The organism is Vibrio sp. 2092 (genome assembly GCF_033339635.1).
GTDB lineage: Bacteria > Pseudomonadota > Gammaproteobacteria > Enterobacterales > Vibrionaceae > Vibrio > Vibrio alginolyticus.
Window position 1 is genome coordinate 1 of record NZ_JAWOUY010000001.1, and the last position, 54695, is coordinate 54695.

General features: G+C 37.5%; 70 protein-coding genes. 33 read left to right on the plus strand and 37 right to left on the minus strand.

Going from position 1 to position 54695, the window contains the following annotated elements; genetic code table 11:
* Positions 1-51 precede the first annotated feature (51 nt).
* From R7P80_RS00005 to R7P80_RS00020, 4 genes are all read left to right on the plus strand, one after another.
* On the plus strand, positions 52-582 hold the full coding sequence (locus R7P80_RS00005; protein ID WP_411979026.1) for a single-stranded DNA-binding protein: 531 nt from the start codon (positions 52-54) through the stop codon (positions 580-582).
* Positions 583-741: 159 nt separating this feature from the next.
* Entirely contained in the window at positions 742-1218 is a 477-nt protein-coding gene (locus tag R7P80_RS00010) for a hypothetical protein (RefSeq protein ID WP_048516414.1), read from the plus strand.
* Between the two features lie 8 nt (positions 1219-1226).
* Positions 1227-1685, plus strand: a complete 459-nt coding sequence (locus R7P80_RS00015) for a hypothetical protein (protein WP_020330822.1) — start codon at positions 1227-1229, stop codon at positions 1683-1685.
* Between the two features lie 47 nt (positions 1686-1732).
* On the plus strand, positions 1733-2203 hold the full coding sequence (locus R7P80_RS00020; RefSeq protein WP_318096264.1) for a hypothetical protein: 471 nt from the start codon (positions 1733-1735) through the stop codon (positions 2201-2203).
* 43 nt (positions 2204-2246) lie between these two features.
* Here R7P80_RS00020 and R7P80_RS00025 read toward each other — a convergent pair whose 3' ends face one another.
* Positions 2247-2597: a hypothetical protein gene (locus tag R7P80_RS00025; RefSeq protein WP_118894518.1), complete on the minus strand. Its 351-nt coding sequence runs from the start codon at positions 2595-2597 to the stop codon at positions 2247-2249.
* 155 nt (positions 2598-2752) lie between these two features.
* Between R7P80_RS00025 and R7P80_RS00030 the strand changes: the two genes are divergently transcribed.
* Positions 2753-3790, plus strand: coding sequence for a hypothetical protein (locus R7P80_RS00030; protein WP_118894516.1), 1038 nt, complete (start codon positions 2753-2755; stop codon positions 3788-3790).
* Positions 3791-3827: 37 nt separating this feature from the next.
* Here R7P80_RS00030 and R7P80_RS00035 read toward each other — a convergent pair whose 3' ends face one another.
* The 3 genes from R7P80_RS00035 to R7P80_RS00045 form a co-directional block, all read right to left on the minus strand.
* Positions 3828-4301 (minus strand): hypothetical protein, encoded by a 474-nt coding sequence (locus R7P80_RS00035; protein ID WP_118894514.1) that lies wholly within the window; start codon positions 4299-4301, stop codon positions 3828-3830.
* Between the two features lie 156 nt (positions 4302-4457).
* Positions 4458-5003, minus strand: coding sequence for a phosphatase PAP2 family protein (locus R7P80_RS00040; RefSeq protein ID WP_020330818.1), 546 nt, complete (start codon positions 5001-5003; stop codon positions 4458-4460).
* 152 nt (positions 5004-5155) lie between these two features.
* Entirely contained in the window at positions 5156-5701 is a 546-nt protein-coding gene (locus R7P80_RS00045; protein WP_020330817.1) for a phosphatase PAP2 family protein, read from the minus strand.
* A gap of 338 nt (positions 5702-6039) precedes the next feature.
* On the opposite strand from R7P80_RS00045, the gene R7P80_RS00050 reads away from it, so the two are divergent.
* The gene (locus R7P80_RS00050) at positions 6040-6444 is read left to right on the plus strand and encodes a hypothetical protein (RefSeq protein WP_318096270.1); all 405 of its coding nucleotides are present in this window, start codon (positions 6040-6042) and stop codon (positions 6442-6444) included.
* Positions 6445-6462: 18 nt separating this feature from the next.
* On the opposite strand, the gene R7P80_RS00055 is transcribed toward R7P80_RS00050, so the two are convergent.
* The 3 genes from R7P80_RS00055 to R7P80_RS00065 all read right to left on the minus strand — a co-directional run bounded on the left by R7P80_RS00055 (position 6463) and on the right by R7P80_RS00065 (position 9281).
* Positions 6463-6867, minus strand: coding sequence for an NUDIX hydrolase (locus R7P80_RS00055; protein WP_053319045.1), 405 nt, complete (start codon positions 6865-6867; stop codon positions 6463-6465).
* A 129-nt stretch (positions 6868-6996) separates the two neighbouring features.
* Entirely contained in the window at positions 6997-9024 is a 2028-nt protein-coding gene (locus tag R7P80_RS00060; protein WP_318096272.1) for a hypothetical protein, read from the minus strand.
* Complete coding sequence (locus R7P80_RS00065; RefSeq protein WP_318096274.1) at positions 9024-9281, minus strand: hypothetical protein; 258 nt, start codon at positions 9279-9281, stop codon at positions 9024-9026. Before R7P80_RS00065 ends, R7P80_RS00060 begins: the two co-directional genes overlap by 1 nt.
* 264 nt (positions 9282-9545) lie before the next feature.
* On the opposite strand from R7P80_RS00065, the gene R7P80_RS00070 reads away from it, so the two are divergent.
* Positions 9546-10004: a hypothetical protein gene (locus tag R7P80_RS00070; RefSeq protein ID WP_273981160.1), complete on the plus strand. Its 459-nt coding sequence runs from the start codon at positions 9546-9548 to the stop codon at positions 10002-10004.
* A 124-nt stretch (positions 10005-10128) separates the two neighbouring features.
* Here the strand turns inward: R7P80_RS00070 and R7P80_RS00075 are convergent, their stop codons facing one another.
* Positions 10129-10395 carry a hypothetical protein gene (locus R7P80_RS00075; protein WP_021485702.1) on the minus strand — a complete coding sequence of 89 codons (267 nt, stop codon included), beginning with the start codon at positions 10393-10395 and terminating at the stop codon, positions 10129-10131.
* An 82-nt stretch (positions 10396-10477) separates the two neighbouring features.
* A complete protein-coding gene (locus R7P80_RS00080; RefSeq protein ID WP_045592242.1) occupies positions 10478-11113 on the minus strand; it encodes a hypothetical protein in 636 nt (211 codons plus the stop codon).
* A gap of 345 nt (positions 11114-11458) precedes the next feature.
* Here R7P80_RS00080 and R7P80_RS00085 point away from each other — a divergent pair, with 345 nt between their 5' ends.
* Entirely contained in the window at positions 11459-11848 is a 390-nt protein-coding gene (locus tag R7P80_RS00085; RefSeq protein ID WP_020330810.1) for a hypothetical protein, read from the plus strand.
* Between the two features lie 111 nt (positions 11849-11959).
* Here R7P80_RS00085 and R7P80_RS00090 read toward each other — a convergent pair whose 3' ends face one another.
* The 5 genes from R7P80_RS00090 to R7P80_RS00110 form a co-directional block, all read right to left on the minus strand.
* The gene (locus R7P80_RS00090; RefSeq protein WP_048516419.1) at positions 11960-12673 is read right to left on the minus strand and encodes a hypothetical protein; all 714 of its coding nucleotides are present in this window, start codon (positions 12671-12673) and stop codon (positions 11960-11962) included.
* A 176-nt stretch (positions 12674-12849) separates the two neighbouring features.
* The gene (locus R7P80_RS00095) at positions 12850-13299 is read right to left on the minus strand and encodes an H-NS family nucleoid-associated regulatory protein (protein ID WP_048516421.1); all 450 of its coding nucleotides are present in this window, start codon (positions 13297-13299) and stop codon (positions 12850-12852) included.
* Between the two features lie 159 nt (positions 13300-13458).
* Positions 13459-14187 carry a hypothetical protein gene (locus tag R7P80_RS00100; protein ID WP_267410912.1) on the minus strand — a complete coding sequence of 243 codons (729 nt, stop codon included), beginning with the start codon at positions 14185-14187 and terminating at the stop codon, positions 13459-13461.
* Positions 14188-14202: 15 nt separating this feature from the next.
* Positions 14203-14727 (minus strand): hypothetical protein, encoded by a 525-nt coding sequence (locus R7P80_RS00105; protein WP_318096279.1) that lies wholly within the window; start codon positions 14725-14727, stop codon positions 14203-14205.
* 134 nt (positions 14728-14861) lie between these two features.
* Entirely contained in the window at positions 14862-15908 is a 1047-nt protein-coding gene (locus tag R7P80_RS00110) for a ParB/RepB/Spo0J family partition protein (protein ID WP_020330805.1), read from the minus strand.
* Positions 15909-16322: 414 nt separating this feature from the next.
* On the opposite strand from R7P80_RS00110, the gene R7P80_RS00115 reads away from it, so the two are divergent.
* The 4 genes from R7P80_RS00115 to R7P80_RS00130 all read left to right on the plus strand — a co-directional run bounded on the left by R7P80_RS00115 (position 16323) and on the right by R7P80_RS00130 (position 20654).
* Positions 16323-16790 carry a hypothetical protein gene (locus R7P80_RS00115; protein ID WP_318096282.1) on the plus strand — a complete coding sequence of 156 codons (468 nt, stop codon included), beginning with the start codon at positions 16323-16325 and terminating at the stop codon, positions 16788-16790.
* A gap of 119 nt (positions 16791-16909) precedes the next feature.
* Complete coding sequence (locus R7P80_RS00120) at positions 16910-17908, plus strand: hypothetical protein (protein WP_318096284.1); 999 nt, start codon at positions 16910-16912, stop codon at positions 17906-17908.
* Positions 17909-17962: 54 nt separating this feature from the next.
* Positions 17963-18580 carry a hypothetical protein gene (locus R7P80_RS00125; RefSeq protein ID WP_045592257.1) on the plus strand — a complete coding sequence of 206 codons (618 nt, stop codon included), beginning with the start codon at positions 17963-17965 and terminating at the stop codon, positions 18578-18580.
* Between the two features lie 184 nt (positions 18581-18764).
* On the plus strand, positions 18765-20654 hold the full coding sequence (locus tag R7P80_RS00130; protein ID WP_318096287.1) for a DEAD/DEAH box helicase family protein: 1890 nt from the start codon (positions 18765-18767) through the stop codon (positions 20652-20654).
* Between the two features lie 10 nt (positions 20655-20664).
* On the opposite strand, the gene R7P80_RS00135 is transcribed toward R7P80_RS00130, so the two are convergent.
* The 6 genes from R7P80_RS00135 to R7P80_RS00160 form a co-directional block, all read right to left on the minus strand.
* Positions 20665-22131 (minus strand): hypothetical protein, encoded by a 1467-nt coding sequence (locus tag R7P80_RS00135; RefSeq protein ID WP_318096289.1) that lies wholly within the window; start codon positions 22129-22131, stop codon positions 20665-20667.
* 99 nt (positions 22132-22230) lie between these two features.
* Positions 22231-23439 (minus strand): restriction endonuclease subunit S, encoded by a 1209-nt coding sequence (locus R7P80_RS00140; RefSeq protein WP_318096291.1) that lies wholly within the window; start codon positions 23437-23439, stop codon positions 22231-22233.
* On the minus strand, positions 23436-23972 hold the full coding sequence (locus R7P80_RS00145) for a hypothetical protein (RefSeq protein WP_318087329.1): 537 nt from the start codon (positions 23970-23972) through the stop codon (positions 23436-23438). The genes R7P80_RS00140 and R7P80_RS00145 overlap by 4 nt, the downstream gene beginning before the upstream one ends.
* Positions 23969-26065: an N-6 DNA methylase gene (locus R7P80_RS00150; protein ID WP_318096292.1), complete on the minus strand. Its 2097-nt coding sequence runs from the start codon at positions 26063-26065 to the stop codon at positions 23969-23971. Before R7P80_RS00150 ends, R7P80_RS00145 begins: the two co-directional genes overlap by 4 nt.
* 201 nt (positions 26066-26266) lie before the next feature.
* A complete protein-coding gene (locus R7P80_RS00155; RefSeq protein WP_318096294.1) occupies positions 26267-29620 on the minus strand; it encodes a DEAD/DEAH box helicase family protein in 3354 nt (1117 codons plus the stop codon).
* 129 nt (positions 29621-29749) lie between these two features.
* Entirely contained in the window at positions 29750-29905 is a 156-nt protein-coding gene (locus R7P80_RS00160; RefSeq protein WP_318096296.1) for a hypothetical protein, read from the minus strand.
* 226 nt (positions 29906-30131) lie between these two features.
* Here R7P80_RS00160 and yidD point away from each other — a divergent pair, with 226 nt between their 5' ends.
* The 8 genes from yidD (at position 30132) to R7P80_RS00200 (ending at position 35047) form a co-directional block, all read left to right on the plus strand.
* Positions 30132-30446, plus strand: coding sequence for a membrane protein insertion efficiency factor YidD (yidD, locus tag R7P80_RS00165; RefSeq protein ID WP_318096297.1), 315 nt, complete (start codon positions 30132-30134; stop codon positions 30444-30446).
* 61 nt (positions 30447-30507) lie between these two features.
* Positions 30508-30942 carry a GNAT family N-acetyltransferase gene (locus tag R7P80_RS00170; protein ID WP_053319386.1) on the plus strand — a complete coding sequence of 145 codons (435 nt, stop codon included), beginning with the start codon at positions 30508-30510 and terminating at the stop codon, positions 30940-30942.
* Positions 30943-31012: 70 nt separating this feature from the next.
* Positions 31013-32677: a DUF4942 domain-containing protein gene (locus tag R7P80_RS00175; protein ID WP_318096299.1), complete on the plus strand. Its 1665-nt coding sequence runs from the start codon at positions 31013-31015 to the stop codon at positions 32675-32677.
* A gap of 95 nt (positions 32678-32772) precedes the next feature.
* Entirely contained in the window at positions 32773-33264 is a 492-nt protein-coding gene (locus tag R7P80_RS00180) for a hypothetical protein (protein ID WP_045592260.1), read from the plus strand.
* Positions 33265-33331: 67 nt separating this feature from the next.
* Complete coding sequence (locus R7P80_RS00185; protein WP_318096302.1) at positions 33332-33652, plus strand: hypothetical protein; 321 nt, start codon at positions 33332-33334, stop codon at positions 33650-33652.
* 18 nt (positions 33653-33670) lie between these two features.
* Entirely contained in the window at positions 33671-34225 is a 555-nt protein-coding gene (locus R7P80_RS00190) for a hypothetical protein (protein ID WP_318087335.1), read from the plus strand.
* A 47-nt stretch (positions 34226-34272) separates the two neighbouring features.
* Positions 34273-34578 carry a zf-TFIIB domain-containing protein gene (locus R7P80_RS00195; RefSeq protein ID WP_318096304.1) on the plus strand — a complete coding sequence of 102 codons (306 nt, stop codon included), beginning with the start codon at positions 34273-34275 and terminating at the stop codon, positions 34576-34578.
* A gap of 49 nt (positions 34579-34627) precedes the next feature.
* Positions 34628-35047, plus strand: a complete 420-nt coding sequence (locus tag R7P80_RS00200) for a hypothetical protein (protein ID WP_229623949.1) — start codon at positions 34628-34630, stop codon at positions 35045-35047.
* 48 nt (positions 35048-35095) lie between these two features.
* Here the strand turns inward: R7P80_RS00200 and R7P80_RS00205 are convergent, their stop codons facing one another.
* The 7 genes from R7P80_RS00205 to R7P80_RS00235 form a co-directional block, all read right to left on the minus strand.
* Positions 35096-35617, minus strand: coding sequence for a hypothetical protein (locus R7P80_RS00205; protein WP_038128552.1), 522 nt, complete (start codon positions 35615-35617; stop codon positions 35096-35098).
* A gap of 88 nt (positions 35618-35705) precedes the next feature.
* A complete protein-coding gene (locus R7P80_RS00210) occupies positions 35706-35990 on the minus strand; it encodes a hypothetical protein (RefSeq protein WP_048516442.1) in 285 nt (94 codons plus the stop codon).
* A gap of 13 nt (positions 35991-36003) precedes the next feature.
* Complete coding sequence (locus tag R7P80_RS00215) at positions 36004-36822, minus strand: hypothetical protein (RefSeq protein ID WP_318096307.1); 819 nt, start codon at positions 36820-36822, stop codon at positions 36004-36006.
* Positions 36823-36884: 62 nt separating this feature from the next.
* Entirely contained in the window at positions 36885-37184 is a 300-nt protein-coding gene (locus R7P80_RS00220; protein ID WP_318096309.1) for a hypothetical protein, read from the minus strand.
* A 21-nt stretch (positions 37185-37205) separates the two neighbouring features.
* Positions 37206-37397: a hypothetical protein gene (locus tag R7P80_RS00225; protein WP_045592268.1), complete on the minus strand. Its 192-nt coding sequence runs from the start codon at positions 37395-37397 to the stop codon at positions 37206-37208.
* Positions 37398-37409: 12 nt separating this feature from the next.
* Positions 37410-37712: a hypothetical protein gene (locus R7P80_RS00230; RefSeq protein WP_267410927.1), complete on the minus strand. Its 303-nt coding sequence runs from the start codon at positions 37710-37712 to the stop codon at positions 37410-37412.
* Positions 37713-37810: 98 nt separating this feature from the next.
* Entirely contained in the window at positions 37811-38464 is a 654-nt protein-coding gene (locus tag R7P80_RS00235; RefSeq protein WP_229623946.1) for a hypothetical protein, read from the minus strand.
* 182 nt (positions 38465-38646) lie between these two features.
* Here R7P80_RS00235 and R7P80_RS00240 point away from each other — a divergent pair, with 182 nt between their 5' ends.
* Positions 38647-38886 (plus strand): addiction module antidote protein, encoded by a 240-nt coding sequence (locus tag R7P80_RS00240; RefSeq protein ID WP_318096312.1) that lies wholly within the window; start codon positions 38647-38649, stop codon positions 38884-38886.
* On the opposite strand, the gene R7P80_RS00245 is transcribed toward R7P80_RS00240, so the two are convergent.
* The 6 genes from R7P80_RS00245 to R7P80_RS00270 form a co-directional block, all read right to left on the minus strand.
* A complete protein-coding gene (locus R7P80_RS00245) occupies positions 38874-39437 on the minus strand; it encodes an NUDIX hydrolase (protein WP_256430176.1) in 564 nt (187 codons plus the stop codon). The genes R7P80_RS00240 and R7P80_RS00245 overlap by 13 nt on opposite strands.
* Before the next feature lie 99 nt (positions 39438-39536).
* Positions 39537-40139 (minus strand): hypothetical protein, encoded by a 603-nt coding sequence (locus tag R7P80_RS00250; protein ID WP_229623945.1) that lies wholly within the window; start codon positions 40137-40139, stop codon positions 39537-39539.
* Between the two features lie 12 nt (positions 40140-40151).
* Positions 40152-40682, minus strand: a complete 531-nt coding sequence (locus R7P80_RS00255) for a hypothetical protein (RefSeq protein ID WP_318096316.1) — start codon at positions 40680-40682, stop codon at positions 40152-40154.
* A 70-nt stretch (positions 40683-40752) separates the two neighbouring features.
* Positions 40753-41889, minus strand: a complete 1137-nt coding sequence (locus tag R7P80_RS00260) for a hypothetical protein (RefSeq protein WP_318096318.1) — start codon at positions 41887-41889, stop codon at positions 40753-40755.
* 130 nt (positions 41890-42019) lie between these two features.
* The gene (locus tag R7P80_RS00265; RefSeq protein WP_045592277.1) at positions 42020-42523 is read right to left on the minus strand and encodes a hypothetical protein; all 504 of its coding nucleotides are present in this window, start codon (positions 42521-42523) and stop codon (positions 42020-42022) included.
* 28 nt (positions 42524-42551) lie between these two features.
* Complete coding sequence (locus R7P80_RS00270; RefSeq protein ID WP_021485990.1) at positions 42552-42998, minus strand: hypothetical protein; 447 nt, start codon at positions 42996-42998, stop codon at positions 42552-42554.
* Between the two features lie 147 nt (positions 42999-43145).
* On the opposite strand from R7P80_RS00270, the gene R7P80_RS00275 reads away from it, so the two are divergent.
* From R7P80_RS00275 to R7P80_RS00290, 4 genes are all read left to right on the plus strand, one after another.
* Entirely contained in the window at positions 43146-43538 is a 393-nt protein-coding gene (locus R7P80_RS00275; RefSeq protein ID WP_053317857.1) for a hypothetical protein, read from the plus strand.
* Between the two features lie 349 nt (positions 43539-43887).
* Positions 43888-44448 carry a hypothetical protein gene (locus R7P80_RS00280; RefSeq protein WP_038128529.1) on the plus strand — a complete coding sequence of 187 codons (561 nt, stop codon included), beginning with the start codon at positions 43888-43890 and terminating at the stop codon, positions 44446-44448.
* Positions 44449-44494: 46 nt separating this feature from the next.
* Positions 44495-45628, plus strand: coding sequence for a hypothetical protein (locus R7P80_RS00285; RefSeq protein WP_318096322.1), 1134 nt, complete (start codon positions 44495-44497; stop codon positions 45626-45628).
* A gap of 156 nt (positions 45629-45784) precedes the next feature.
* Positions 45785-45997 carry a hypothetical protein gene (locus R7P80_RS00290; protein ID WP_020330786.1) on the plus strand — a complete coding sequence of 71 codons (213 nt, stop codon included), beginning with the start codon at positions 45785-45787 and terminating at the stop codon, positions 45995-45997.
* On the opposite strand, the gene R7P80_RS00295 is transcribed toward R7P80_RS00290, so the two are convergent.
* Positions 45994-46299, minus strand: coding sequence for a S24 family peptidase (locus R7P80_RS00295; protein ID WP_038128525.1), 306 nt, complete (start codon positions 46297-46299; stop codon positions 45994-45996). The two genes, R7P80_RS00290 and R7P80_RS00295, sit on opposite strands and share 4 nt — an antisense overlap.
* 180 nt (positions 46300-46479) lie before the next feature.
* On the opposite strand from R7P80_RS00295, the gene R7P80_RS00300 reads away from it, so the two are divergent.
* Complete coding sequence (locus tag R7P80_RS00300; protein WP_318096328.1) at positions 46480-46734, plus strand: hypothetical protein; 255 nt, start codon at positions 46480-46482, stop codon at positions 46732-46734.
* Between the two features lie 37 nt (positions 46735-46771).
* On the opposite strand, the gene R7P80_RS00305 is transcribed toward R7P80_RS00300, so the two are convergent.
* Both R7P80_RS00305 and R7P80_RS00310 read right to left on the minus strand, forming a co-directional pair.
* Positions 46772-47269 (minus strand): hypothetical protein, encoded by a 498-nt coding sequence (locus R7P80_RS00305; protein WP_038128524.1) that lies wholly within the window; start codon positions 47267-47269, stop codon positions 46772-46774.
* A gap of 219 nt (positions 47270-47488) precedes the next feature.
* On the minus strand, positions 47489-48127 hold the full coding sequence (locus R7P80_RS00310; protein WP_318096331.1) for a hypothetical protein: 639 nt from the start codon (positions 48125-48127) through the stop codon (positions 47489-47491).
* A gap of 147 nt (positions 48128-48274) precedes the next feature.
* Here R7P80_RS00310 and R7P80_RS00315 point away from each other — a divergent pair, with 147 nt between their 5' ends.
* The 7 genes from R7P80_RS00315 (at position 48275) to R7P80_RS00345 (ending at position 54141) form a co-directional block, all read left to right on the plus strand.
* Positions 48275-48799, plus strand: a complete 525-nt coding sequence (locus R7P80_RS00315; protein ID WP_273981133.1) for a hypothetical protein — start codon at positions 48275-48277, stop codon at positions 48797-48799.
* 109 nt (positions 48800-48908) lie between these two features.
* Positions 48909-49775, plus strand: coding sequence for a hypothetical protein (locus R7P80_RS00320; protein ID WP_318096333.1), 867 nt, complete (start codon positions 48909-48911; stop codon positions 49773-49775).
* Between the two features lie 145 nt (positions 49776-49920).
* Positions 49921-50400: a hypothetical protein gene (locus R7P80_RS00325; protein WP_045592287.1), complete on the plus strand. Its 480-nt coding sequence runs from the start codon at positions 49921-49923 to the stop codon at positions 50398-50400.
* A 142-nt stretch (positions 50401-50542) separates the two neighbouring features.
* Complete coding sequence (locus tag R7P80_RS00330; RefSeq protein ID WP_318096336.1) at positions 50543-51220, plus strand: hypothetical protein; 678 nt, start codon at positions 50543-50545, stop codon at positions 51218-51220.
* Between the two features lie 180 nt (positions 51221-51400).
* Complete coding sequence (locus R7P80_RS00335) at positions 51401-52435, plus strand: ParB/RepB/Spo0J family partition protein (protein ID WP_318096338.1); 1035 nt, start codon at positions 51401-51403, stop codon at positions 52433-52435.
* A 66-nt stretch (positions 52436-52501) separates the two neighbouring features.
* A complete protein-coding gene (locus R7P80_RS00340) occupies positions 52502-53179 on the plus strand; it encodes an Ig-like domain-containing protein (RefSeq protein ID WP_241619384.1) in 678 nt (225 codons plus the stop codon).
* A 119-nt stretch (positions 53180-53298) separates the two neighbouring features.
* A complete protein-coding gene (locus R7P80_RS00345) occupies positions 53299-54141 on the plus strand; it encodes a hypothetical protein (RefSeq protein WP_241619386.1) in 843 nt (280 codons plus the stop codon).
* A 91-nt stretch (positions 54142-54232) separates the two neighbouring features.
* Here the strand turns inward: R7P80_RS00345 and R7P80_RS00350 are convergent, their stop codons facing one another.
* Positions 54233-54625, minus strand: coding sequence for a hypothetical protein (locus tag R7P80_RS00350; protein WP_045592292.1), 393 nt, complete (start codon positions 54623-54625; stop codon positions 54233-54235).
* Positions 54626-54695 lie beyond the last annotated feature (70 nt).

The window sequence follows — 54695 nt, forward strand, 5'->3', positions numbered from 1 at the left end:
GATTAAAGATAATGGTTAATCCTATGAATTTAAAGGAAAAAGGTAGAAATTATGAGTAGAGGTTCGGTGAACAAAGTTATTCTCGTAGGCAACTTAGGTGGCGACCCAGAAGTTCGTTACATGCCTAACGGTGGCGCGGTGGCTAATATCACTATCGCAACATCTGAATCATGGCGCGATAAAGCGACTGGTGAGCAGCGTGAAAAAACTGAATGGCATCGCGTAACTCTGTACGGAAAACTAGCAGAAGTGGCTGGCGAGTACCTACGTAAAGGCTCTCAAGTTTACATTGAAGGTCAACTACAAACTCGTAAATGGCAAGATCAGCAAGGACAAGATCGCTACACTACAGAAGTTGTAGTTCAGGGCTACCAAGGCATTATGCAAATGCTAGGCGGTCGCGCTCAAGGCGGTCAAGGTCAACCAGCACAAGGTCGCGCTCAAGGTGGTCAACCTCAGCAACATGCACCACAACAAGCTCAGCCGCAGCATCATCAGCAGTCGCAGCCGCAGAATCATCAGCAGCCGCAGCAGCAATACAATGAGCCACCAATGGATTTTGACGACGACATTCCATTCTAAGTCATTGATTTTAAAGGGTTTTTTCTCAAAAGGGTTGGCATTAGCCAGCCCTTTTTTATTTATCCACAAAAATATTTAATGGCGCTTTTTAATTATTAATTTATTGACCTTTGGTGTTGTTAATGTATAATTATTAAAGTTGGTTTTAGGCGGTAACATATGAAAGAAATTAAAAAAATCCCTACTCGTCAAGATGCGGAAATTAACCATAATGGTCACGAAATTACGGTTATTTCGCATATTAATAGTACGGGGCAGGGCGTTGGTCGATTACATCTTTACTTTATGAAGAACGATCTTGAACTCTTGAATGCAAGAATCACCTTTGTCCTAAGACCTCGTTCAAATTTCAAACAGTACAATATTGCCTTTTCACTGAATAAATCAATTTACTCGATCAGTTCAGATGATAACAATGACCCATATTATGTCTTGGAGACAAGTGACGGTCTCATTGAAGCAAGTCAGAGCCTTGCTAACCTAACTAGAAATCATCTTATGCGTACTGTTAAGAGCTGTTTTGAAGATTGCTATAAAAATTATTTGATTGAAGAAAAACACCTAACCATCAAGTCTGCTATGAACGATCTAGTTTTAGGTTATTTCAAAAGCGTAGACGCTCAGATCAAAGAGTAGGGGATCAAATGAGAGCTAATAGAACAAGTCGCATTGACACCTCGCTAGACAAGCTAGCTATCGAGATTGACCTTGATATTACTGAAAGCCAAAGAGTAGAAGGATACCTAACTTTTATTTTTGCTGAGTTTGAAGTTGCGGATCTCGAATTTGTTGCTCATATCGACCTTCATAACATGAAAAAGGATATGTTTACGATTGAAAGCCCTAAGCTAAAAATCAAGCATGAAAAGGGGATTGAAGGCTTTTACAAGCAGGGTAAGCAAGCGGTTTACTTTAAAGACGAGAAGCTAAAAGAAATCATTATTAATCGAATCTCAGCGTTTACAAAAAACTTTCGCGTGAACAGTGATAAAACCATTAGCCAATTCAGACATATTTTTAGAAGCAATGATAATCCTCAAGTTAAATTAGGGAACGTTGATACCTTATTTCAAAATCATATCAGGAATGCAATTCCTGATTGATGCAGCACCAAACCACCAAACCACCAAACACCATAGTAGGACAACTTATGTTATCAATTACAATCGGCACATGCCCTAACTGCAATCACCCTACACATAAGGAAGTAGGCTCTATTGGACGAAATTCTACGGATGCTTGCCCAAATTGCCAGTTGCTATACACCGAAGATTGCCAGACCAATTGCGCTCTTTTGGGGCGTGTCTATGAGTGGCAACAAATCAAAAAATTTCATGATGCGGGTACATTCTCAGAGCTTGCTGAAAAACTAAGAGCACTTGCTGTAGAGCATTATCAAGAAGATAAGCCAGCCTGGAGCTATGAAGAAAATGAAGATTTCAAAGGGCTATGTAAGCTTGGTGGAATGGAATACAGCGTAAAATACGGCTTATCACACCTTAAATTCATTGAAGATCAAAATATTCAATGGCGAGCACGTCAAAACAACCCTGATTTGCTCCCTCAAATCACTCATACGCCTCATTACGGGCAAAGTCAGGGCTTTGACAACCCTTTTTAAAAAATGCGTTAAAAAGCACTCTCTGAGAGAGTGCTTTTTCTGTCTAATTAGAAGTATCAACCACAAATCGGTAAACTCCGATTGCACTAAGGTAATCTGACACCTCATCGAGACTGTTTAAAATAACTCGATTTTTACCTTTGATGACCAGATAGATGAGCGGATCATCACTCAATCCATTATCAACAAACAATTCTGAATATAAACTCAACCCATAACCCAGAATATTTGGTTTGTTCTTATCAATTGCCTTATACACACTTACGTATGCGTTATCGCCAAACTCACCTCTTTCCATACGGTTGCAAAGTTGCGCGAATTCATCTATTTCCACGCCTTTTTCAGACGCATGAATAGAATTTCCTGCCTCGAACTGAATGATTTTTGTATTCATAGTAAAAACCTTTAATTAATACATTGCTACTGATTAAATTTGCTATCAATTTACATGAAAAACCCCAAAACATCTATATCTCATTTACTTTTGATTCTATATATGTATAATTAGTGATAGTTGGATTTTTATGCTGACAAGCAAGGAATAGGAACATGCACCCACTTCAAACAATCTGCTTTACCTTATCTATGACACCTGTCAATGGAAAGACGGACAACACATTTCCTGGTAGCATTCGCGAACTCGTTAACCATCAAGCCATGACAACACCAATTTATAACCTTCTCTATGATTTGGAAAAAATGGTTGTTCATACGTCCTCTGATCTTGATGTTGAGTTTTATAAAAAGCAGATCATGACTAAAGCCGAATTGTTTTTCGATGGCGTTACAGAGCCGCTAATTCTCGATCTCATGCCTGCTCATATGGCTTTCCCACGATTCCCTAATCAGTTATTTAAGCCTAATCCAGCATCAGGTGAAATTGAGTTAGTTGAAGGCAATCCGTACTTTGATACATTTGAGGATGCTATCCAGAGTGTATTTCGCTATTACATTGCAATTGCTAGAATGTGCGGACACTCCAACTTAAAATCAACTCACATCATCAAAACGTTTACCGTTGATGTAAAAAACGTAGCAACTCAAACCGTCTACCAGAAAAATATTAGTGAGGATGCAAAAAACGCGTTTATTCTATGCCTTGATAAGAAATTCTCTGAGCCTGAAGCGATGGACGGTCTCATTGAGCACTTTATTATCAACTTTATTGGTGGCATGACGCAGCAAAACGCTCACGCTCCAGTTAAGATTATGCATGAAGGTAAACCAGCGGTACAGAACGCTTTCGAAGCGCGTGATTGGTCTGAAGAAGACCTGACGAAACCTTATTATGAAATGCTTGCTGAAACTTCATTTGACGACTACGGCGACTGTCCTGCGTATATGAGCCACTATGAGAGACTTTCTCGTTACCATAAAGCGTTATTTGAAAGCTTAAACATCGTTAATTTCCCTATGACAGAACAACGTGATGGAGTTGAGATCAGCTCTTATAGAGAGTTCTACCTGACTCCATTTAGCGATGTGGTTGTAAGTCATCTTGGCGAAATCATCAAGAAAGAGATCGATAAAAGAGGCTTATCTCTTGGTGACTTGATTAAAACTTATGCTTTAACCGTTAAGGCTTAGAGAAAACAAAAAGAGTGGCAACCGTTGCCACTCTTTTTTAATCAAATGAAATGTAAGCTCGCTTCTGAGAACTAATCCTTTCACCTCGCACATGATAGATATTAATTCCGCAAGCCTCCATGTTTGTAATCATTCCATTATCAATAAAGTATTCTTTGCATCCTGTTTTATCAAAAGAAAGCTCCCCACCAAACTCTTCTTCGTTGATTGCGTACTTAATCTTATAAGCTCCACCTTCGCCAGGGAATTCGCTCTCACCAAAGTAAACCGCGTCCTTGACTGTGTACGTCTCATTTAAGCTGTTTGATAAAGTAACATCTTTAGGTGTGGCTAATTTTTCATGATGAACATACTCATAAATATCCGTAGGAATAAACACACGAATCATTGAAACCCCTAAGGAAGTACCGTACTTTCTTTCTTCCTTTACTCCTACAGATACAGAGCAACCAGAAACAAAAACAGTGGCTAAAAGTGGTAGTAAAACTGATTTTCTGATCAAACCATTCATTTAAATTCCTTTATTTTATCAATTAAATAGCATTTCATTTTGGAATAATTAGACGGGATAAACCCGTCATTGTCAATCTTTCTCTTTTTTCACTGGTTGATTTGCGTGAACGAAAAAACGGGAGCATATAGCCCCCGTCTCTTAAGTCTGAATTATTTAGAACTGCATACTTGCGTATAGACCCACTTCATCACCGTTAACATACGGAGCAAGCGCGATGTTTGTCATTGAGTAACCCATTTTAGTTACTGCATACTGAACACCCGTAGCAATTACCGCACCTGCTGCAACATCACGCCAGTAGTGCTTGTCAGCTTGTACGCGAGAGTAACCAACCACCGCTGTTACAGCATAAGCAGGCAGACCGTATTCCCAGCCGTAACGCATTTGTAGGAACGCTGCGCCTTGAGCTGCCGCTGATGTGTGACCAGACGGGAATGAGTTGTTTGCTGAACCATCTGGACGCTCTGCATCAACTGCCCACTTAAGTGCGTGTGTTGCTGCTGCTGTGTATAGTGCGCCTTCAGCTAGCTGGAACAAGCCTTCACCGTCACCTTTCCAAAGAGCGATTGCGCCTGCTGTAAGAGGAACACCGATCTGAGCAATATCACCAAACTTAGTTAGGTTTTCGTTTTCTGCGTGAGCCATTGGTGCTACTACGGTTGCTGCTGCCAGTGTTGCTGCGATGATTAGTTTTTTCATGGTGTATTTCCTTTTGAATTTTAACTTTAATTTAGGGAAGTCTTTGCTTCCCCTTGATGTTTATAATAATACACTAATTAGATTTAGAGTCAATACATTTTAATAAATTAATCTGTATTTACGGGGAAGTGTTTTCCCCGTAGTTAGATCATTTAGAAGCTCATGCTTGCGTAAAGACCCACTTCATCACCGTTCACGTATGGAGCAAGAGCGATGTTTGTCATTGAGTAACCCATTTTAGTTACTGCGTACTGAACGCCTGTAGCAAGTACCGCACCTGCTGCCACATCACGCCAGTAGTGCTTGTCAGCTTGTACGCGAGAGTAACCAACCACCGCTGATACAGCGTAAGCAGGTAGACCGTATTCCCAACCGTAACGCATTTGTAGGAACGCTGCGCCTTGTGTTGCTGCTGATGTGTGACCAGACGGGAAAGAGTTGTTTGCTGAACCATCTGGACGCTCTGCATCAACCGCCCACTTTAGAGCGTGTGTCGCTGCTGCTGTATAAAGTGCGCCCTCAGCAAGTTGGAACAAGCCTTCACCGTCACCTTTCCAAAGAGCGATTGCACCTGCTGTAAGAGGAACACCGATCTGAGCGATGTCGCCAAACTTAGTCAGGTTTTCGTTTTCTGCTTGAGCTACTGGTGCTACTACGGTAGCTGCTGCAAGTGTTAGTGCGATGATAGACTTCTTCATGGTGTACCTCTTAAATTTACTTTATTGTTCAGATGCTTTGCATCTCTTTATGTTTCTTATAATACATTAATTAATTCAAAAGTAAAGTTTTTTTAAATATTTAATTAAATTTATTAATGCATGTTCAAGTGACTGTTCTAAGTCTTTTCTTAGCTGCATTCCTGCTGCTTGTTTTCAATAATACATTACTAATGGTCAAAGTCAACAATAAAATTTAAATTATTTAATTTTTTATCTTTTTTATAGCTTAAACTAAAGGTGGACTTTTATCGTAAGATGATGATAAAATGAGAAAAAATAAAGATTGGTGGCTTTAATGCCATGCGAAAGTAATGTTTATGATAAATTCAGAATTAACCAATAAAGTAGCTGTAGAATTCAAGATTGGTGAGACGAACTTAGTTAGCACCATATATCACTCAGATTTTGATACTGTTTTTCACGAGCTATCCGTTACGATAGGTTCGAACAGAATCAGAAATGCCAAAGCAGTATTGAAAGCGGAACTATCAAGCAGTGATTGCAACATTGATACATTTGGACTCGATGCGCTTAATGAAAATGAATCTGAACTAATCAATCAAGTAATTAATCAATTTGAGTCACTATCAAGCCAAGCCCGAGAAGTGTATGAGGCTGGTGGAAGAGGGTATGCAGGCTTCTCGCTAGTAAGAGATTTTCTTCACTCTGAGGTGATAAGCGCACTCAAAGAAAGAGAAACATTGATGATTGAAGCCGCATAGCGGCTTCTTTTGTATTTCTTAACCCTTGATAATATGGCTAAGTGTCCAACGGTCAATTTGATTTCCGTCTAACATAAACTGAAACAAATCCTCTCGCTTAACCCATGCATGGTCGGAATGATCATCGTTTTGTACAAGCGAAACCTCACCAGAAGTAGTTTTGGCGCTAAAGAGATTAGCTTCAAATTTCATTTCTGGATCTGCATCATCAGAAAGGAACATTGTTCCATCCATTTCAACAGAGACATCCAGACCCGTTTCTTCTTTCACCTCTCGAATGACAGCTTCAACTAGTGTTTCACCATCATCTACGCCACCACCTGGTGTTTCCCACATAGAACCGTGCTCGTCACTGCTTGAACGTTGAATAAGAAGGATGCCCTTATCTTCACTCTCAATCAGGCATTTTACGTATTTTTTCATGTATACCATCCTTTTGTTTTATCCCAATAATACTCAAATAAGCTTGAAGGTCAAGTTCTCCTTGACTTCCTTATCCTCTAGCTGAAAAAATATTCATTAAATAAAAAAGCTGCCTACGGCAGCTTTTTCTCACATTCCATATCCGTAGTCATCACGACTTCTTTCGTGCCTATGACTATGTTCATTTAAATCTTGTCGTTCAATTTTAACGCCCCTTTCAGCATCTGGACTGTATGAATAATCTCCATACTGATGCTCTACCTGGTTGGCGTGTTCTTGAACCTTGAAGCTTTCTAACGCATAGGCTAATGACTCGACACCACTATGTTCTATATTGCTGATTTCATTTTCTTCAAGTTCAGATGGAATGCCATTAACCGTTTTAACGTAGGTTCCATCAGGGCTAATTTCAAAAACCACATTATTGTAATCGGCATATTCTGGACTAAAGCTGTAAGAAATATTCCCATTATCAAGGAATTCCATCTTAGCCTCTATCGAATGGTAAATTTTTTGCGTAAACCCATCGTCGCCTTTTACCAGTGAATATTCATCCATTATTTTGACTTTTTCAGTTTCAAGAATGGCATCTCTGGCTTTATCAAAATCCGTTTCATGCTGACTAAGATCAAAGTCTGAATGAAAATATCCGTGAGAGCCAGGTATCTTTTGAGCAAGCTCCATGTACATCTCTCTTTTAATGTCACGGTCTGGTTCTGGCTCAAAACCTGAACTGTATAGGCTAGGGAAGTATTGAATTGCCAACTTATCTAAAAATGATGCATTAGGGTCTCTACTCATTTTAACTTTTTCAGCCATAAGACCGACATCCAAATCGGTATGAGCTATTTCTTTTGCACCCTCTAATATTTCAAGAATTTCTTGATGTGTACCAGTTTGCCTTAAATACTCTTGAGCAGTTGGATAAATACCGTTGTTCCTAACTTTTTCATTTGCTACAACTTGAGCCATCTCTCCAAAGTTATTGTTTGTATTGTCTAGGACTGTCTGAGTAAAACGATATAGCTCACTTTGGAACTGGTTAATATCCATATCCCGCCATTCATCAATTTCGTACTGAGAAAAGAACTCTGACATGAGAGCAATGCTTTCATGACTATCCTGCTTATCAATAACACCAAAGGCTGAAACTTTAGAGTCTAGAACATAGTTCAAATAACCTTCTGAGGCACCACTCTTTAGGGCATTCCATGTAGCGCCTGACTCTGCCATGAACTCAGCAGTAGTCATATCTTTCCCATTTCCACCGAACAGATGAGCCATTTCATGCGCCAGAGTGCTATTATGAATAAAACCAAGATCTTTATCAGATAGGTTATAAGCTTCTTTCATAACATCTTTAAATTCGTTATTACTCATTTCCCTAAAATGATCCAACTTGCTCAAATCATAGTCATGCATTGCCAATGCGGTATTTAGGAATCCGTTGATTTGCTCCGCTCGATCTAATGGCGCAGTTATAATCACGTTCATATTACCAGTGCCGATAGAAATATGGCTTTCATTACTATCTATGTATTGCCTTGGAAGTTGACCGATATTGTAATCAAGGTCAAAGTTTGGATCTTCATTCATCATATCAACGAGGTCTACTACAGCCTGTAAACGCTCCATTTTGGTAGAGAAGTCAGCTTGGGAATTGTGATGCTCTACCAACCCTACTTTATTGTCAAGCAACGGGGTAAGGTAGGTTGCGTATTGGTCAATACCTTCATATATCCCGTTATCAAAGTGAGTTTGAGCCATTTCAGCGAGTTCTGACACTTCCTGGAACCTATCAGAATCATAGTTACTATGAGCATATTCAATAAACTCATTGATTTTACTTTGTACAGGGTGTTTATAGTTTAGATAGTCACTATGCTGATCGACACTAATACCTGTCAAATCTAACGTGTTTTGCACATGATCTCTAACAAGTAAAGACTCACCTGCAATACTGGCATAAGTAGAGTGGACGTGAGAATGCGTATCTTGATGCGCAAATGCATTGTTCGACTGTATAGCCGAAGCTGAAACTGCTGCAACCAATAGAACCTTTGTGGCAGCACTTGCCACATTAGAGATATTTCCACTGGTCACTATTGAACCAGCATTGTCAACAATCTCTTTTATTTTACTAAGCATGTTACTCATTATATTGCCACCTCAAAAAAGTCTTTTGGAGTACCATCACTTGAATTAACAACAATGGTTAAACTGGAAAGTTTTTTCAGTTCATTTTCAAGCTCATCTTGACGTTCAAGGTGGAAATCAATAACACCATCTTTGCTTTTAAATTTGTACGGTTTATCAATCTCACTATCAGCGCATAATTCGAGGAATATAACCGCTTCAGGTTTGTCCCTATGTTTTATCAAAGCATAGTTTTTGGAGCACAATAATTCGTTCATTAGTTTATTCTTTTTACATTATTATTAATAATATTTTAAACCTTATTACATAATCGTCAACGCATAAAAAATCATAACTACCACCCCAAAATGAATACCACTCATAACCGAGAGTATAAATATCTGATTTTTAAGCCATCCATGATGGCAAAGTCAATGGTGTCTCTTCTCTCTTTTGTTTTACTTTTGAGCTTATTTGTGTATAATTGAAACTAATATTATCAGCTTTTTAAAATCACTTTTAAGATAAATAGGGATATTGGAATGACTCAATTTACTGCTAATGAGCTAATCGATGCAATTAAGCGAGCTAATACGCTCTCTGAGCTAAAACAGATGGTCGGTCTTACAGAATCAGCAAACGAACATCCCTCTGAAAGCTCAAGCCCAAAAGGTATTGAACACGGTCTTTGTAAATTCGAAGATCTCGAACTTGTTACTGATGAAAAAATGCAAAAGGCGCTTCGTGACCTACAAATCGAGGATGATGAAGATATCACCGCTATGATGATTATTGTCAGTGACAGCAACACTATCGAAGAACGTAATGGTGGATGTATTCTGATCGATAAAGATGGCTCAACAAGCTACTACTTACCTGAACGTGAAGGCTATGATCAGATCCAAAGAGCCAGTTTAAAAGATTGTTTTGACCTACTTTCTGACAATCCTGAAAAAGCCCTAGAGTTCTTCACGCCGAAGATTTCCGTTGATTTGTGCTAAAGACTCAACAAAATATTAAAGGTGGAGGGTAGGCTCCCTCCGCATCTATTGTGACCAGATATATTTTGCCCACATATAAAAAAAGAGTTGCAAGGTAGCAACTCTTTTTATCATCATTTACGCATTATGACGCTAACTTTTCAAAAACTGATTTCGGGATGAATGCGTATTTTTGACCACGAGGAAGTTTCTCTTTAACGCTTTGGTCAGATACTTTCCAGTAGGATACGATTGCACTTGGCTTTCCTTCCTTATCTAACTCAAAGACGGTAGCCAGCCATCCATTTGAACGTAGAGCTGAATGACCAGCAGCCATAGCGCACATTTGATCTTCAGATTCGTCGCCCTGGAGTTTAGCAATGCCTTTTACTACACGTACCAATCCAAACATATAATCACCTTGATAATTTTAATCGTTAGAATCTAACATGGATTACCGCACATGTATAAGGCATCCATCACGAGTTCTTAATCTAGCTACGAAGCAGAATAAAATCGAAAAATCGTTCCAAGTCCTCTTTGTATTCAGCGACATCATGACTAATGAATCGCGCTGAACCAATCGGAGCCATATCCGTAGAACTCAACCAGTAAGTTGCAGAGGTAGTACAAACAGTTAAATACACATGCTTGTTACCATGAGCGACACTAATCAACCGTAAATTTCGATTACGGGTTTCAAGAGCATCGGTTTGTTCCGCTGTAAGGTGTCCCAATGAATTCAGAATATCTACCGTTTCTTTCGCGTTTACGCGAGAACCCAGAACTTGCTCTTCTACATCTTGATGACCATTACCTACGCGCTGACTAAAACATAGGTATGCGGAATCCAGACCATCCACAGCATTGCCGATCTTAAGGTTTTTAAAATACGAATCTTCAGTATTTAGAACAATATCGCAAAGCTCACGTAAATACACAGTAGGATTATCAACTCTGAGTTGAAGGTATAACTCTAGCTTGTTGGCGAAATCCTTATCATTATTCGCTTTTGCTACGAGTTTATATGCGAGACTAGAAGAGTCATTCCATTCGCGCTTAGTAACATACTTTTGTAGCTCGCTTAGTGCGTATAGAGCGAATTTAGATAGGTTTGATTCTTTTGTCATTCTTTCGACCTCAATAACTTTATGTTTTTATTATACATAAATTACAGTGAGAGTCAAATTGATTTAAATAAAAAAATGGCGCATATAAATGCGCCAGAGTATTTGAGGCAACAATCGAGGTGATTGTCATTTTTATGGTTTTTATGATTTGTGTAAACTATGAATTGGAGATTCATGCTTAGTTGTATTGTAGTCATGGGGTTGTTAATAATCAAATTATTATTTTATATATGTGATAAAAATGTGATGTAGATCAATTCATAAATGACTGATATTAAAATAAAAATATTGCTTTTTGCTGTCGCTGATATATTCTTAATCTAATATATGATATGAGGAATAACGATGTTTGATCGCAACCTATTGAAACCACTTGAGACTGTTGTTTTCATCAACGACTTTCGTTTTGTAAAGAAAGGAACACGAGCTGTATTCATCCAACCTGATACCGATTCTGGACATAGCGTTGCACTTGTCGCCTTATTGGATGAAAGCGCAGAATCTTTTCTAAAAGAAAATGGATTTAATAGTGTCCAGGAACATATCGAACATAAACGCAAGCATTGTATTTTTGGGGAATCACAATGGTATAACCCTTTTACAACTTGCAAACCTTACTATGAAGATATTGTAAGCAAAACACAGCTAGATAAGGCTGAATCAGACATCAAAAGTCAGATTGAAAAACTCCAGAGCAATCTTGCCGATATCAGCGAGTACAAAGACCTTATTTAGCAACTCCGCCGCAAATCCACACCCGAACATTGCGTGGACAATTAAGATACTTCTATTCTTTAACTTACAGATAAAACAAATCCCGCTCCAATGCGGGATTTGTATTTTCTATTAATCAAACCAATGAGGTTTTAACGTAAGAACTTGCTCATTATCAAATGAACCTTGCAATCCAGTTTTCAGATAATCTCTTGTGAAATTAGCATTACTGCCCCAACTTTTATAGAGCGCATTTGCCATATTAATTGTTTTAGAAATCTCAGATTGTTCTTTGTGAGTTTCAATTAACTGTCTCAAAAATTCATAACGAATCGTTTCAACACCGCACTCTTTCATTGACTTTGAAACTAAAGAGATCATGCGAGAGTTTTTGTTGAGGTACGGAATAAGCTCTTGTCGAGCAATACTGTTATTCACATCAACACCGCTATGAAATAAAATATTATTGATAAAATCTGATTTAGTATACTTTGGAACGCCATTTCTCTCTTTAGCAAAGGCATAGAACATTGAGCCTGATGCATGTTCGTGCTCTCTTACGAAATGGTACATTTCGCCATTAACACCCATGAAAATTGGCTTTAAATACGATGTATTATACCACTTTAATGTTCCATACAAATATGTATAAACATAAGCACTCATGTTTGTGATTTTATTTTTCGCCGTTAACCTTTTACAATCAGATAGCTCGCCTTTAGCATTGGGGATTCGACTTTCGCTACGTAACTCGATAGTATTATCATTAATCCGTACAATTTCTAAACGGTGGAACGTTCTTCTGAAAACAAGATCAGCAAAAATTCTTTCTTCAACTTTATTCATGGTCTTATCCTTACTCTACAACTTGTTCTAATTATACATTAATACGGCTAAAAGTAAATATTTGGTGACTGGTGTTTTTTACTAGTAAAAAAAGAGATAGGTCTTAAAACCTATCTCTCTATCTTGTTATTTTAAATCTATTTACCCAATCTCAACTTTAAGGCTTCATAGGATTTTTAAGCTGCCTGCGCGATCTCTTCGATTTCAAAGTCAGCAAGCGACTTCCCATTTTCTAGCGCTTTTGCGATAACTGATGGAGTACGACCTTGACCTGTCCAAGTCTTCACTTCACCCTTACCGTCAACGTATTCGTACTTAGCTGGGCGTTTTGCGTACTTTTTTCGTGCTTTTGGCTGTTTTGTCTCAGCTTTTTTCATATAAGCAGCCAGTTCTTCTTCAGTGATACCATCTTCTTTCATTTGCGCAATGATTGCATCGAGACGAGCTTGACGTTCTTGTTGAGCTTTCTTTTCAGCTTCAACTAAATTCTTCTGTTCTTCGAACACTTTAGTCATGTTAGCCACTGCCTTTTCTAGCTGCTCTAGATTCATACCTGAAGTGATAGAGCGTACTGAGCGTAGGTTAGTCAGGGTTGCTGCATTAATTTCGTTATTTTTTTTAGCCATGAAAAGCTCCTTTAATTTTTGCGCTAGTTTGTAAGGCATTCCTTACTTGATGTTTTTAATTATACATATAAAAATTTCTTTGTAAATACAATTTTCAAATATTTTGTTATTTATATAAAAATAAAAAGCTCCATAATGTGGAGCTTCTTAATATTTTCTTTATGCCGCGATTCTTGGCAACTTCACCAAGTTTCCTTTTATAATTTGGTTTAGTCCAAAATCCAAATCAGAATCACCCGTCAACACTTGATTACCTAAGTGCAGAGTTTGAATTAATTTTTCTCGGTCACAATCAACCAGGTTATATTGCATTTCATCCACTGACTTAACGATTGCGGCTAAACTGACTGCGTTGTGCGGATTCATTGAGTGACTTGCATGAGCAATATAGTATTTATACAAGTCATTTGGAGTCATATCTGTTCTTACTTCTCCAAGGGTATCTTTGAAAAACATTGAAACGCATTTACAATCTGAATATAAGCTTGAACAGTTTTTCGGCATTTTAGATGATGCAGATTGCATCATCAATTCAACAATCCTCAGTTTCTGTTCTTCTGTTAGCACTTCGATCAAGCCGATATCCATTCTTAATACTTTCTCGATCTCTGGCGTTCTAGAAATAAAGTGGTACAGAGTGAAAAGGGCGTTTTCATCAACATCAGCGATTTGCTTGATCTGTTTATTGAAAAGCAGATTTACCTTTTCGCTATAGCATTGCTTATAGCCTCGCTCAGCGCCTTTTTCTGCTGACCGTTCTAGATAACTCAGCATTGATTTCAACACGCTTAACGTGTTATCTCGAAAGTCTGGGCGGTCATAGAATGCTGCTAGAGTCTTTTCCATGAATTCAACTTTAATGTCGATTTGCCATACCTGAATGCTCATAGCGTTTTCCTTATCTTATGCTCTTTTGCTTGAGATAGTAGCAATGGGTGAGACTAATCCAAATCGAATTAACTCCCACTCCTGTTTTGTTGCCTTATCCAAGGCTTCGATAGATTTTAAGATAGACTTTGCAATCCCCATTTTTTCAGAGATTTGCTCAATATTGAATCCATTCTCTTTAAGCTTGGTCATTGCATTGTATGAATCAACAATTTTTTCTGATTCGTTTACTTCACGGTTATCATAGATCGACTGCTTTAGAGCCAAATCCTCTGCGCTTTCGGCTGGAAGAATGTTGACATTTACAGATTCAAATTTTTGACCACCGAAATTAGCAAGAAACATTGCCAAAACATCAACAATTCCACTCTCCACATGAAACAAGCCATTACTTGATTCACGTACATCAATCTGAGCTTCTGGTGTTACACCGTTCGCAAAAGAGTTAGCTTTTAGCTTTACCGCTTCCAACGAAACATCAAGACTTGTAATCATTGGATCGATAACTAGCTGATTGATTTGTAATGTAGAATTAAGCATAAATATTCCTCTTTAATTTATATTCTTATTATACTTATATTGATTGTTAGGTCAAGCTTTTAATTATTTAATCCGTTTCTCATTTACTGCTAAAAACAAAAAGACAGGGATCTCTCCCTGCCTCTAATTTCAACTTATACCGCGATTGATAGCTGTTCTTCTTGTGCTTCAAACTCTACATCTTGGCTTTCGCCTTTCTTCGCTTGAATTGCCAGATCTTTCATCATCTGATCAGCGTTGGCATTGTGAGTATTGATTTCATCCAGATCGGCAGCAAGTGAAAGCAGCTTTTTAGCCATTTCTGCACTCATTGTCAGTTGTACATCTTTATCATCTTCAAGCGCTTCAATAGTCACCTGAGAGGCTAGAGAGGTTACAATACTACCCATACCAGTTACTTTTTTAGGTGGCAGTTTCATCTTTTTAAGTGCCGATGTACCTTGAGATTTCGTCGGTTTCACACCAGATTTCTTTGCTTCTTTCGCTTCGGTTTTAGCTCGAACTTCTTCCTTAGCCATTACCAGAGCGATATCTGCACCATGCTGACGAATATTGTTCCAAGCGTTCGTCGCTGAGTATTCACCAGACTGAATCATTGCTTTAAGCTCTTGTGGGGCTTTCATCAACACTAGGTAGTTAGACACTTGCACAGACGACACGCCTAGCTCATCAGCGATTTGAGTTTGATTTAAACCCATGTTAATCATGCGTTGGTATGCGCCAGCTAGTTCCATTGCTGTTAGCGGACGACCCTCAGCAGATTTGATCATACGCGCAAGCTGATCAACTTCGTTGCCTGTTACTTCGATAACAGATACCGCTTTCAGGTCTACACCGTTTTCAAGAGCTTGGTAAATGGCAACAGTACGGTGATGACCCTCTACCACTTTCAGGCGTTGAACTCCGTCAACTTCCACAACTACTACTTCGATTGGCGGAACGTACTTACCGTCTGTGTATGAGCGCACAAAGCCCTCTACGTGTTCTGCGTCGATATCACGGACATTGAAGCCTTCTTCAATCCAAAGCATACGAGGATCAGCGTTGAAGCCGTTTACTCGCTTAACTTCGATATCCTTGTTTCCGCTTAGCTTACGCAGACCATCTTTAGAAGCCAGTGCTACACCAGTAGCGGTTGCAGTTGCAGTTGCGATTGCTTTTTGAATGTTAGTAGTAGTCATGGTGCCTTCCTTATTTGATATTCTTTAATTTAACGCCTTGTGCGTCTTGATGTGTTTAATAATACATTAGTTGGCGGCAGAGTCAATATAAATTTTAAATTATTTAATTTTTATTTGATTGAAAGGCAAACCCTTCTCAAATGCGAGCGAGTTCTTCTAAAATGCGAGTGAGTTCATCTCAAATGCGAGTGAGTTCTTCTTAAATGCGAGTAACATGATTCTCCTAGCTATGTCGAGTGAGGGATCTTTAATCGTTTGCCATAATCTAATTCTTGATTAGAATTCACGAACATTCATCAAGATTACAGTCTTAAGCGCTCTATAATCTTAGTTTTTTATTTACCACCTTTTTAACATAGAGTATAATATATAAAAGATTAAATATTGTTAACTTTGAAAATTAAGAAGAAAATTATGAAAAGCACCGACAATTTTAGCATTTCATCCAATGGATATAATGTGGATGTAGAGCTAAACATTATGGTCGTCCATACTAACGTTCTACAATTCAGCATTAGAACGATGACCGATGGGCGCATGATTGGAAGTCACTCAACACACTACAATATGAATGACAGCTCAATTTCATTTTTCAGCCAACTATCAAATGAAATCAAGCATTTACGTCTAACAAAATTTATGACTAAAGAAGAAATTGAAAAATCTTTAGGTAAAATTATTGAAGACACAAGCGCTGAAAAAGAAGCTTATAATGTGCATAACCTGATTGTTAAGCATTTCACTCTTGAGTGTTCCAGCATTCAGCAAACCCTAGAATCAATGACAATCCCAGTGATTGGTGATATCCAAGGTAGTGACTTCAAGCTCATCCAGGACTTGTTGGGGCATCGTCTGCAAGGGCTTTTAAAGACAATCCAATAATCAAAAACTAATGAGAAAGACATGATATTTCATGTCTTTTTTATTTATTTAATTATTGACCAAGGGTTATTTTTATGTATAATTAAGACAAATCAGAGCTAAATCAAAAGGGGATAGGCTTGAAATCAACAACACCAATGCAGCGACTAAAGCATTACATTAATATTCTGCTTCAGAGAACTGGCAATTATTACTGCACTCGATTAGAAGCTCGCGAAGCCAAGACAAACTATCCTTATAATGACTTTGGTTTTGACAAACAACGAATTGTTGGTGATCACGTCATTCTGTTTACACACGCAGACGATCATAAAGCTTATCACCGACACAAAAGAGGTGAGATCACCAAGTTCACCTACAAACACCCATCTATGGGGTTAACTTTTGAATACTTGGGTTCTGACAAGCCGATGATTCAGTTTAGCTTTCAAGATGATAACGCATTGAATCAAGTTCATTACTCCATTCCTTTCGATGTTGAGTATTTTAAACAAATCATCAAAATCGCACTGAATAACGACCTGTTTAATGAAGAACTTATTTATCATTTAAAAGAAGTTTTTTTAGCAGGAAAAATGGATGAAAGCTTAAAAGCTAAAATCACAGAACAAAATGACGAGTACGAAAACGAGTGCCGTTCTTTTGGCGAGCTTGTTGATACTGAGCTTAAGCAAGCAGAAGCATTAGTAACCTCATTCAATCAAGCTAAACAAACAGCACTTAAAGAGCTTTCTGAGGTCGCTCAGGAGGTTGAACGGTCAGAAGAATACGCTTTGGTTAAGCAATTAAAAGCTCAGCTAAAAGACGCAGAGCTAAAACTTGAAGACAAGAAATCTAGCCTGATCAAAGAGAGACCGAGCCTTGTTGAAAGCCAAAATCTAATCAGCGAATTGCAAGACCCAGATAACGGCATCGCCTTTAAAATTTACTCAATTTATCAAGGTATTGCCGAAAAGGTTCTGGCTGAAAACGGCTTGACAAAGAGTGCGAGATTAAGCAAATTTAAAGGACTTAAGAATAAGGTGTTCGAGTTGCTTAACCAAACTTCACTGCACTTACCAAATAGATGGAAAGTGAAAATTTCCGAAATCGAAGTTCAAGTTAAGAACTCTAAATAAGACAATTGATTCATGGGCTGCTAGCAGCCCTAAATAAAAATAAAGAGACACATCATGCGAAATATTCCATCTTACCTAAAAGAAGAGCTTAACAATCTTGGCATTACAACCCGTATTGTTGAAGGGTTTGATGAAGAGAAATATGAAGTTCCTCGCCACATCAACAAGATCCCTACAGGTTGGCAAGTACGCTTTGCCAGAAAGGGTGAGCCTTACTTCTCTTGCGCATTTGCTAACAACAACTATGGTGGTGCTGACAACGCGCTGGATGAAGCAATTTTGTGTCTCTTAGATGAGCAAAAAAATCACAAGCTGACTGATTTTCTTGAAATCGGCAATAAGGATGGCGTTAAAATCAGTTTTGCGAAAACATCACGTATTGATAATGGTGTACCTTGCTATTCAGCATCGGTTACTTTGCTTCATCAACGAAATGGTAGCCTATCAGTAGCAAGTCGTTACCTTGGAACCAAGAATACTTTAACCCAAGAAAGATTAGATACTGCGGTTAAAGAGCTTTTAGGGGCATGGTACTGGGCTAAAACAATGAAGGAAGAAATTGGACGAAGAGCATTCTCAGAGATTTCAAAGAAAATCCCCAAAAATGCTGCTGACTATCTACCTCAAAACTTCAAGATCCCTTCCTATAGTGTTGGAAGCCTGTTGAATTAGCAACTCCGCCGTAACCCTCGCCCGATCAGGGCGGGGAGAATCACCATAAAATAAGCTCACGATGAGTGAGCTTATCCATTATTGGGATTAGTAATCTCAAATTTTCTCAATATCTATTACTCTTACTCGATCTTTTTTCGTTTCTTAAGTACAATTATTAAAAATTTATTTACAAATAAAATCCATGCTTAAGAAAAACAATAAAAAACTAAAAGATGAAATCTTTTTGTCATTTAAAAACAAGTCAAAAAACAAAGAATTAGAAATTAGTTTCAAGGAAGGGACTACATCAGTTATTGCCTTTGGAGCTACAGGAAGTGGCAAGACAACAACTGTGATGTTTCCTGCCCTCGAACGATTAATTGAAAATGATTGCCCAGGAATTATTCTGGATGTAAAAGGGGATTACCTTGACTACTGCATTCAAAAAGTTGATAGCGATAGACTAATGATAATAGGAGGCTCTAAAGCCTCCACTTCATGCAATATTTTGCAAGGTATACCTGAAGAGATGTTTCGTAGCATTATATCTGACATATCACCAAACAAAAAAGATCCTTACTGGGGGACTGGTGGTATTAGAGATAGTATGCTTATTTATCATTTTTACCTTAACTGCTTTAACAGAACAGTAACCTTATCGGAACTATATAGCGCTCTTAATAACCCCCAAGGTTTCTGCAAGATTTTTGATCAATGGATCACTAGCACTCAAGAAATCAATGAATCTATAAAGTCAGTTATTGACTCCTGTGTATCTGAATCTTTTAGCATTCTTGATGTGGGAAAATCAATTATTATTCACTCCAATCTAGATACTGCTATCATAGAAGACGATTCAAAGTCCCTACAGCAATATACCTGGCATACTCAAAATCTTAAAAATAAACTTAGACCATTTTATGATAACCCATTATTAAGAGAGAAATTATCAGCTACAGATGTTGAACCATTATCGTTATCTGAAATGATTTATGAGAAAAACATGGTAATTATTCCAGATTTGCCTCAAAGTATTTTTGGTACAACAGGATATTTCATCTGCAAGTTATTAAGAGAAAGATTTACAGCAGCAATATTCTCTACATCGCCCTCCTACCGTGAAACAAAAGGTGTAGGAAAAGAAAAGTTTACATTTATGTTAATAGATGAATATCAAAACTACCTTAACATAAATAATGAAAGCAATGCGTCTGGTTTAATTGATGACAATACATGGACAGATAAATCTAGGTCTTATGGGCATATAAACATATTTTCAACGCAAGGAATATCATCTCTTCTAGCTCAAACCAATTCATTTCATGGTGTTCACTCACTACTTCAAAATATTCGATGTAAGATCTTCTTACCCACAGATGACTCCGAAACAATAAAATCTGTCGATAATTTGACTAAACATATTAATTTAAACTCAAGCTATTTGCTTTTTCCTGAAGAAATTGGAGATTGTCTTATTTACTCAAGCTTAATGGGAAAATCTGGCTTGTTTGAGTGCAAAATGGCAAGAAGCAAACACTTGCATATGAACTACTTTATTGATTTATCAATTGATTCTTTCGATACCGACTACTCATACAATGAATTACCGCTAGTAAAAAATGATTATTTCATTGATAATAAAAGAAATGCATATGAAGGTATTGGAATGCCTAGATTAGTAATTATCAAATATAAATATTCTTTAGCAAAGGATGATTTCATAAACGCATTAAGAAAAGAGGTTAAAGACTTCAGCTTATTTGGTAAGATTTTTGATAAAATTAGCTTTGTAGATCTTCCTAAGAATGCAACAAGCCTCGACATAGGAAAAACTTACGCAGAGAGCATTAAGAAATCACCTGGCTCCATAATATGCATAATGCGAGGCGGAGGTAATAAAGAAGATTTTGATGTGTTTAACAATAAAATCTTATACGACCTAATAAAGTATTCTATTGAAAATAAATTAGTATCAGAATTCTATTCTGCCATTGGACACTACTCAAATAAAACTGAACTAGACAAGTTAAGCTATGAATATGTATCTACACCAACAGATTTGGGTTACATGATAGGAAGGAAATTTAAATAGCCTTTAAAGGCTATTTATTTTTGCTTAGCAAATAATTTAATTTTTCTAATTCAATCCTATTGTCTTTCATATCATTAAAATTATTCTGTTGTATCTGAATTGCAATATTAGACAAGGCTTTAATCACTCCATTATTATCATCTTCATCATCTAATCGTTTATTTTTTTTAATATCAATAAAACTCATATCATAAAGATCACAGTATCTTATAACAGCTTCATTAGTGAAATAAAGACGAGGAAGCATCCACATAAAACTAGACTCATTTTTACCTCTGTAAAGTAAATTATTAGAACCATTCAACTTCAATGCATGATACTCAATGACATCTTCAATTAAGCAGTATGCAAACAACCCATTATCTGAAAATGCACTTTTTATATTGTTAAAGGTGGCAGAACCGACTCCAGAAAGATCAAGTATCTCATTTTTTGACATCTTTGCTAATTCAATAGTTTTTGAACTACTTCCTTTTAGTTCATAAGGAATTCTGGCTTTACTATTCTTAACTAGCTCTTCCATAGGAAGATATCTATCTTTATCAATTTCGAAAATCCTGTCAGCAAAACCCATTAATTGATTGCAAGCAGAGTAATTAGCAATGTTCGCAATTTTAGCTACAGTATTCTCTTTTAATATATAATTGTATTTATCAGACAGATCTTTAATTTCTTGATAGTAGATTTTGTTTTGTTTCGTTAACAAGTCGTTTTGAAGCACTAATGAAGCTCGTATGCCTCTCTGACTTACATCCGATTGCTTAGGATTACCTTGAGTGACACTTTCAATCTCTTTAACCCATAAGCTTAGCTCTTTCATTTCCAGTGAATCTTCCTTACCTAAGTTTTTTGATTGAATTGCCAAAACTTTTAGTTCATTAACTCTTTTAATTATATTCTCCAAAGAAGATATCAGATCCACGCCATCATATTCAGTATGAATATTTGTCAAATCTTCTTTTTTTTGAACTCTAATTCGTTCTGTGTATGATTTTGAATTAAAATCATCATCTGAGTCAGCTTCGCTCTGTTTAGACATAAGTCGTTTTTGATGATAATGATGGTATTTCATATTTATATTATCAATAGAATCCATCATACTCTTAAGAGTATCATCACCAACATTTTTGTTTCTTGACTCTTTGCAGGAATCATTTTCAAGCTCACTAATGAAACTGTCCAATTCTTTATACTTAGAATCATCTTCAGATGATATTGATACATCATGAGAAAAATTACTTAATATAGAATCGATTTCTGAATCACTATCAAATTCAGAATCATCAGAATCTGAATACTCATCATTCTCAATAATCTCATCATCATTAAACTCGCCAAACTCACCGAGATCATCAGAATCATCAAGCACACTAAGTTCATCAGAATCATCAAATTCATCTGACTCAAAAATTTCACTGGTTTTTTTACTTTCTTTGTTTTTTAACAAAAGTTCTTTTAGGTTATCTATAGCTTTCATTATTAATTAAATATTTTATTTTTATAAATAGTATCAATTACCAAGATGAAAAACAATTAAGCTCACCTAAGTGAGCTTATTTTATGCAAACTCGACTGCTTACTGACCACTCACCGCCTCATTAATCAGCGACTTTTTGTATTCAAGAAGAAGGGCGATCTTTTTGTTAATCTTTTTCTTTATGATATTTAGATTAGTAACTTCAATATCAAGAAATTTAGATATTGTTTCTTGATCTGCAACCTTTGGAACACAAACAGTCGATTCATTAAAGAAGTCAGCAATCAGATGCTCTTGACCTGTGGCACCTCTAAGGCAATATTCTTTTATATGATTACGCATTGTTATCAATAGGTAATAAGTGTACTTAGAGTGCATGTCAGTATTAGTACATAATCTCATTACATCCCAGTTTGCGATAGTTGTCTTATTTATTCCTTCAATGTATGCAACTTTACCTATTGTGTTTTTTACCCCACTAGAAGAAATCAGAATATCTCCATTGGATAGATGGAATTTTTCACCCGATGGAGAATTAACTTCAAACTTACCCTTAGACACATCTAGGGTATTATCTTGAAGCAAACAAGACTGAGTAATTATCAGGTTTTCATTATCATTATCAGAGTAAGTACAATTTTTCCCTCTCGTGGCTGTGTGAAACAAAGATTTTACGCTTCTAGACTTCCACTCGGAGTTAGTAATTTCATTACCATTTGCATCCAACCCCTTCGTGACCGCATTGTGGATGAGAGCGGTTTTGTATTCTTCGAGGTGGTGGAGTTTTTGGGTTAGATTTCCTATGGATGAATCAACCAAAGATAATTTACTTTCTAGTGTTATTAGTAAATTTTCACGGTCATTCGGTAAGGAGATTTCAGATAATAAAAAGTCACCCATTTTCAAAGCAGGCACAGCACCTGATTGGCAAAAATCACCTGAATCGATATTTAGGACTGAATTATAAATCCATTCCCCTTGATTCATATCTACAGGGATCAAAGCGCAGCAATTATTATCAATCAAACAAGGTTGAGATGTCATACGTCTTTTATTAGTAAGTAGTGCGGCACCTATTTTTGGCAAAATAATGGAACCAGCAGGAACTAGCTTCCAATTCTTACTTTTGCATAATTCCTCAGTTACGTAATTATTGCTATTTACTAAGTATTTTTCATTACCAATAGTGTTCATGTCAGACACTTTATAAAAAGGGATTGTGCCTTTATCTCCTTGAAACTCAACTGGAAAACCATATCCGTTATGCACAGAAACTAAATGCTTTAATCTGAGTTTATTATTGCTCATTGCATGAATCCTTTTGCTTTAATCATCTCATTAAAATCCTTTACAAAAGCATCATAATTTGTCCATCCCAATATTTCATTTACGATATTGCAGAAGTCTACTTTTGGTCTTTCAAGACATAGATTAGAACAATTTAACTTATCTGACTTAATAAGACTTTCAATTTTTGTTGCAATCTTAGAATTCCATTGGCTTCTATTCCCATAAGGATGCTCAGCTTCATTTCTCAAAAATTTGCAGACTTCTGATTTATACAAATCATGATGTCGAATTTTAGTGATTTTTACATTTTCCTTTTCTTCTTTTCCATCAAGCGTTTTTTGAGAAAAAGCAATATATAGCTTTACAATCTCCTTAGCTCTATCATTAAATTGTTCTTTAATGCCAGGATCAACTAATCCCTCAGAATGGCCTGTACTCAATATATAATCAATTATAATTTTATTATTCAGTTTTTGATCAACATTATCCCAATTTTCATAGATCTGCTTAGCTTTAGCTCTAGCAATGTTTATTTCAGAAACCCTATTCATCCCCACAACTCCTTCTCAAGCTCTGCTAACTCAACATCAATCGCTTTAATATCATCAGCAATCTCTTTGGTAGAGCGAAGCACAACAGGCTTATAGAACACCTTGTTAAAGTTGACTTCAACACCCACTGAATTGTCACCAAGAATGTATTCCTTGCGAACCCACTTATCCAAGAACGCTTGAATAGATTTCTCGTTTTCTTCACCTGGTAGGTGAGGGATGATTTCGTAGTCTTTGGTTAGATCGGCTTTTAGTTCGATTGAAAGCTTCATAACCGACTTGCCTGATTTCTTGCCAAGTGTCAGTTTTGGAACAATGAATCCACGCCCCATGCTTTTTTGATTGTCAAAAACGATGTTTTGATTCTCAACTGACGAGTGATACACATCATTCACATTAAGATCAGAATCTATGAAAACTTCCTTAAGTGAATCCACCAATTCTTTATCTGGTGTCATTTCACTACTGAAAATCACACCATCAACACTAGATGTGATTTGCTCTACCACAGAACCATCACTCGTTTTGAAGGCGAACTCTTTGCCATCTTTGCAAACTTTTAGCTCTGATACTTTACTCAGCTTTTTAAAGCCTTTTAACTTTTCACTTTCTGAAAGGGTGTCATAAACAGCTTTCCCGTCCTCATCACGCTCAATAAGCGTCAATTGCTGCTTGTTGTAGTAGAAATCGTACTTAGAAAGAAATTTAACGTCATCTGATTCAACTGGATTGTCGAACTTATCCATGACCCAATCAATGTGTTCAGAATCCATTTTATTGGTTTTCTTACCCATTGATTTCTTAAGCTTAGAGAATTTCTCTGAAGCATTAATCAGTATGATCTTATCTTTTCGGTCAGCAGGCTTATTTTTATTGATAACCCATAAGTAAGTAGTGATCTGAGTATTGAAAAACTCTTCTTTAGGTAGTTGTACCCAAGCTTCAATCCAATCGTTATCAAGCAGCCACTTACGTACCTGGCTTTCGGCTGAGTTTACATCACCTGTAAACATTGGAGACCCGTTATGGACAATAACTGCCTTACCATCAGATTTAAGCTTACTCACTGCGTGCTGCATGAACAGTAATTGACCATCTGATCTTGAAATTCCTGTGTTGACAAAACGACCTGTTTCATCTGCTATCACATCTTTTTCTGAGTCTTTCCAGTCAATACCGTATGGAGGGTTTGCAGAAATAAAATCAAATTCTTTACCAATAAATTTATCTTTAGCTAGCGTGTCTCCATGCTCAATCACATGCTTTGCACCGCCTCCAGACTCTGTACGAAAACGGGATTCAATTTTTGCTAAGGCATAAAGGGAATCATTAATCTCTTGTCCGTAAGTGCTAGTAGTAATATTAGGTAGACGCTTTTTAATTTTGTCCGCACTGCCAAATAGCATGTTGCCACCGCCACAAGTCATATCGTATAGCGTGACTGACTTTTTGTTATCAAGAACAGCGTATCGAGCCTGAATTGCAGCAACAAGATCTATGATGTCATCTGGAGTGTATTGCTCACCAGAAGTCGCAGCAGAGATGTCAGCCCACTTACGCTTAATATGCTCTTCCAAAGTTGTGATATCAGATGCATCGTAGTCGCGCAGATCGATTTCAGCCCATTTTGATGTGTAGTCTTTCAGGCGACCTTTGCTTTTTAGTGATTTTATATATTTTGGAATATCAAGATAAAGCGCATCAGTATCCTGAAGACCTAACAATAGCTTTGTGTTATCGTCCCAATCGTTTAAATAATCAGCAAATTTTTCATCAAATCCTTCCTGGACTTCGCAGATATCTGCAAGTGTACCAATAATAGTTGACTCACCTTTAGCAGCAAGCATTACATGCTCATTATAACTGAAGTCTTGAGTGCTATCTTTAAGCTCTTCACGAATTTCTTCTGTGCTGTAACCTTCACCAATTAGATTGTTTACCATCGTAATAAGACGGGCTTCAACCATTCTTAACACAAAAAACGGCATCATGTACTGGGGAAATTCAGACTGTTTTACGCCAGCTCCACGTAAAGTATCACACGTAGACCATATTTTACTTTCGTACTTCAAAATATCAGATTTTAGACACATTTAATTTAACTCAATTTCAATTTATTAATTACTAATTTGCTTAGTGGAAAAATAAGGGATAAGCACGAGACTTTCTCGAACTATTCGTTAATATTTTATTATTAATATTTGATATTATTTTGTTAATATTATTGATGTGTTTAGCTATTAAGCTTTATTTAATGAATTATAAAAGCTTGCCATTTTATGGCAAGCTTTTTATCAGTTATAAGTTTTTATTTTGATTTCGAATTCGGTCTTCAGCTCCCCGCAGAAGAGAGTGCTTGCACTGTTCTTTTGTGGGCAAACAAACTCCTTAAGGCACTTAACAAAATTCTCGTCAACACCAAACTTTTTAGCATTATTTCCGCGCATCACCTTCATTAAAGCTGCTTTGAAACCATCAAATTCCAAGCGCCCACCATCCTTGATGATATTGACAAAATCAACATTTCTATCCTGAATAAAATCAAACACTAGATCTCTCTGCTCGAAGTACCAGTGCTTAAAATCCTCACGGGTAATCTCGTCACGATTTAGGTCTGATATGTAGGAAATGCTTGATTTTACCTCAACAGGCTTACCACTTCCGCTAGAGCTAGCGTTAACATCATCTTCAATAACCACATCTTCCAGCATAAACGCCAAATCATCGTCATCAATGATTACATTGACTGGTATTAAGTCTTTTGACTCCTTCACGGCTCGCAATTTAGATAAGAACATACGCAAAACAAAGTGTCGGATGTGACAGAGGTGTTTTTTGTCAATATCAACAACAACCTTATATTTTTCAATATGATTGACATATCCTATAATTGGCTTAACAAACTCTTTGAGATACTCTTTTAACTCTTTTTTATCAGAAACACGCTTCTCTACTTCTTTCGCGACCAAAACTACGACATCCTCAACTTCCATTTGAAACTTTTCATCGAGTTTTCTTCCTGAATGATTTCGTGCGAAAGCCAGTAGCTTCTTAATTCCATCATCACGACGCATATTCTGATAAAAACCCTCTATTTCAGACAGAATATCTGTTGCAACAATTTTTCCAGAAATAGTTAGGTTTTCGTATTTTCTAAATGCCTTTTTTATTTCTTCTATATTGTTGTTTTCGTGAGTCCAGTCGATCACAAGGCAATCTTCTTTACCCTTAGCTGTACGGTTAACACGACAACAAGTTTGCACAGCTTCAATGTCTTTAATGTTACGATCAAGAAAAAGAGTGTGCAGGTTCGGATCATCAAAGCCTGTTTGCAATTTCTTTACAACAATAATTAACCCATTGAGTGACGACTTAAAATGCTTAATCACTTCTTTTTCATTAGAGAAACCACAAAGCGTATGTGATTCTTTAGGAATACTGTCTTGCGCATTCTTATTATTGGTATAAACAACGTAAACTCTAGCGTGAAGGCGCTTAAGAATGTCTTTACGCTTGTTTTTATTGAATGAAAGCATGTCTTCATCATTGATATCCTGACCACTTTTCACCTTTTCAACAAGTGCGTTACTTGCACCAAGACTTTCTAGAAGTTGGACTTTAGAATTTATGAACTCCTCAGAAAAAAATTGATAGTACATTTGAGCCGCTTTAACAGAGTGACAAGCAAACATGGCTTTTCCTCTGCTTGTTTGACCTTTAGGGTTGATTCTGTCAAAAATATTGTCAAACATCATACGGGTAGAGTGCTTAACAATAGCTTTTGCTCTCTTAGGGTTCTCATATATATCCTCCTTCTTAAAGTCATAAGACTCGGACTTCGCATCAATCTCTGACTTGTCAGAGTCTACTACAACTTTAAAACTTGGCTTAACCAAACCATCAACTGGATTAAGCACGAACCCCTCATCAATGGCTTCTTTCATGGTAAAAGCATCAAATGCACATCTTTTTTCTTTGTAGCTATGAAAAGAGCCAAATCTGGCAAGCACTTCCTCAGAAGGGGTTGCAGTTAGGCCAATAACAAGGTTCTTCACTTTTTTTGATATTACAGCATCACTGAATATACTCATCATATTCTGGTGTTGATCGCCTGAGTTGCTTCTATGAACCTCATCAATAATAAATGCATAACGCTTATTGGTTCTGGCGATATTGGATTCAAGTAAGAGCTTTTTGATTGCATTCGCGCTTCTAAACTTCTGTATATTAATTATTATTACTTTTTTACTTGTGGACTCCAAAGCCTCCACCAACTCATCTTTACTTCCTATTTCAGCAAAACTAGAGTTATCCATCCCAGGCATTGAATTCAGTTTATTATTTATTTGGTCTTTTAAATCAAGTCGGTCTGCAACAAGAAACACTTTTTCATATGCTGGCTTTGCATCGAATTGTAAGTTCTTTATTCGTCCTGCAAGCCACGCCATGATATTTGTTTTACCAAAACCTGCCGAATACTGAAGAAGAATAGAGTTGATTTTGTTAAATCCACTAATACTATTGTACTCGTATATAAGAGCGTCTTTTTCATGCTGATTTCTTTGAGCAACAGATTCATGATTAAGGATTTCATTAATCAAAAAATCTGGATCTGACTCATGCTTTAGTAGGGTGGTGATCCTTGAAATCGTTCTATCGACACCAAATTTCTGCTTAGGTCTAGGAGAGATTGGTACTGAGTTACTTTTCTCCACAGCGCTAGACTCAACAAAATTATAATATGCGATTTCATTGTAGACACTGTGTTTTGAATAATAGCTAGTCAGAACCTCTTTCAAAGTATCACTCAATTTAAGGATAGGTATACCTGACTTGTTTCTGGAGGAAGTTATTATTCTTTTGAATAGTTTACGACCCTTGTTGTAATAGTCAATCTGTGTATAAGAGCCATACTTATCCTTAGCCAGTGATCGAGCATCTTTTTTTAACTCTCCATGCAAATTGCGGGCAACCGATGCATCGGAGTTATCTAGACTTATTATTGAGCAAGGTTGAGACCAAAGCTGTAAAGCGTGTCGGTAACTGTCTGATTTCTCATCACTGTTCGAAACAAAATCATGCGCCTCTGCATAATTAGTTAGAATCTTATCTATACCATGATCAACACTCCCGCTTGAATCTAAATTTTTAATCTCTAGATAAGAGAAATAAAAACCATTAATAAAGAAGCATAGATCTGGTCTTCGACTAGACACCCCATCTGGATTTCTTTTGTAAACAACTTCCTCTACAACTGTAAAGATATTGCCTGACTCATTCATTTTTTCGCCAAAGAATTCTTCGTTATCATTGTTTGAAACAACATAAAGATAAAATTCCTGACCCTCAAATGTTATGCTTTTGTTTCTTAGTAAAAATTCCGCAATATTGTATTGTGACCTGGATATTCGAGACTGAACTTCTTTTATAAGCTCAACCATCCATGAATCACTCTTTGCTCTTTTTTTTAGTTTTTCGTAGGATGTTTTATTTCTACCTTGAGAGAACCACCTTTTAGCTACGCTAGGTATAACAAGGTCGTCTGTAACAGTCTGAGCATTAGCTTCCTCATACCCGAGACCGCCTTGTGATACAGGAGAGGTTAAAAAGTTTATGATATTTCTTTGAAACGCAATTTCTTTTTTCATTTTTATTCTTTTTTATTTATTTATTTTTTGCAATCTTAATTATTTTTTAGTAAAAATGCAAAGCTATATTACCAAGCTTTTTCCTTTTTATATTCTGGTTTTTTATGTTATAGGTTGCTTATCAAGATTTCATAGGCTTATCTCATTTTGACTCATTCTTTTTCTGTTTAGCGCCTCGTCACTAAAAAACACCTTATTGTAAACAGCAACAATAAAATCGGTTGGCTTTTCAGAAAAACTCTCAAACATATCTTCTTTAATTTTAGGTTTAAGTTGCTTGAGCATTAGCTCCCTAGATGGCAAGCATCTACTTTGACATATTTCATTAATGCAGTTCATACACGGCATAGGAAAAACACCATTTTTTCTTAATTTTTTCTATTTTCTCAAATTTATCACCAAAATTGAAATTTTGGATCATTCAATTCTTGGTTTACTTTGGTTTCTATCGATCTTAAAATTGCGAATGTCAATTAAAATAACTTTAAAAACTAATAATTAAGGAAGCCAAATGTTAAGCAAAATATCTTTATCTGCAATACAATTCTACCAAAAATTCATATCGCCAAAGAAGGGATTTCGTTGTGCATACGGGGTACTTAACAATACTCATGGATGCTCAGGAAGCGTGAAAGCCATTATCGAATCCAAAGGATTGATAAGCGGGTTTTCAGACATTAAGGGGCAGTTTTCTGCTTGTAAGCAGGCAAGCGAGGAACTTAAGCGAAGAAAGAAAAAGAAGAAAAATGATGAAGATGGTGTTTGTCTTGAGCCATGCACCTGTTCGGCTTGTGACTTTTTAGATGCGGTTAGCTGCATACCATAAAATTGACTCTTAATGTTAATTGTGTATTATTAAATAATTAAATTCAAACAGGTAATCAGTCATGAGCCATTATATTGCAGAAAACCACGAATTCGGTGAACTAAGAGGTGTCTACACATCTTCTACTGAAGATCAATTTATGATTGATGATGCTATTGATATGACCAGTGATTTCGATGAGCGCTTCATGACTGATTTCCTTACCGTTGTAGAACAAAATTTTGAGCGAGTATCCTTTTTAACAAAGATCTATGTGAATCCTGAACATAGAGGTCATGGTTTCGGTGCTCAAATGCTTGATAGCTTTTTAGATAAAGTGAAAGAGTCAGAACTTATTTTTTTGTTAGCAAGAGTCTCAAACCCTCAAGCGAAAGGTTTTGATCTCATCGACTTCTACTGCGATAGAGGTTTTTTCCCAATTAAGCTAAGCGATGGTGATCTACTAATGGTAGACAAGAAAAATTTCGAATTATTCAAAACCACTCTGGATTTTTAAATAATTAAACATTTACCTTTGTTGTGATTCATGTATAATAAAAACACAAGTAAGGTAAAGGAAATCTAACATGAGCAGCGCATTACCATCAGTATTCAACCATCAATCGAGTGGTGTTTCTACATTTAACCCAAGGTATCTTGGTGATAAACTCGATGAAATCATGCTGAAATACGAAGTCACTAAGCAAGAACTCAAAGATGCATATCAGTATGTCAATGCTCATAGATCTGTCATTTCCGCTCACCTTATTTCAGGCAACAATTCGCTATTTCTTAACAGCTTAGATAATGCGATTAAATCCCTTGACGCTACTTTCTGGCTGCATTTAATTGATGACACTAAACTCCGTAATTACATGGATACAGGTTCGTACAACAACTGGAAGGATAGCTTAACAGTCGCCAAGAAAACCCCTGAATTCAACAGAGAAAACGCTGAAGCTCAGTTACAATCCTACATTGGTGATATTGAGAGTATTTTCACTCATAGAATCAACACCATTTTTACAAAGCTATCTCCTGAACATGTCACCAACTCTCCAGCAGGCTTTAGAAACCGAATGATTTTTAGTCAATGCGGTTCTAGCGTTGAAGATTTTAAAACAAGTGGATATGTACACGATTTACGATGTGTGATCTCATTACTGCGCGGTGAAAACGAGATGCCTACCGTTCGCTCAACCGAAGTTATCTTATACCGCGTATTTGACAATACTGGTAAATGGTTACTAGCTGATGGTGGTTCATTACGCATCAAAGCATTTAAGAAAGGCACTGTACACATTGAAATCGACTGGACTATTGCCGATCAACTTAATGCTGTTTTGGCAAACCTTCACCCTAATTGCTTGCCTCAAGCTCGAAAAATTAAGCCCTTGTTTAAATCAACATTAGCGCCCGTAGACACACTTATCAGTCATGAGGTACGTGCTAGATTTAGCCAGGTTAGAATCAGCCACCCTTTTATTGATAACTCTGAATATGTAACTGGTAAACGCGCATTCACACCTAAGCGTATTCGAGATAAATCAACCTACGTTGCGACTCTTTCATTTAATAAGTTCGATACAAATCACTTAGACGAAGCAAAGTTTATTCTATCTACAGTGTTTGGTAGCGAACCCACTTTAGATAGCTTTACCAATGAGCTTGAATGGAAGTTGGGCGAGTTTAACCCTTATGATGCACTCGATCATCTGATTTGTGTTGGAACATATCCAGAAGTGGTTAGCCACCAGCTTTATGAGAGCACAGATTACATTTGCAGCTTAGTTTCAGATGTGATTAATATTGATGCAAACGAGGATGTTTGCGAGCCTTCTGTGGGGCGCGGTAAGCTTGCAAAGTTATTACCTAAAGACCAAACCAAATGTTTCGACATTAACGCTCTAAATTGCGCTGTGGTTGCAGGATTGGGCTATTCGGTTGAGCGAAAAGACTTCCTAGATTATGCGAATGAAACATCAGATCGTTTCGACTGGATTATCATGAATCCACCATACCTAAATCAATTGTATTGGACTCACCTAAAAGCTGCAATGAGCCTATTAAAAAGTGGCGGTAAGGTGGTTGCTGTAGTACCTCAATCAGTTAAAGGTAAAGAATCTGAACTTCCAAGCGATATCACCATGACCATCAACTATGAGGTTAAGGAACAGTTTGAAGGTACTGGCGTTCTAAATATCGCTGTAATTACATTAGAAAAATCAAATGTAATCAGGGGTGAGTTTTAATTATTTACTTTTATGCTTACCCATGTATAATTTGGTCATTAATAAAGATAAAAGAGGCAGGGATATTTCCTGCCTAATTATAGAGAACTTCGAATATGACAACTTCAGTAATTTCCCTTGAACATGCTGTTATCAGCAATAATGAGTTACGCATTATTGGCGCATCTACCTCATTCGCAGGTGAAAAGCGCATCGATATTCCGTCCGTAAAAGCGGTTCAGGATAAACTGAAATCTGTCATTGAGCTTGCTCGTACACATGGCGCTAAGATCAAAGGTCAAAAAGCGATGAAATCTGAGTTAAGCAATCTTGACTCAACGGTTTCAGCTCTAACTGTTACATATCATGCCTTATTTGATAGTGCTGTCGAGTTTTGGAAGGGTAAAGTGGACTTATCCTCAAAAACAATCCCAAATTACAACATTGATGCACTTAATGACGGGTACGAACTTCGAAACAAGATGTGGGAGCTGTTTCACCATAATCAACCTCTAAGCAAAATTCTTGAGGTCAATAGACGATTAATCGATATTGAAAACTCAATTATGAGAGCTAAAAACCCTAGTGATATTACCTTCACCCTGTAGATTTAATTATTTACTTTTAGTGTTGTTTATGTATAATAACCATGTAGACAATTACTGTGGATAAGATATGCCTGAACATTTAAAAAAAATTGCGGTAGTAACCATTAAATCTGGTGATATTGCGGGTGCTAATTTGGTTCAGGTATCACTTGTTCGAAACAATGCAACGCATCAGCTATTAACATTATTTAAAAAGATGATTGAAGATAGGATTGATACGTATCAAATCACTGTAGGCTCTGATTATAGCGCCAGCGGAACTCCTAGCAACGAAACTCTGAATGACGATGTAACTTCCCTGGTTAATGCCATTTGCGGAAAAAAAGATTGCTGGCTTAGCAATCGTGACAAATACATTGTTAGCCCGATGAAATACTACAAAGTCTAATAGCTTGAGGAAATAACAATGACTCTCACTGAAATTAAGGCAGCAATTCAAGCTGGAAAAAAAGTCTTTTGGAAGAATGAAGGTTACATTGTTCAGAAAGATTTAAATGGTAACTTCCATATTATCTGTCTTTCTAACAACAACTCTATCGCATTGACTTGGGATGACGGTATTACTCTTAACGGAAACGAAGAAGATTTCGTTTTAGATTCAAACCCCAACTATGTTTTTGATGATATGGAGGCCACCTTCACTAAGGTCGCAAACACCTTCAAAATCACGTCACTAGGCTTCACAGTACACGTTAAAGGTTTTATGCCTAACAAGATTAATGTGTTAAACGGCATCATTGATGACAATGGCTACATGACGGATCTAAAGGTTAACCTTACTGGCTCAGATAATGGTGTTAGCACACCAATGTTGGAAGTTCAGGAGCTAAATCAAATTTTGCTTGATTCGATCAATGCAACTTTCAGTCTCGTTGACAAAATCAACAAAAATAAAATGCAACTCACACCTGAAAGCTTAAAGCATCTTGGTGATTTTGATATCACTATTTTTGAAAAATAAATCAAAAAGAAAAGCCGATTATCGGCTTTTCTTTTTTTGGAGGACATATGTTTTTTAAGAAGAAGCAGCCATGCTTTAAATGCGAAACACCTACAAAACTGACTTTTGAGAAAAAACCGACATGTGGAACATGCAAGATTGATATCTTGACGAGTCGTGAAGATGTTGTTTTGTGTCCAAAAGATGGTCAAAAAATGGAAAAGGTTGTTTTGGAAGAGTCTGAAATTATCATTGACCGATGCCCTGAATGTAAAGGGGTATGGCTTGACCCTGACGAGCTTGAAATGCTCAAAGACTCATCAACCAATTCTAATTTAGCCACAGGCATTTGTTTGGGTATTGCTATCGGTTAAACTAGAACCATAAAAAATATTAGGTTTTATACAGTTAAATAGGGCGCTTATGCTTGAAGCAAAATACAAGGCAGTGATTCTTAAAGGCAAGAATGCCTCAAATCAGATTCATGATGTACTAGCCATAAATTTCAAAGAGAACACTGTTCAACTTTCTGGTTGTCCCGCACAGAGATCGTTAAAATCAGTTTCTTTATTACCTTATACCCAAATCAAGGATTCAGATGGGAAAGAGTTGTACTTGGGTGACTTGGTTCGATGCCACCATGACGAAATGATTCGCGAAGTAGATTGGAATTACGAAGACTGTGGCTTCATCTTAAGAGAGTATGGTGAAACTCGTGATAGTAAAGATGAGACCAAAAAGCGGTTCATGGATCCTCTATATTTTTCTGACACAAAAGTTACGTTTTACGCCAATAAGTATGATGGCACTACCGATGAAAGAGATTTTGTTCAATACATTTAACAACAAAAAAGCCATTACTGAGTAATGGCTTTTTTCTTTATTAATTTTCTAAGATCTGAACTTATTATATCGCTCATCTTTTTCTGCTTGTTCACACGCGGTACTACAATATCCAGTATAAAACACAGTTGGGTAATAAGTTTTATTACAATAGAAGCAGCGCTCTTCCTCAACTCGCTTAGACTTAGAACTGCTACTTCCACTACTACCACTGCTGGAAGGAGACCCCCCAGAAGAGAACGCAAATAGACAAATCAAGCCTACAACAAACACGCCTGTCATGATTGATTCAACGATCTTAAAGGCGGTCATTGCCCATATGATAACACCAATAGTTAATACTATTAGCAGCCCAATGAGAAGATAATAAAACGCCCAACCCCAAAGGGAGTCTCCTGTAGATTTTTCCCTGAACACAAAGAATATGTGATATGCGCAAAGAGTGATCCACACAGCTATAGAAAAGTATCTACCTTTCCCATCAAATGCAACAATTGCTATCTCAATAGCGATAGCTAACAACAAAGTAAAAAATATCAACTTCTTGTTTAGATGTTGTAGTCCCAACATTCCATTTCCTTATATTCCATACAAAAAACACCCTTACTGGATATGCAATAAGGGTATTATCACAATAATCAGAGATTATTCAACGACCTTAAAGCTCTTTTGTAGAAAGCACTGAATCATCCATAGCAAAAACCTGCAATTTTCCATGTGTAATTTCTGCATATGTCATTTCATTTCCAAAACTATCAAAGTCTTTAAGATAAGCTATAGCCTTTAGGATTTCTTTAGGCTTTAATCCAGGCACCTTTTCAGACTTACCATCAACAGTGTTAATGACCGCACTTTTATCACTGGTAATGCCTGGTGACTTCTTAATACTGGTGATTGATTCAATGTTAATTACTGAATCTTCATTAACTATAATGAATTTCATGGTCTAACCTTATTTATTGAATAATTGTTTTTTGATTTGCTTCTAGCAATTCTAACAGAAACTTTTTCATTTCAAAGCTTGAAAGGTTCATACCTTCTAGCAATTCTGCTGATACATCTTCACCTTCGTTCAGAGCATTCATAATCTGACAAATCTTCGAAAAGTCTTTGTTTGTTCGTAGAATCCCGATGAGTCTACGAGCATGGATATTTGCAATATCTTGAATTGAGTCTTGCCCCCACACCCAATCTTCCAAATTTAGTAGAGGAATCGAAACCAAGCTGATCCATCGATCTACAGATTGTCGCCCGAACGCCTTGAACGGATATGTCTGGAACATTGTAGAAATAGGCTTAGTTGAACTAGACAAACACTCTTCAATAGTTGGTAGCTCCAAATCTTCGTAATCTCTGATCTGACTCCAGTGATCACCAAAAAGAATCTCAACAACCATGTTGTGACAATGCGACATCGCTAAGTGTGAAATCATAATCATGCTTTCATACTCAGACTCATAGTTTTCCTCATCAAGCATATTTGAAAACAAAGCGCGAAGATGTTCTTCGTTCACCTCATCCTCAAGACATACTTCTCGCCCAAACGATGCATGTACAACGTTCCCTTTACTGCGAACAGGGAATAAGTCCCAACTCATGATATCGGTAGTCGGTAGACCTGTAGATTTTGTCACAAGCACCGTAAAACCATTCCCTTCAATTTTTGCGACATCATTATTTTGGTCAATAACCTTAACTGGACGACCGTCTTGAAGCTCTAATTCAGCTTCCCAATCAATTTTTGTATTAACCACATTCAATGGGATTTTTGTCATTTATTACACCGCTTATCTATTTCTTAAATTTGTAACTGAACCTCACAAGTGAGGAAGGTCGATTAGTGCTTTGTCGCTTCTGTGTCTGGAACCCACGCATCAGCGCCAGCTTCCACACACTCTTTGATCGTTGCAGAATGCTCACTAACTGTCTTAACGCTTAAATACTGCAAATCCTCTGGTGGCTCGCACTCCCAAGATTCTACAAAGCTCTTAGCTTCAGACTCATTTTTGAATGTTACTGCCGAGACTTGACCTACAGGATCCCAATTAGACCAGAACCCCAACCCAATGAATGAGCCAAGGTAAACCCCTTGCTCTTTTGAAAACAAGAGAATCCCATCAAACAATGTTTTATCCATTATGACACCTCAATGTATCAACTAAATTGGTTGTTTATTAGTTAGTGCAATCCAAGCAATCCAAGCACCCTGTGCCATTTCTTCCTTGTACCAACCCGAATCCCAAACAAACTCCCATTCGAAAGTGAGGTTATGATTTGGATGAATTGACTCAAACCAGGATTCGAATTCCTCATGATGCTTGAGGTATAGCTGCTCTGAAGCTGATGGCATAGTCAAATTCCTTTAAGCTACTTTTAGATTTCCAATGCGACCTTCGGAGTCGTTAAACAAAAACAGGTTTACTTGAGAAGAATCCGCTGGAGACCAGTTATCTACATTCAACCCACTTAAAATAGTGGTCATGTATTCATTGTTGGTCGCTTTAGCTTCATTAATGGCATTGGTTTTTAACCATTCATTAATGTTTCTTGAATTGCGCTTTTCAGACTTGTAGTTCGTTCTAGGGAATGGAGTAGTAATTCGTCCAGAAACAGTTCTAAAAACATCACCTTCTAAAAGCGGAATACTTTCATTATTTACAGGCATTTTCAGCTCCTTTTTTCATGATTATATGCTTTTAATTATTAAAGTCAATAAAAAAGGAAGGCAGAGCCTTCCCTAAATAATTCGCCAGCTTTAAATGATTATGCTGTCTGAGCATCGCTTACCGTTTTAATAACGATACCTTTTCCTTTATGCGCATTTTCAACCATTTCTTTTAGGTCTTCAATCTTACGCTTGAATTCAGGATCGACCACACCGCTAGCTTTATGCTCTTCAATTCGAGCCTTAACGCGCTGCTTGTATTGAGGGAAGTCAATTTGCTCCCATTGCTCATGATCGACACCATGAAACTTCCAGAAATTATCTACAGCATCGGCTTGGATAACTCGCGGACAACGCTTTTCAGAGATCTTAACTGGAACGCCATGAGCAAGAGCCTCAATATCTGGAACCATTACAATAACTTCAGTGATTCGTGCGCAGTCCAGCTTAGGACTCTCTTTCACGCCTTGTCTAGCTTCTTCAAATGACATGAAGTAAGCAACAAACTCACCATTTTCAGCTTGGTAAATTGTGTGTTCTTGAGTTTGCGGCAAGTTTTTGCTTGTACGGGTAAAGCAGTGACCAACAAGCAACGCTTCAGGGTATGGGATATCAACGGCAAAGTTCCAAAACATTGCCTTTCGCATTACCTGACCACGATTTCGCAATGCATCAGCAATACCTTTCTCAAGACGGTGTGAGTAATAAGCTACATGTTGAGAAGTGCGAGAACGTAGAACGTGCATTTTCATGGTGGACACCTTTATTCTTTATTTATTCAATTTGTGCTTTGATGTTTTTAATTATACATATATAAGTTAGTTGGTAAAGCATTTTTTGAATAAATTATTAAATTTCAAACCGCGTCCTGGATTGCTAACAAACCGATAAACAGGTAGGATTGTCGAAGTTTCAATAAGAAAAAAGAAAGCAGATGAAAGAGACAATCGAGAAGATAAACCAAGCGATTGAGAGGTGTGAGCATCAAGAACTAGCTTACCAAGTAGGCAAGATCGCCAGAGAGAAGGGGATGAGTCACCTTGCTGACAAAACAGGGCTTTCTAGAGAAACCCTGTATCGAACATTAAGCAGGAAGGGAAATCCGTGTCTTAAAACCGTGCTAGTCGTTATGAATGAGTTAGGCTTAAAGCTAAGATGTGATCAATCAAGTTGACCTGAAACGAACAAAGACAAAGAGAATAAGGTCAATATGTCATGACAATCATCGTGCGCCATCAATTCAAGGCATTCCTTTTTTGAAAATGATTTAACATCCGAAATCGCCTCCCCATATTCCCTGCATTCAACACCATCTTTGAGTGATTTTGCAACGAATAGGCTAGTAATTAGACCGTTATCTGGAAACTCTTTAATGATTTGAATATCTTCGGCAATCAAGCCAATTTCTTCTTCCAGCTCTTTATTCACGCATTCAATAGGGGATAGATCTTCAACACCAAAACCTTTCACAATTTCCCATCCCCAACGCCTTGTATGATGCCTAAAATTCCTCACAAGCATGAGTTCGCCATCCTCATTGATTGGCACTACCATAACACCGTAGGGAGCGTTCCACGACTCGCGAATGTACGTTCCTTTTTGACCGTTGGGGAATATGACGAAATCATCATACAAGGTCATGAATCTATTCGAAAATACAGGATTTTCTTTTTCTATTTCGATTTCACCCTTGCGGTGATCTCCAAGATATATGTCACTTTTCATAATATTCTTTATTGTTATTTATTTAGTAAATTATAAATTATCTGCAACAAAAAAGAAACAAGCCCGTCATTGACGGGCTTGTGTGATAAATTGGACAGGTTAATTCTGGTTTTTTGCTGCGAAGTAATCCGCCTTCTCTTTAGCAAATTTCACATTTTCATCAAGTCGCGCTTTCCAAATTTCACTATTCCTGTCTTCGTACTCCTGAAGAGAAGACACTTTTTTCATTGAGCGTAGTGGAGTTACGTGCCACATTTTGGCTTCTACAGTTCCACATCGGTCACTATCGGTGAAAATATTAGCGTATACCACACAAGGGAACTGATACATCTCATTATCAATTTCAATGTTATCTTCAGTCAAAAGGTATGGCTTTAATCCGAATTTAGCAATTGGCTTTAGCGCTAATTGGTGCTCTTCGAATAGGGAATTCACATCAAAAATAGGTGCGATATACACTTCTTCTTCGATCCGATTTGCTAAGTACAATTCGGTATCTTCAGGATATTCAGGGTCAAACTCAACACCTTGATCGCTCAATTCCTGATCAGTCATTTGTCGAGTTAAAGCTTTAATCCCCAAATGCTCAACATCTTCAAAATCAATAACACCAATCTTATTCAAAAGAGTCACCAGATCAGATTTTGACTCTAGTAGAATATGCTCGCCTTCAGGGTTTCCCCAAATTGTTGTAAAACTCATCGTATTAATTCCTTAAAGTTGAGCCTGGATCATTGCAGGGTAAGCGACATGCATTGATTTTGATTGCACTTCGAAGCTATGCTCCCAAGTAGCGCCAATTTTGAAAAAGCGAGTGACATGACATTCGTCTGGATTGTTGTCAGAGATACTTAATACCGTCACATCTACGTATCGATTTACAACACAAATTGTTGGAACCGTACCTCGATGGCACATTTCAAATTTGTGTACAAAACCTTTAATGCTGTCTTGATTTTCCCCGAACTGTTTAAGCTTGTGAGATAGCTGACTTACAGCCAACTCATTCATCGCAATCCCTAAAGACTCAAGACTTTCAAAACGACTCGAATTGATAGTGGATACGTCGATATTTGTTGATGCTACAAGGTTACGTTTAAGGTTCAAAAGACGAAGCTTTTTAAGAGCATCATTATTAGTTGAGGCTACATTATCACATCTCAACAGACTATTCTCGATATTGTCATTGTGAATCACCAGAAAAGCATTATCTTGTTCATCATTAACAATCATATTCAATTTCATAATGCATATATCCATTAAATTTCATGAAGGAATCCAAAGGCTAGCATTGCATCTGAATTCCCTTTTATTGTTAAGCTGCGAGCTGACTAAGATCAGAAACTGTATCTAGTTCCGAACGATAAAAGTAAGCAGCACATCCGAATTTGTCCATGTAGCTATCATCCTTGCCAAAACAAGCTTTCCAACCGTTAATCTCAGGCACCACCATAGATTTGATATTTTGGTCATGACCAGATCCCCAAACAGCATCAAAAAGAGCAATCGCACCGCGTTGGATACGGCATGGCTTTGTCAAATCACGGAAGATAAACTGGTAAGCATCCATATAGCCAAACCAAATTGGTAAACCACCATATCCAGCATTTCTTAGTAGCTCAATCATCCCTTTGGTATTGATAAGCTGCTTGCTTCCTTGATTAAGCGAATACTCAGGAATATTGAGCAGGTATTCTTTTTCTTCCTCAGTCAGGTCACGATCAGCCTGATTAACAAAATCTTCGATTTTGATGTTAGCAAGTGCCATTAAGTACGCTAGTGGCTTGTCGCTCATCGCGGTATCAAGATCGCTTGAAACATTACTCTTATACTTCAAAGAAAACGTTTCATCTTCAGCGCTAACGGAATCCAAATCAAAGAACGGATTGAACTGTAACTCGAATCGCGAACCGTAATGCGCAAACAAGTCTTTTGGAGTCGTTTTGTCGGATTGTTCCAGTAGTTCTGATAGTAATGGATTAAGGATATCCTCAATGTCGTCATCAATATCAAGACAGAAATCGATATCGGCATCATCACAAGCTTCAAAGATTTTTGAACATAAACGATTTAAAATCTCTTGGGATTTTGCTTCATAATATTGAAACTTGGAATGAGATTCTGAACATAATCTCCCCAAGAACTCATCCAGATTATCTAGGTACGCCTTATTCAAATCAAACGCCTCTCCGTTGGTTTCAGCGCGTTTCATTTGACCTTTTGCTGTGTTCTCTGCAAGCTTAACGAGTCGCATGACTTCTTTTCTCATCACAAGCGAACCATCTAAGATATTGCCGAGTCGATGAATATTGAAGACTTCACAGTCATGAAAAACAATACCATCTTTTAGTTTCTCAATAATCTTTGTCGCTAGGGATTCATTTGTGTCAGTCTCACTCACACAAACATAGATAGTTTCATCACATAGCGAAATTTGAATTTCGTTATTCATTTTGGCGGTGTCCTTTAATTTATTTATTGTTCGATTATACATTAATTGCATTATCGGTCAATATTTAAATAAATAAAAAGCGATGCAAAAACCAGTCTCGCACCGCAATTTTGGACACAATGAAATGGAACTAGACTTCTTCCCAACACCAGTTACTAGACATAAAGCTTACCACCTCAAGCTTCTTACCATCGACTTCAATCTCGAAATCATTCAGCTCATTGGTGTAGTCATTTTCCAGCTCTTTTAGAGTAAAGCACTTATTCTCATTGTCACGAACACAATGGTAGTAGTCTCCTAACTCTTTATTTACAGCCTCCGCGATATTGCAGGCAACTTGAATCTCGAACACTGGCTTTTCGAATCCGTTCCATAGGTCGCCAGGAATTGCGTAACCTTCAAAGGTGAGGTTAGGATCGTTATCAATAGTAAAAAAGCCTTTCTTGTACGTTTTAGGGATGCCGCTGTCCGCAATCTGGAACCCTTCACGCACTTTCAAGTTACATACACGAGTAACAATACCGCCACCAACAGGAAAAATACATGCGTGACCATCTTGGAGACGCACCTCATAGTAAACACCGTCTTTTACAAGCAGCTTACTCTCTGTAAGAGCCTTATCAAAAATATCCACTTTCACGTCCTTATATCATCTTGAAAAATCAGAATGGAATACAATCATTCAAATTGCAACAGGCTTCTTTTCTAGCTTGCCGCTCAAAAAATCTTACTGATGGCTTAGAGTGATTGTAATTGTACAGATAGGCTTTTCTACTGAACTCAAACAGCTTTTCGCCACCAAGCTTTGTCAAAGCATTCATCTCGCTTTCGCTGGTTGTACTATACGAAAACACTGTACTATCTAATCGATCATTCGGAATGACAGATAACTGTTCTCTTGCTGTCTTTAGCGTTAACTCGTTTGCGCTCAAAATCGCATTCCAAACGTCAACTCGCAGAGTAGTAGGGCAATTTGCACCATCTGTATAGTACAAAAACATACAGTGAGGACAGGCATCAAAACGAAAGCCGTAACCAGAAGAATCATATTTAGAAAGCGCTGGCTTACCACAATTTGGACATTTCGAGTAATATTCCGAACCTGACATTTCATCACCTAATTTATCGATCAGAAGTTTTCTTGTTCTTTATTATACATAAATTGGTTGCGCGGTCAAATAAATATTAAATAATTAAATATTGACCTAATGCCTTATTTGAGTATAATGAATGAAAACTTAAAGAGGAATACCGCCATGCACAAGTTCGAATCAATCACTGACCTACCAGGAATCCAAAGACTCATCACTAAAGGTGGAGAGAAAGTAAAAATCTATTACCGTAAAAATAGAGATAATTTAGGCTTAGATTTAGGCATGGGTTTGGACTTTGTGAAAAAGCACCACTCATTACCTGACACCGAAGAATTGCTAAAAACACACTACGGACTGCTCTGTGAAATCCAAACGCAAATTGCAGTAGAAGATCTGTTTTGCTCATTTCAGGGTGAATCATATAGCCCAGAAGGTGAAGCAGCACCTTTCATTAAAGCGCAAGGCTTATTCCATACCAGCATGAGTGTAGGAGACATCATTAAGTACGGTGACACTTACTACTTTGTGGACTCATATGGTATGACAGAGATGTAAACTATTGTTCATCCCCTCCTTAGGGAGGGGTCTATAAACATCAATTTTCCATGATCATCACAATGTAAGATTCAATGAATAAATCTTCAAAAGACAACAGTTCTCATAAAGTGAGCTAAGAAGCAAACAAAGTTTGCAGATATCAATCTTCCTCGCTTTTTCTTGTAACGAGTCCGAATTAGAGGGGCGTTTGCATTGAGATGTCTGTGATTGCATTTTGGATAATCACGATACAAAAGAGCTTTACCGCTGCAATAATTGCGCTTAAATATCCTTTTTTAATTATTAAATTATTGACTTTAGCCTTAATGTCTATATAATTAGAAACATAGAGATTAAGGAGCAAGCCATGAACAATCTAACTTTAGACGAAATCCAGAAAATCCACGATGAAATTCTTGAACAATGTTCTAAAGCCATTCCGACCAAAAGCTGGAAGCATCAAGTAAACAGCGCGGTACGAGTGGGAACATATCAATCTGCTTTCGCTAAAGCACATGTTGATGGCAATGGTGATATCTATGTAAGCGTTCACCCTCTTTTCCTACAAACACGCTTCGTTAATAAGCTTAAAGCAGTGATGGCGCATGAATTTACGCACTTTGTTTTAGGTTTAGATGAAAACCATAACAGCAAATTCAAACGTTTTGAGTCATACCTACTGGATAACATTGATTGCGATCTAGATGCTGCTAAATCTGAAGCTGACGAGTTTGTAAGTAAGATTGATTACAAATGGACAGTAATCGCTCATCTGGTAGACGGTACAGAGCTATTCATTGGCGGTGTTCACAGAAAGACAAAAACCTATTCAGAATACCCAAGAACAGAGCGTGAAAAGCACACGGTAAGCGTTGGTGAGCACAGAGGTAAAACCGTAGCTCGATACGAATTCATTCAAAACAGATAATTAAGGTAAGCCCCGCCTTCGGGCGGGACTTATAAGGGATCAAGCCATGCCTAAAGAAACTAACATCCTATCTGAAATCTTATTCAATATTGATAAGCAATCAAGCTTAAAAATTTACTTTGAGCCACCTGAAAAGGCTTATTTAATCTACGTCTTTTCAAATCCAGAAGCTGTAGAGAGTTTCTCAAGTACCTTTAGCCAAATCACAAGCAAAACCCACCCCTCATATGAAGGTGAATTCAACTATGTTGCTTGTGAATTCGAGTCGGCTAAAAAAGCTCAAGAGTTTCGCAATAAGTTTGATACCGTAAGTCTTAAGCTTAAAGCGTCTGATACACTTTTAGAAAATGACAACAGTGATGAGTGGTTCAGAAATACGGTACTTGCAGAAACAAGTGACCAACTACCTTTTTCTTCTTTTGTAACCAGCAATAACACTCTTAATTCTAGCGATGTTGAAAAAATTAAGATTGCTCAAAATGCGTATCAGCGTGATTTGAAAACCTTGCAGGTTTTAACAAGAAATGAAACCAAATCTTTTAACTACATTATTGACTGTGTTAAAGATATTTTGGTAAACGGTGGAATGTTTTTAAATCGATCCGATTGCAATATTGTAATTGATTACTACGTATCTTTGATGAAAAGTATCCCATACTTTGCTGGTGGCGTGGATGAATTCATTAGCTCAAAACTCACAAAGTACATTTGCGATAGAAAAATGGCTCTCGCTGAGTCCAGCATGTCCCAACACGAAATCATGCAGGATGAAGGTTTCAGACCATTAATTGCGTACAACGCTGATTACTCAAGCATTGAACTCACCAAGGAGCAGCGTAGCGCTCTCCATGATAAGAAGCCACCAACGGAAGTGAAGAGCATCTTGAGTAGCGTTCAATTGACTGATATGCAATGGCGCAATGTCGCTCAGGAGCTACAAAGCGTTTTGACACATTCATACCTAGACAACCATTTTACAGATGGTAATGATGCCAATGATAAAGAATATGGTATTAAGCAACTTATCCAAATCTCGTTTCAAACATTTAATACTCAGCTTTTGTACAAGTCTTTAAATGACATCTCCAACTCTCTTAACAAGATGAGTATGATCGAAACGGTGGATAAACTTAACTTAATCCATAAAGAAACAGCAAGCCGACTACTCTCTGTGAGCTAATCTGAAACAATAATGCGTACAAAGATAAATATCGCTCGCAAGGGGCGATATTTTTATTTTGGCAAACTTGGGTTTTTATTCATTTTGAAAGATCTAGATATTGTTTGATTACAATGATAAATTGAATTCAAATAACTCAATTTATAAGGCTTTATCATGTTTACTTTCGACATGTCAATCGATCAGAACTATGCATCATTTAAGTGCGATGAATCTGATCTAGAGGTTTTTATTGATTCATTCGACAACAAGAGTTTTAGTGTTCGGCTTGGCACCATCCACTCAACACAATCGATTGGTGATGTTGAGGCTAGCAGTAGTGAAGAACTCAACTTTAAACTAAGCGAACTTGTTAACTCTATTCTTTAAGACTCTACCTTTACGCACAGCCCGAAAATGTTTTTTCTCGTGGTTGTGCCGTTCACATGCCCTTTATTGTTCGAGATTCTATACTGATTACCTTTGATTGACTTAATCAAATGGAGGTATTGAGAACCACCGACATAGCACAGAACTATATCACCCTTTCTTAATTCGGTTTTTTCCGTAACTGGAACTACTGTACAAAGCTGACCTGACGAAATCCTTCCCACCATTGAGTTACCGCGAGGGCGGAATGAGATAGTTTTCCCACCTTTAAGCTCATTAATATAATTGGTTGCCCAACCCATAACTTTTCCTTATTTCATTTTTATTTGCAAGAATAATAACACATTAGGAAATCCAAGACCGATTAAATTTATTCGCAGCCAGATAAGCCACCAGCATTGTACTAACGAATTTTCTAGGTATGTACTAGACTCAACTATGCCTTACGGAAAAGGCTTGTTTAAGACCCACTTGGAGGCCATATGAGCGATCAAGACAAACTAAACGAGATGAAAGAAGCCGCAAAGCGCGGCGCGATGCAAGCGGCTGAAGCAGCTTTCGAAAGCGGATATAACTCTGGTTTCTTTAACGGGTATCAGATAGGGGAGACCGTTGGATATGTGAGAGGTATTGATTCATTAAAGGCAGCAGTCTCTGATGGTTTGAGGCATGGCTCACCAGAATGTGCCAAAGCAATGCAGAGTCTGAAATCTCTCGGACTTGCCGATGATGAGTAAAAAAAAGCGGGTCTCTCGACAGAGACCCGCTTTAAAATTAGAACGGCAAATCCTCACTAAACTCAAGAATAACATTACCCTGAGGAACAAAAGGCTTTAAGGCGTTCTGCAAAGCCTGAATTTCATGGCGTACCAACATTTTAGTTGTTGGTCTTTTTTCCAAGTAATACCATCGATTTCTGCAATCTTTATTGAATAGCTTGTCACCGCTTAAACCGCAGTATACTGACAAATCACTCACGTTTTCGTAGCTTACAATAGGCTTTCCATTCACTGGTGAGTTTAAGGTTAGCTCACGCAATTCACTGAGGCTTTTAGCACCAAAATAGCGGATCACTGTTTGCCATTGCCGAGGTCTAGACTCAAACTCCAATCTCTCAGGTGCGCCAGAGGAATAAACGGCGTAATCTAAAAACAAACAGTGAGGGCAGGCAAGCACATGCTCGGAGTATTCATACTCCCAATCATCTACAGAGAAATGAATGCTAGGTTTTGCGCAGTTTGGACAGGCATGTAAATGGTCTGAAATGTTCATGGCGATGTCTCCTTTATTATTTCTAATTATACACAAATAACAAAGAAGGTAAATAATTTAATAATTAAAAAAGCCCATAGTATGCTATGGGCTGTATTCACCTATCGTCTACCCTTAAGCAGGTGAGTGAGTAAGGGTGAAAAAGCAATTGGGTATGCTAGCTACAATATGTCGCAGAAGTTTTTTGCCAAATGCGGTATTTTAAGATTCTATCAATAACTACACTGCCATATCAAGACTTGATGTTCGCCGTTTCAGATTTTGCTTAGCGTACATATCCAAAAATTGAGGTTTCTGCTCAATAAAATCCTTACAAATCATTTTTGCCACATCGATTTGATTTGATCCGCTAGAAACACTTTCTCTTACAGCATCTCTGTTAGACACAAAGAAAGACGGAGTGATTGATTCAATTTCTGGAAGATTTTTTTTATCGGTTTCCCCTAGCAAACCGTCACTGTTTAGCTGATGCAAAAAACTTACTGTTGCAGGATCATTTGAAAATTCAATTCTAATAACGACTTCGCCGCTTTGCTTATGAAATCTTGAGATATTTAATGGTTTTTTTAATTCGTCAATACCGTCAAAATACATTTCACCATTTCTGGACTTCACTTTATCAAGAAGTTTCATTAACTTCATATCAGTAATTTCAGAATCTGGAATGTCTATTTTTTTATTTCTTACAAAAACGCCATGATTAACATAAAGTAATTTTGATAATCCGTCAGTTTGCTCATTCAAACTTTCTAGCTTTATTTTGTTTTCAAGATTATTTAACTTTTCAAGCTCAAGTTGTGCAAACACATTCAATTTGTAGTCAATTGCCTTGTTCCCATCGTATGAAATACTAGCCATGATTATTCCCGTTATTTGTTTTAATAAATTATAACATTTGGAAAAGTTCATAACAAACTCTTCGAGTTTGAATTTACAATTATTGCCTTCTCTTGCTATTATTTCTTAAATCTTAAAAAAATAAATAATATTAAAAGGAACTTGAGTATGAAAATAAATGCTATCGCCATTTTATCAACAATAGTTTTTTCATCATTTGCTCTTGCAATGGATGACAATCAAGGCAGCATAAATGAATCTGAAAAGGCTAAGTATCATCACAATACCTACACCCAAATTTCGGAAAAAATATCATTCGGATGCGATATTAACTTCGAGGAAAGTGGTGACTTAAACAAGGAAATATCCATAAGAATCAGAAACACTGATTTTATTGCACTACCTAACTCTAATATGACTGCAAAAGTATCATTCAACGATAGCAATAAAAACACAATTAATGGAATTAGCACTACCGCGACAGAGGTGAAGTTTAAGCATTCCTTTAAATACGATACTGATACCGAACAGAGAGTGGTATTTAAAGGACTACTGGCTAGCGAAACCGCAAAATTTGAAGTTTTTGATGAGGAAAATGCACTGGTATTCACTGAATTTGTGGATTTATCTAAGAGCAAACAAAGAATTTTAAAGGTGGCAAACTTATGCGCACCAGCATCCAATGAGCAGTAATCCTTAGACATAAATCAATTATTTTATTAATTAAAATTTGACTCACTACCTTGTTTGTGTATAATGATAAACATAAAGAGAGAACATCTCCTTCACAAACAAGGATATCATGATGAATCAAGTCGAATTCAACACTTTTCTAACAAATCAAAGTAAAGCAACGGAAGTCCATGCAGATCTATTCAGTGATGGTTCTCTTATGTGTGGTCACTACGACAATAACACTGTCCACGTTTACCGTGAAGATGGTCTTCTCCACCGTCTTGATTACAGAGGTGATACCATTGTTAAGCATGATGCAAAGGCTGTATGGAACATCTATGAGCTTTGCTCTGCAAGGAAGCACTTTGCAAAAACCACGGACTACGACTTTGCTACCGTAATTTCAGGCATGTCTGACTTCACATTCAACTTTTCACCTCGTGAAGTAATCGATGGCGAGGCTAGCTCTCTACCTAAGCGTGAAGAGTTAAAAATTTCTGTTGCCAACCAGGACGCATTGGCGAAAATTCGCGGTGAATTTCATAATGTGATTGAACTCATTGCAGATCAGAATCTTGAGATTCAATTCCTTATTGAAGACTCACTTGCGAAGAATAAAACCAAAACTGAAATTGCGTTTAACGGTGATAAAGTCCCCCATTATGAAGTATGCGCACTTCGCTCGCACGTAATGACAGCCTTCGAAGAGGACGACCCAAACTACAAGTTTGCAGATCTCGCTCTTGAGTTAAAAACTGCATTCTGGTGTTTAGAGAACACATACTTAAACGCTTCTAAGCGAGACTTCATCGAAGGGAAATTTGATGAAAGCCCTGAAATTTTCTACTCAAAAGAGAATTTTGCTAAGCTTTTAGATGAGTGCCGTAGAAAATCTCATGAGCATAATGAATGCTGCTCATTATCTACTGAGTTTATCGACCAGGTATTCAACACAATTGAAGAAATGGCAGATACCTTTATGACCGCCTGTTAAGCTCAGAACAATTGATATTCTTATAAAGAGGGCTAAGCCCTCTTTCTTGCTTTTCAGAGAAATTTAATTGTTTTAATTATATATCATTGCGATTGCAGAGTTATGATGTTATGATGGAATCATAAATCGAGAACGAGGAACCGCCATGAATTCTAAACAACTTTTTAAAACTGAATACGAAGTATCATTTGATGACAATGAAAGTTTTCAAGTTCGTCTAGACCTATACAAACCAAATCCTGAAAAGCCAGGATTGCTGACTTTAGATCGCGTTCTCACAAATGCGGAAGTTGAAGAGCAAATCTTGAATGCACTTCGCCAGATCAAGCTAACCGACAAAAACAATGAAGTTATGGATGCGTACCGATGTGCTGAGTACGTTATGTATGATAAGTATCAGGATGAATTCAAAGCTGATGCGTTATTCCCTTATCATAACTCTCACATTATTGTTTCTTGCGGTCACGGACACAATGAAGGGCAGCAAATCTCCATCTTGGCAAGGGACACTAAATCGGGTGACTACAAGCATTTTTGTAGCATCAAATACTTTATCGGCTTGCAAGATGTATCAAGAATCTCACTAGCTCTTAATGAAGCATTCCATAATGGGCTGTTCAACTAACACATAACAGTTTGAAATAATGATGAGGCGTAAATATCTAGGATGTTTACGCCTTTTTTAATTATTAAATATTGACACTCAGGCTTATCAATGTATAATCAGGAATATAAATAATGTAAACCAAATCAATTAAGGATTACCTATGCTTTGCAATGAGATCGCTTACAATCGTATCAATGAAATGGCTCTTAAAGGTGAAACCTTCACTCCAGCTCAAAGCGCTTATTTGAACAAGATCACTGAATTATCAAACGGTACATTCACCACTTTATGCAAGCAAGTGAAAGCTTTGAATGTGGAAAGTAAAGCGAGCTATGACTTTGTAATGGTAGTACGAATTCTTTTCAAAAACTTTGTAGCCAATCAGTTGATTGATAACGGGATCCATTATTCAGATTACTGTGTAGCATGGAATGCTTTTGCTGATGCCATGCCTGAAGTAGAAGAACAGCACATTCTAAAATCAGATTTTGTTGAACTGAATGCCTCAGATACCGACAAAAAGTTTTTCGCAATTGCATTTACAAAATTACCAAACCCTGATTTTTCAGGCAGCAGCGTGAGCGAAGATGAAATGGCTGAGCTTGAAGCATATGCATTATCGATTCCTCAAGATGAGCGTAACCAGGTTGCCATCAGCAGTGTTAAGCAGGCATTCGAAAAGCTTGAAGAGCAGGGTGGTTTTGATTTCTCTGATGTGCTTTATGCTGTTCAACTTCCTCGTGAAACAGCATCTAAACTGCAATCAGCAGTTCACACATACAACTGCACACATTTAGCTTGTTTGAGCGACCATATGACTTTAAACGCCCACTGGTAATACTGGCTAATCCTGTATCTAGCGCATTTTTAAAAGTGCGCTAGTGATAGAGGATACGATCAAATAAAACGGATCAATCAGGCGAAATTAAATATTGACTCTTACCCTGATTCATGTATTATAGTAAACATTAAGGCGTGTGTAGCGCTCAATTAAAGAATACGAAAGAAGGAACAAACTATGGCGAAATCTAAGAAGGCAATCGGTACGGCCTCAGCAACTGCTACAGGGGTCGCTCTAGTTACAAACCAAACTCTACGCAAGATTAGCAATGAAGATAATGTTGACGTTAAGCGTATCAATGGCTTTAAAGCTAACCCGCGTCTTCTGTGGATCGAAGAGGGCTACAACGTCCGCGAAATCTGTCCAGATCACGTCGAAGGTTTTGTTCGTTCTTACACTGACGGTAAGTATGTTCCGCCAATTGAAGTCGTTGTCGTAGAAGTTGACGGTGTTCAACGCCTTAAGGTTATCGAAGGGCATCACCGCACAATCGCACTTCAAAAGCTGATGTCTATGGGCGCTAACGTAGATGAAATCCAAGTTATTGAAGTCCAGGGAGATGAGATCGCTCAACTTTCTCGAATGATTAAATCATCAGAAGGGCGCGAGCTAACACCTATGGAAACTGCTGGTGCATACCACCGCATGAAGCAATTGGGTATGACTCAAACTGAAGTCGCTGAAGAGTTGGGAACAACCCCTGCTCAGGTATCTAACTACCTTCAACTGCTTAAAGCCCCAGTGGAGCTACAAGCAATGATTCAGTCTGGTGAATACTCAGCAACCAGTGCCTGGTGTAACATCCGTAAATGTGGCTCTGAAGCAGCTCTGGCGATTGCTAAAGAAGAGGTTCGCGCCAAAGCAGAAAAGCAGGCTGCTAAAACACAAGGCAAAAAAGTACCTAAAACGAAAACAACTTCTAAGCTTAAGAAGCTACGACTTGCGCCTAAAAAAGTAGATAAAATGAGTAACATCGTAACATCTTTGGCGGATCAAGTTACTCCAGAAGCAATTGAAAGCAATCAAGAAATTGAGCTAACAATGGATGTTTCCGTTGCGCAACTTATTCTTTCTCTAGCTGGTGAAGTGAGTGAGATTAACTCTCACAATGCTGAAGCTGAGCAAAACCTAAAGCAAATCGCCGCTTTAAAAGATTCTGAAGCACCAGAAAATTCTGGAGCCTATGAAGAAGCAGAAGAAATCGCTGCTTAAACCGCAAATAGTTATTTCTATTTGCAATAAAAAAACGAGTAAATAGCAACTTAAAGGATGTGCTTAATGAAAAAAACTCTGTCTGCAATCGTACTGGTATTGGCTACGGCTACGGCTTCAGCTTCTGTTTCTGCGTCAGAACTATGGGGATACATGCACCCAGCATCTGACACAGGCATCTCAAGCCATGACCATATCACCAGCGATTCAACGCCAGAATTCGTTTTTGAAACCATGCGCTTTGAATGTGTTGACTACACTGTAATTAACACTGAAAGCGGCTCTCAACAATCAGACCAATATTGTCACCGCCGTGGTCGCGATGATCGTCAAATGCAGACAGTTACCCTGCCTCATTTGGAAGATGGTCACTATGTGATGAAATACCTGAGCAATAAGCGCGGCACCGAACAAAAGGAAATTAAGTTCGAGATCGACACTGTTGCCAAGTACCAACGCAAAGGCTCACCGCGTTACAACCAGGACACTGGTTTATTTGAGGGCGGTGTTAATCTTGAGCCAAACACGCCATTTACGGTGACTATCACAAAGAGTGACGAACCAGGATCTAACGCTCAAGACCATAAACTAGCGGTTAACGGTATCGCAGACCAGTACGGTATGGCTACATTTGAAATCAAACCTCACCGTGGTGAAGGCTCATACGCCTTCTGGATTAACAGTGAAGATGTTGCAGGCAACAAGCAAGCTATCAAGCTGCTCTCAACCTACACAGTAAAATAATAAGTAAGCACCTAACACCAAAACCCTGCAACAGTTGCAGGGTTTTTTATTTGTTTAATTATTTACTCTTGATTGAAAAGCTGTATAATTGCGATAAACTAAATTAACAGGCAAATATAATGGATAAGACTCAAGCAGAATTTTTATCGGAACTTTTTAGTGAAAACAAAAAACTGAAAACCGATCTCTTTACACCAAACATTACTGTTGCGGTGGCTATTGGCAAAAACACAAATGACATCATTCACCTATACACCGATACCAGAGGGATGATGTATCGCATTACCCTGAGTGAAGACGATGAAATCAAAGAGTGTACTGCATTTAAAAAACTGCTTGAGCATGATAATGCCTTTGGTCAACGATGCACTGTTATTCCTGAGCTTTCGGATATGGATTCTATCATTAAGTTCAAAGCCATCTATAGCGATTTAGAAATGGCGCATTATGGCGCAATCAATCATAAAAACATCCGAATCCTGAGAGAAACTGATTTGCTTATGGCAAAAGACTTACCATTAACTCTCGAACACAAAGAGTTCCTGGCAGCTCATGAGTTTCATGCTTTTGTACTGGTATCTACCGAGCATATTTTAGATAACACTGTGAAACAACTTTTGTTACGCTCTCTAAACGAGTATTCTGACAGAGACAATTTTCAAGTTGGATGCCTTCGGATTAAGACCCGAATGCAAGATATTCATACACTCAAAGACAGCATCAAGCTTCTTGAGGAACTAAAAACTCTAGACCCTGAGCTATATGATATTCTAGTCACTTTAGAATACTCATTAATTGATCTTCTCTATGCTGAAAACCTATCACCAGAACAGGGCATTGAACTTGCCAAAAAGCATATGGAAACAATTTTCCCAGATGAAATGAGAAAATGCAGCGGTCATAAACTTAGAGAAAATGCTATGTTTAATATTTACCGTTTTGCACAAGTTATCTTTAAATAGATGAACAAAGAACGATAAAAGGCGCACCAATCACTATGGTGCGCCTTTTTATGCTTTATTGAATTAAACCCATCTTTGATGGGAAAAACAATTAGGCTTGGTTTTCGTATGTCTGTCCCGTGAATTGACCATTTCTTCTCATGGTTTCCTGGAATGACTTCAATTGCTCTCGTAATTGGCTTGTTAGCTTATCTTCAACGTAGTCACTGGCTCTCTCTACCATGTAACTGCCACTATAATCTTTAACCGCAGGTAGGGCGTTATACTCAGCTCCAATCTTCAGTTTTTCGATCATGTTACTGGCTTGCGTGTAGCCATTAGCCGCGATATAAGGCACTGTTCTACTTTTAAGCCCGACAAGGCATCCTGACTCATCAAGAAATCCATACTCCTGCTGAAACGCTCCAGACTTCCTTACAAGCACAATTGTAAATTTAGTGTTCTCTGTCACTTCTTTCTTCGTGTAGTAATTGGCTTCAGTCATTAGAAATACCCTGCTTTGTTTTTCATTATTATACATAAATTAGCGTAAAAGTAAAATTAAACAATTTATT

What these genes read in the sequence shown, in the direction of transcription:
- R7P80_RS00005 (WP_411979026.1), top strand. Translation starts at nt 52, where the DNA reads ATGAGTAGAGGTTCGGTGAACAAAGTTATTCTCGTAGGCAACTTAGGT.
- R7P80_RS00010 (WP_048516414.1), top strand. Translation starts at nt 742, where the DNA reads ATGAAAGAAATTAAAAAAATCCCTACTCGTCAAGATGCGGAAATTAAC.
- R7P80_RS00015 (WP_020330822.1), top strand. Translation starts at nt 1,227, where the DNA reads ATGAGAGCTAATAGAACAAGTCGCATTGACACCTCGCTAGACAAGCTA.
- R7P80_RS00020 (WP_318096264.1), top strand. Translation starts at nt 1,733, where the DNA reads ATGTTATCAATTACAATCGGCACATGCCCTAACTGCAATCACCCTACA.
- R7P80_RS00025 (WP_118894518.1), bottom strand. Translation starts at nt 2,597, where the DNA reads ATGAATACAAAAATCATTCAGTTCGAGGCAGGAAATTCTATTCATGCG.
- R7P80_RS00030 (WP_118894516.1), top strand. Translation starts at nt 2,753, where the DNA reads ATGCACCCACTTCAAACAATCTGCTTTACCTTATCTATGACACCTGTC.
- R7P80_RS00035 (WP_118894514.1), bottom strand. Translation starts at nt 4,301, where the DNA reads ATGAATGGTTTGATCAGAAAATCAGTTTTACTACCACTTTTAGCCACT.
- R7P80_RS00040 (WP_020330818.1), bottom strand. Translation starts at nt 5,003, where the DNA reads ATGAAAAAACTAATCATCGCAGCAACACTGGCAGCAGCAACCGTAGTA.
- R7P80_RS00045 (WP_020330817.1), bottom strand. Translation starts at nt 5,701, where the DNA reads ATGAAGAAGTCTATCATCGCACTAACACTTGCAGCAGCTACCGTAGTA.
- R7P80_RS00050 (WP_318096270.1), top strand. Translation starts at nt 6,040, where the DNA reads ATGATAAATTCAGAATTAACCAATAAAGTAGCTGTAGAATTCAAGATT.
- R7P80_RS00055 (WP_053319045.1), bottom strand. Translation starts at nt 6,867, where the DNA reads ATGAAAAAATACGTAAAATGCCTGATTGAGAGTGAAGATAAGGGCATC.
- R7P80_RS00060 (WP_318096272.1), bottom strand. Translation starts at nt 9,024, where the DNA reads ATGAGTAACATGCTTAGTAAAATAAAAGAGATTGTTGACAATGCTGGT.
- R7P80_RS00065 (WP_318096274.1), bottom strand. Translation starts at nt 9,281, where the DNA reads ATGAACGAATTATTGTGCTCCAAAAACTATGCTTTGATAAAACATAGG.
- R7P80_RS00070 (WP_273981160.1), top strand. Translation starts at nt 9,546, where the DNA reads ATGACTCAATTTACTGCTAATGAGCTAATCGATGCAATTAAGCGAGCT.
- R7P80_RS00075 (WP_021485702.1), bottom strand. Translation starts at nt 10,395, where the DNA reads ATGTTTGGATTGGTACGTGTAGTAAAAGGCATTGCTAAACTCCAGGGC.
- R7P80_RS00080 (WP_045592242.1), bottom strand. Translation starts at nt 11,113, where the DNA reads ATGACAAAAGAATCAAACCTATCTAAATTCGCTCTATACGCACTAAGC.
- R7P80_RS00085 (WP_020330810.1), top strand. Translation starts at nt 11,459, where the DNA reads ATGTTTGATCGCAACCTATTGAAACCACTTGAGACTGTTGTTTTCATC.
- R7P80_RS00090 (WP_048516419.1), bottom strand. Translation starts at nt 12,673, where the DNA reads ATGAATAAAGTTGAAGAAAGAATTTTTGCTGATCTTGTTTTCAGAAGA.
- R7P80_RS00095 (WP_048516421.1), bottom strand. Translation starts at nt 13,299, where the DNA reads ATGGCTAAAAAAAATAACGAAATTAATGCAGCAACCCTGACTAACCTA.
- R7P80_RS00100 (WP_267410912.1), bottom strand. Translation starts at nt 14,187, where the DNA reads ATGAGCATTCAGGTATGGCAAATCGACATTAAAGTTGAATTCATGGAA.
- R7P80_RS00105 (WP_318096279.1), bottom strand. Translation starts at nt 14,727, where the DNA reads ATGCTTAATTCTACATTACAAATCAATCAGCTAGTTATCGATCCAATG.
- R7P80_RS00110 (WP_020330805.1), bottom strand. Translation starts at nt 15,908, where the DNA reads ATGACTACTACTAACATTCAAAAAGCAATCGCAACTGCAACTGCAACC.
- R7P80_RS00115 (WP_318096282.1), top strand. Translation starts at nt 16,323, where the DNA reads ATGAAAAGCACCGACAATTTTAGCATTTCATCCAATGGATATAATGTG.
- R7P80_RS00125 (WP_045592257.1), top strand. Translation starts at nt 17,963, where the DNA reads ATGCGAAATATTCCATCTTACCTAAAAGAAGAGCTTAACAATCTTGGC.
- R7P80_RS00130 (WP_318096287.1), top strand. Translation starts at nt 18,765, where the DNA reads ATGCTTAAGAAAAACAATAAAAAACTAAAAGATGAAATCTTTTTGTCA.
- R7P80_RS00135 (WP_318096289.1), bottom strand. Translation starts at nt 22,131, where the DNA reads ATGAAAGCTATAGATAACCTAAAAGAACTTTTGTTAAAAAACAAAGAA.
- R7P80_RS00140 (WP_318096291.1), bottom strand. Translation starts at nt 23,439, where the DNA reads ATGAGCAATAATAAACTCAGATTAAAGCATTTAGTTTCTGTGCATAAC.
- R7P80_RS00145 (WP_318087329.1), bottom strand. Translation starts at nt 23,972, where the DNA reads ATGAATAGGGTTTCTGAAATAAACATTGCTAGAGCTAAAGCTAAGCAG.
- R7P80_RS00150 (WP_318096292.1), bottom strand. Translation starts at nt 26,065, where the DNA reads ATGTGTCTAAAATCTGATATTTTGAAGTACGAAAGTAAAATATGGTCT.
- R7P80_RS00155 (WP_318096294.1), bottom strand. Translation starts at nt 29,620, where the DNA reads ATGAAAAAAGAAATTGCGTTTCAAAGAAATATCATAAACTTTTTAACC.
- R7P80_RS00160 (WP_318096296.1), bottom strand. Translation starts at nt 29,905, where the DNA reads ATGCTCAAGCAACTTAAACCTAAAATTAAAGAAGATATGTTTGAGAGT.
- yidD (WP_318096297.1), top strand. Translation starts at nt 30,132, where the DNA reads ATGTTAAGCAAAATATCTTTATCTGCAATACAATTCTACCAAAAATTC.
- R7P80_RS00170 (WP_053319386.1), top strand. Translation starts at nt 30,508, where the DNA reads ATGAGCCATTATATTGCAGAAAACCACGAATTCGGTGAACTAAGAGGT.
- R7P80_RS00175 (WP_318096299.1), top strand. Translation starts at nt 31,013, where the DNA reads ATGAGCAGCGCATTACCATCAGTATTCAACCATCAATCGAGTGGTGTT.
- R7P80_RS00180 (WP_045592260.1), top strand. Translation starts at nt 32,773, where the DNA reads ATGACAACTTCAGTAATTTCCCTTGAACATGCTGTTATCAGCAATAAT.
- R7P80_RS00185 (WP_318096302.1), top strand. Translation starts at nt 33,332, where the DNA reads ATGCCTGAACATTTAAAAAAAATTGCGGTAGTAACCATTAAATCTGGT.
- R7P80_RS00190 (WP_318087335.1), top strand. Translation starts at nt 33,671, where the DNA reads ATGACTCTCACTGAAATTAAGGCAGCAATTCAAGCTGGAAAAAAAGTC.
- R7P80_RS00195 (WP_318096304.1), top strand. Translation starts at nt 34,273, where the DNA reads ATGTTTTTTAAGAAGAAGCAGCCATGCTTTAAATGCGAAACACCTACA.
- R7P80_RS00200 (WP_229623949.1), top strand. Translation starts at nt 34,628, where the DNA reads ATGCTTGAAGCAAAATACAAGGCAGTGATTCTTAAAGGCAAGAATGCC.
- R7P80_RS00205 (WP_038128552.1), bottom strand. Translation starts at nt 35,617, where the DNA reads ATGTTGGGACTACAACATCTAAACAAGAAGTTGATATTTTTTACTTTG.
- R7P80_RS00210 (WP_048516442.1), bottom strand. Translation starts at nt 35,990, where the DNA reads ATGAAATTCATTATAGTTAATGAAGATTCAGTAATTAACATTGAATCA.
- R7P80_RS00215 (WP_318096307.1), bottom strand. Translation starts at nt 36,822, where the DNA reads ATGACAAAAATCCCATTGAATGTGGTTAATACAAAAATTGATTGGGAA.
- R7P80_RS00220 (WP_318096309.1), bottom strand. Translation starts at nt 37,184, where the DNA reads ATGGATAAAACATTGTTTGATGGGATTCTCTTGTTTTCAAAAGAGCAA.
- R7P80_RS00225 (WP_045592268.1), bottom strand. Translation starts at nt 37,397, where the DNA reads ATGCCATCAGCTTCAGAGCAGCTATACCTCAAGCATCATGAGGAATTC.
- R7P80_RS00230 (WP_267410927.1), bottom strand. Translation starts at nt 37,712, where the DNA reads ATGCCTGTAAATAATGAAAGTATTCCGCTTTTAGAAGGTGATGTTTTT.
- R7P80_RS00235 (WP_229623946.1), bottom strand. Translation starts at nt 38,464, where the DNA reads ATGAAAATGCACGTTCTACGTTCTCGCACTTCTCAACATGTAGCTTAT.
- R7P80_RS00240 (WP_318096312.1), top strand. Translation starts at nt 38,647, where the DNA reads ATGAAAGAGACAATCGAGAAGATAAACCAAGCGATTGAGAGGTGTGAG.
- R7P80_RS00245 (WP_256430176.1), bottom strand. Translation starts at nt 39,437, where the DNA reads ATGAAAAGTGACATATATCTTGGAGATCACCGCAAGGGTGAAATCGAA.
- R7P80_RS00250 (WP_229623945.1), bottom strand. Translation starts at nt 40,139, where the DNA reads ATGAGTTTTACAACAATTTGGGGAAACCCTGAAGGCGAGCATATTCTA.
- R7P80_RS00255 (WP_318096316.1), bottom strand. Translation starts at nt 40,682, where the DNA reads ATGAAATTGAATATGATTGTTAATGATGAACAAGATAATGCTTTTCTG.
- R7P80_RS00260 (WP_318096318.1), bottom strand. Translation starts at nt 41,889, where the DNA reads ATGAATAACGAAATTCAAATTTCGCTATGTGATGAAACTATCTATGTT.
- R7P80_RS00270 (WP_021485990.1), bottom strand. Translation starts at nt 42,998, where the DNA reads ATGTCAGGTTCGGAATATTACTCGAAATGTCCAAATTGTGGTAAGCCA.
- R7P80_RS00275 (WP_053317857.1), top strand. Translation starts at nt 43,146, where the DNA reads ATGCACAAGTTCGAATCAATCACTGACCTACCAGGAATCCAAAGACTC.
- R7P80_RS00280 (WP_038128529.1), top strand. Translation starts at nt 43,888, where the DNA reads ATGAACAATCTAACTTTAGACGAAATCCAGAAAATCCACGATGAAATT.
- R7P80_RS00285 (WP_318096322.1), top strand. Translation starts at nt 44,495, where the DNA reads ATGCCTAAAGAAACTAACATCCTATCTGAAATCTTATTCAATATTGAT.
- R7P80_RS00290 (WP_020330786.1), top strand. Translation starts at nt 45,785, where the DNA reads ATGTTTACTTTCGACATGTCAATCGATCAGAACTATGCATCATTTAAG.
- R7P80_RS00295 (WP_038128525.1), bottom strand. Translation starts at nt 46,299, where the DNA reads ATGGGTTGGGCAACCAATTATATTAATGAGCTTAAAGGTGGGAAAACT.
- R7P80_RS00300 (WP_318096328.1), top strand. Translation starts at nt 46,480, where the DNA reads ATGAGCGATCAAGACAAACTAAACGAGATGAAAGAAGCCGCAAAGCGC.
- R7P80_RS00305 (WP_038128524.1), bottom strand. Translation starts at nt 47,269, where the DNA reads ATGAACATTTCAGACCATTTACATGCCTGTCCAAACTGCGCAAAACCT.
- R7P80_RS00310 (WP_318096331.1), bottom strand. Translation starts at nt 48,127, where the DNA reads ATGGCTAGTATTTCATACGATGGGAACAAGGCAATTGACTACAAATTG.
- R7P80_RS00315 (WP_273981133.1), top strand. Translation starts at nt 48,275, where the DNA reads ATGAAAATAAATGCTATCGCCATTTTATCAACAATAGTTTTTTCATCA.
- R7P80_RS00320 (WP_318096333.1), top strand. Translation starts at nt 48,909, where the DNA reads ATGATGAATCAAGTCGAATTCAACACTTTTCTAACAAATCAAAGTAAA.
- R7P80_RS00325 (WP_045592287.1), top strand. Translation starts at nt 49,921, where the DNA reads ATGAATTCTAAACAACTTTTTAAAACTGAATACGAAGTATCATTTGAT.
- R7P80_RS00330 (WP_318096336.1), top strand. Translation starts at nt 50,543, where the DNA reads ATGCTTTGCAATGAGATCGCTTACAATCGTATCAATGAAATGGCTCTT.
- R7P80_RS00335 (WP_318096338.1), top strand. Translation starts at nt 51,401, where the DNA reads ATGGCGAAATCTAAGAAGGCAATCGGTACGGCCTCAGCAACTGCTACA.
- R7P80_RS00340 (WP_241619384.1), top strand. Translation starts at nt 52,502, where the DNA reads ATGAAAAAAACTCTGTCTGCAATCGTACTGGTATTGGCTACGGCTACG.
- R7P80_RS00345 (WP_241619386.1), top strand. Translation starts at nt 53,299, where the DNA reads ATGGATAAGACTCAAGCAGAATTTTTATCGGAACTTTTTAGTGAAAAC.
- R7P80_RS00350 (WP_045592292.1), bottom strand. Translation starts at nt 54,625, where the DNA reads ATGACTGAAGCCAATTACTACACGAAGAAAGAAGTGACAGAGAACACT.